At 45.2% G+C, this 57,671-nt stretch carries 53 protein-coding genes (2 of these 53 cut by a window edge); 15 read left to right on the top strand and 38 right to left on the bottom strand.

Features of this window, described 5'->3' with window-relative positions:
* Together V5G21_RS11710 and V5G21_RS11705 are read right to left on the bottom strand one after the other, a co-directional pair.
* Window positions 1-423: the start of an MFS transporter gene (locus V5G21_RS11710; protein WP_338464772.1), read on the bottom strand. 786 nt of this gene lie to the left of the window's left edge; 423 of the gene's 1,209 nt are visible here — the first part of the coding sequence; its start codon is at window positions 421-423; its stop codon lies off the left edge, out of view.
* A complete protein-coding gene (locus V5G21_RS11705) occupies window positions 420-1,112 on the bottom strand; it encodes a FadR/GntR family transcriptional regulator (protein ID WP_095236821.1) in 693 nt (230 codons plus the stop codon). Before V5G21_RS11705 ends, V5G21_RS11710 begins: the two co-directional genes overlap by 4 nt.
* 253 nt (window positions 1,113-1,365) lie before the next feature.
* Between V5G21_RS11705 and V5G21_RS11700 the strand changes: the two genes are divergently transcribed.
* The 7 genes from V5G21_RS11700 to V5G21_RS11670 all read left to right on the top strand — a co-directional run bounded on the left by V5G21_RS11700 (window position 1,366) and on the right by V5G21_RS11670 (window position 9,356).
* Complete coding sequence (locus tag V5G21_RS11700) at window positions 1,366-2,061, top strand: FadR/GntR family transcriptional regulator (protein ID WP_011245331.1); 696 nt, start codon at window positions 1,366-1,368, stop codon at window positions 2,059-2,061.
* 216 nt (window positions 2,062-2,277) lie between these two features.
* Window positions 2,278-3,777 carry an IS1182-like element ISBcl1 family transposase gene (locus tag V5G21_RS11695; protein WP_338464769.1) on the top strand — a complete coding sequence of 500 codons (1,500 nt, stop codon included), beginning with the start codon at window positions 2,278-2,280 and terminating at the stop codon, window positions 3,775-3,777.
* A gap of 54 nt (window positions 3,778-3,831) precedes the next feature.
* Window positions 3,832-4,752 carry a 5-dehydro-4-deoxyglucarate dehydratase gene (gene kdgD / locus V5G21_RS11690; protein WP_338464768.1) on the top strand — a complete coding sequence of 307 codons (921 nt, stop codon included), beginning with the start codon at window positions 3,832-3,834 and terminating at the stop codon, window positions 4,750-4,752.
* A 24-nt stretch (window positions 4,753-4,776) separates the two neighbouring features.
* Window positions 4,777-6,213 (top strand): alpha-ketoglutaric semialdehyde dehydrogenase GucD, encoded by a 1,437-nt coding sequence (gene gucD / locus V5G21_RS11685; RefSeq protein WP_035205355.1) that lies wholly within the window; start codon window positions 4,777-4,779, stop codon window positions 6,211-6,213.
* Between the two features lie 67 nt (window positions 6,214-6,280).
* Entirely contained in the window at window positions 6,281-6,805 is a 525-nt protein-coding gene (locus V5G21_RS11680; protein WP_063608193.1) for a tripartite tricarboxylate transporter TctB family protein, read from the top strand.
* Window positions 6,806-6,825: 20 nt separating this feature from the next.
* Window positions 6,826-8,319 carry a tripartite tricarboxylate transporter permease gene (locus tag V5G21_RS11675; RefSeq protein WP_035205358.1) on the top strand — a complete coding sequence of 498 codons (1,494 nt, stop codon included), beginning with the start codon at window positions 6,826-6,828 and terminating at the stop codon, window positions 8,317-8,319.
* Between the two features lie 17 nt (window positions 8,320-8,336).
* Window positions 8,337-9,356: a tripartite tricarboxylate transporter substrate binding protein gene (locus tag V5G21_RS11670; RefSeq protein WP_338464764.1), complete on the top strand. Its 1,020-nt coding sequence runs from the start codon at window positions 8,337-8,339 to the stop codon at window positions 9,354-9,356.
* Window positions 9,357-9,415: 59 nt separating this feature from the next.
* Here the strand turns inward: V5G21_RS11670 and V5G21_RS11665 are convergent, their stop codons facing one another.
* From V5G21_RS11665 to V5G21_RS11645, 5 genes are all read right to left on the bottom strand, one after another.
* Entirely contained in the window at window positions 9,416-10,435 is a 1,020-nt protein-coding gene (locus tag V5G21_RS11665; protein ID WP_035205362.1) for a mannonate dehydratase, read from the bottom strand.
* Between the two features lie 126 nt (window positions 10,436-10,561).
* Complete coding sequence (locus tag V5G21_RS11660; RefSeq protein ID WP_011245324.1) at window positions 10,562-10,900, bottom strand: hypothetical protein; 339 nt, start codon at window positions 10,898-10,900, stop codon at window positions 10,562-10,564.
* A gap of 18 nt (window positions 10,901-10,918) precedes the next feature.
* Complete coding sequence (locus V5G21_RS11655) at window positions 10,919-12,913, bottom strand: DUF6792 domain-containing protein (protein ID WP_338464762.1); 1,995 nt, start codon at window positions 12,911-12,913, stop codon at window positions 10,919-10,921.
* The gene (locus V5G21_RS11650; protein ID WP_063608189.1) at window positions 12,903-13,616 is read right to left on the bottom strand and encodes a hypothetical protein; all 714 of its coding nucleotides are present in this window, start codon (window positions 13,614-13,616) and stop codon (window positions 12,903-12,905) included. Before V5G21_RS11650 ends, V5G21_RS11655 begins: the two co-directional genes overlap by 11 nt.
* A gap of 181 nt (window positions 13,617-13,797) precedes the next feature.
* Complete coding sequence (locus V5G21_RS11645) at window positions 13,798-14,511, bottom strand: hypothetical protein (protein ID WP_063608188.1); 714 nt, start codon at window positions 14,509-14,511, stop codon at window positions 13,798-13,800.
* A gap of 256 nt (window positions 14,512-14,767) precedes the next feature.
* Between V5G21_RS11645 and V5G21_RS11640 the strand changes: the two genes are divergently transcribed.
* The gene (locus V5G21_RS11640) at window positions 14,768-15,088 is read left to right on the top strand and encodes an NUDIX hydrolase (protein WP_338464759.1); all 321 of its coding nucleotides are present in this window, start codon (window positions 14,768-14,770) and stop codon (window positions 15,086-15,088) included.
* Window positions 15,089-15,196: 108 nt separating this feature from the next.
* On the opposite strand, the gene V5G21_RS11635 is transcribed toward V5G21_RS11640, so the two are convergent.
* The 6 genes from V5G21_RS11635 to V5G21_RS11610 form a co-directional block, all read right to left on the bottom strand.
* A complete protein-coding gene (locus V5G21_RS11635) occupies window positions 15,197-15,922 on the bottom strand; it encodes a tetratricopeptide repeat protein (RefSeq protein WP_235360734.1) in 726 nt (241 codons plus the stop codon).
* Between the two features lie 324 nt (window positions 15,923-16,246).
* The gene (locus tag V5G21_RS11630) at window positions 16,247-17,617 is read right to left on the bottom strand and encodes an MATE family efflux transporter (RefSeq protein ID WP_338464757.1); all 1,371 of its coding nucleotides are present in this window, start codon (window positions 17,615-17,617) and stop codon (window positions 16,247-16,249) included.
* Window positions 17,618-18,244: 627 nt separating this feature from the next.
* Complete coding sequence (locus V5G21_RS11625) at window positions 18,245-19,975, bottom strand: methyl-accepting chemotaxis protein (protein WP_050748928.1); 1,731 nt, start codon at window positions 19,973-19,975, stop codon at window positions 18,245-18,247.
* 179 nt (window positions 19,976-20,154) lie between these two features.
* Window positions 20,155-21,450 (bottom strand): CitMHS family transporter, encoded by a 1,296-nt coding sequence (locus V5G21_RS11620; protein ID WP_095316698.1) that lies wholly within the window; start codon window positions 21,448-21,450, stop codon window positions 20,155-20,157.
* Window positions 21,451-21,520: 70 nt separating this feature from the next.
* On the bottom strand, window positions 21,521-21,832 hold the full coding sequence (locus tag V5G21_RS11615) for an AtuA-related protein (protein ID WP_338464753.1): 312 nt from the start codon (window positions 21,830-21,832) through the stop codon (window positions 21,521-21,523).
* Window positions 21,829-23,166, bottom strand: coding sequence for an acyclic terpene utilization AtuA family protein (locus V5G21_RS11610; RefSeq protein WP_338464752.1), 1,338 nt, complete (start codon window positions 23,164-23,166; stop codon window positions 21,829-21,831). The genes V5G21_RS11615 and V5G21_RS11610 overlap by 4 nt, the downstream gene beginning before the upstream one ends.
* Before the next feature lie 198 nt (window positions 23,167-23,364).
* Between V5G21_RS11610 and V5G21_RS11605 the strand changes: the two genes are divergently transcribed.
* The gene (locus V5G21_RS11605; RefSeq protein WP_011245314.1) at window positions 23,365-24,720 is read left to right on the top strand and encodes a sigma-54 interaction domain-containing protein; all 1,356 of its coding nucleotides are present in this window, start codon (window positions 23,365-23,367) and stop codon (window positions 24,718-24,720) included.
* Window positions 24,721-24,799: 79 nt separating this feature from the next.
* Here the strand turns inward: V5G21_RS11605 and pdxT are convergent, their stop codons facing one another.
* Both pdxT and pdxS read right to left on the bottom strand, forming a co-directional pair.
* Entirely contained in the window at window positions 24,800-25,387 is a 588-nt protein-coding gene (gene pdxT / locus V5G21_RS11600) for a pyridoxal 5'-phosphate synthase glutaminase subunit PdxT (protein WP_011245313.1), read from the bottom strand.
* 4 nt (window positions 25,388-25,391) lie between these two features.
* Window positions 25,392-26,279: a pyridoxal 5'-phosphate synthase lyase subunit PdxS gene (pdxS, locus tag V5G21_RS11595; protein WP_011245312.1), complete on the bottom strand. Its 888-nt coding sequence runs from the start codon at window positions 26,277-26,279 to the stop codon at window positions 25,392-25,394.
* A 121-nt stretch (window positions 26,280-26,400) separates the two neighbouring features.
* Between pdxS and V5G21_RS11590 the strand changes: the two genes are divergently transcribed.
* Window positions 26,401-27,795, top strand: coding sequence for a PLP-dependent aminotransferase family protein (locus V5G21_RS11590; protein WP_035205374.1), 1,395 nt, complete (start codon window positions 26,401-26,403; stop codon window positions 27,793-27,795).
* Between the two features lie 2 nt (window positions 27,796-27,797).
* Here V5G21_RS11590 and V5G21_RS11585 read toward each other — a convergent pair whose 3' ends face one another.
* The 13 genes from V5G21_RS11585 to V5G21_RS11525 all read right to left on the bottom strand — a co-directional run bounded on the left by V5G21_RS11585 (window position 27,798) and on the right by V5G21_RS11525 (window position 41,034).
* Window positions 27,798-28,082: a hypothetical protein gene (locus V5G21_RS11585; protein ID WP_035205377.1), complete on the bottom strand. Its 285-nt coding sequence runs from the start codon at window positions 28,080-28,082 to the stop codon at window positions 27,798-27,800.
* Between the two features lie 276 nt (window positions 28,083-28,358).
* The gene (locus tag V5G21_RS11580) at window positions 28,359-28,871 is read right to left on the bottom strand and encodes a D-lyxose/D-mannose family sugar isomerase (RefSeq protein ID WP_035205619.1); all 513 of its coding nucleotides are present in this window, start codon (window positions 28,869-28,871) and stop codon (window positions 28,359-28,361) included.
* Between the two features lie 9 nt (window positions 28,872-28,880).
* Window positions 28,881-29,966 carry a PTS fructose transporter subunit IIC gene (locus V5G21_RS11575; RefSeq protein WP_011245309.1) on the bottom strand — a complete coding sequence of 362 codons (1,086 nt, stop codon included), beginning with the start codon at window positions 29,964-29,966 and terminating at the stop codon, window positions 28,881-28,883.
* Window positions 29,967-29,980: 14 nt separating this feature from the next.
* Window positions 29,981-30,298 (bottom strand): PTS fructose transporter subunit IIB, encoded by a 318-nt coding sequence (locus tag V5G21_RS11570; protein WP_011245308.1) that lies wholly within the window; start codon window positions 30,296-30,298, stop codon window positions 29,981-29,983.
* On the bottom strand, window positions 30,295-30,759 hold the full coding sequence (locus tag V5G21_RS11565) for a PTS sugar transporter subunit IIA (protein ID WP_011245307.1): 465 nt from the start codon (window positions 30,757-30,759) through the stop codon (window positions 30,295-30,297). Before V5G21_RS11565 ends, V5G21_RS11570 begins: the two co-directional genes overlap by 4 nt.
* A 16-nt stretch (window positions 30,760-30,775) precedes the next feature.
* Entirely contained in the window at window positions 30,776-31,651 is an 876-nt protein-coding gene (locus V5G21_RS11560) for a ketose-bisphosphate aldolase (RefSeq protein WP_011245306.1), read from the bottom strand.
* A 21-nt stretch (window positions 31,652-31,672) separates the two neighbouring features.
* Window positions 31,673-33,499 (bottom strand): BglG family transcription antiterminator, encoded by a 1,827-nt coding sequence (locus V5G21_RS11555; protein WP_035205380.1) that lies wholly within the window; start codon window positions 33,497-33,499, stop codon window positions 31,673-31,675.
* Window positions 33,500-33,848: 349 nt separating this feature from the next.
* Window positions 33,849-35,378, bottom strand: a complete 1,530-nt coding sequence (locus tag V5G21_RS11550; protein WP_035205383.1) for a tagaturonate reductase — start codon at window positions 35,376-35,378, stop codon at window positions 33,849-33,851.
* A 29-nt stretch (window positions 35,379-35,407) separates the two neighbouring features.
* Window positions 35,408-36,901, bottom strand: coding sequence for a UxaA family hydrolase (locus V5G21_RS11545; protein ID WP_035205384.1), 1,494 nt, complete (start codon window positions 36,899-36,901; stop codon window positions 35,408-35,410).
* A 104-nt stretch (window positions 36,902-37,005) separates the two neighbouring features.
* Window positions 37,006-38,289 carry a TRAP transporter large permease gene (locus V5G21_RS11540; protein WP_011245302.1) on the bottom strand — a complete coding sequence of 428 codons (1,284 nt, stop codon included), beginning with the start codon at window positions 38,287-38,289 and terminating at the stop codon, window positions 37,006-37,008.
* A gap of 2 nt (window positions 38,290-38,291) precedes the next feature.
* Window positions 38,292-38,774, bottom strand: a complete 483-nt coding sequence (locus V5G21_RS11535; protein ID WP_035205386.1) for a TRAP transporter small permease — start codon at window positions 38,772-38,774, stop codon at window positions 38,292-38,294.
* 89 nt (window positions 38,775-38,863) lie between these two features.
* Window positions 38,864-39,874, bottom strand: coding sequence for a C4-dicarboxylate TRAP transporter substrate-binding protein (locus V5G21_RS11530; RefSeq protein ID WP_011245300.1), 1,011 nt, complete (start codon window positions 39,872-39,874; stop codon window positions 38,864-38,866).
* Between the two features lie 146 nt (window positions 39,875-40,020).
* Entirely contained in the window at window positions 40,021-41,034 is a 1,014-nt protein-coding gene (locus V5G21_RS11525; RefSeq protein ID WP_035205387.1) for a zinc-binding alcohol dehydrogenase family protein, read from the bottom strand.
* Between the two features lie 157 nt (window positions 41,035-41,191).
* On the opposite strand from V5G21_RS11525, the gene V5G21_RS11520 reads away from it, so the two are divergent.
* From V5G21_RS11520 to V5G21_RS11505, 4 genes are all read left to right on the top strand, one after another.
* A complete protein-coding gene (locus tag V5G21_RS11520; RefSeq protein ID WP_035205390.1) occupies window positions 41,192-42,052 on the top strand; it encodes an AraC family transcriptional regulator in 861 nt (286 codons plus the stop codon).
* Between the two features lie 532 nt (window positions 42,053-42,584).
* Complete coding sequence (locus V5G21_RS11515) at window positions 42,585-43,883, top strand: extracellular solute-binding protein (protein WP_035205392.1); 1,299 nt, start codon at window positions 42,585-42,587, stop codon at window positions 43,881-43,883.
* Window positions 43,884-43,949: 66 nt separating this feature from the next.
* Window positions 43,950-44,876, top strand: coding sequence for a carbohydrate ABC transporter permease (locus tag V5G21_RS11510; RefSeq protein WP_035205393.1), 927 nt, complete (start codon window positions 43,950-43,952; stop codon window positions 44,874-44,876).
* Entirely contained in the window at window positions 44,873-45,703 is an 831-nt protein-coding gene (locus V5G21_RS11505; protein ID WP_082111768.1) for a carbohydrate ABC transporter permease, read from the top strand. Before V5G21_RS11510 ends, V5G21_RS11505 begins: the two co-directional genes overlap by 4 nt.
* A 51-nt stretch (window positions 45,704-45,754) precedes the next feature.
* Here the strand turns inward: V5G21_RS11505 and V5G21_RS11500 are convergent, their stop codons facing one another.
* Window positions 45,755-46,102, bottom strand: a complete 348-nt coding sequence (locus V5G21_RS11500) for a YkgJ family cysteine cluster protein (protein ID WP_095255367.1) — start codon at window positions 46,100-46,102, stop codon at window positions 45,755-45,757.
* Window positions 46,103-46,418: 316 nt separating this feature from the next.
* On the opposite strand from V5G21_RS11500, the gene V5G21_RS11495 reads away from it, so the two are divergent.
* A complete protein-coding gene (locus tag V5G21_RS11495) occupies window positions 46,419-47,708 on the top strand; it encodes a homocysteine synthase (RefSeq protein WP_011245293.1) in 1,290 nt (429 codons plus the stop codon).
* A 197-nt stretch (window positions 47,709-47,905) separates the two neighbouring features.
* Here V5G21_RS11495 and V5G21_RS11490 read toward each other — a convergent pair whose 3' ends face one another.
* From V5G21_RS11490 to iolB, 9 genes are all read right to left on the bottom strand, one after another.
* Entirely contained in the window at window positions 47,906-48,523 is a 618-nt protein-coding gene (locus tag V5G21_RS11490) for a DUF421 domain-containing protein (protein WP_051881262.1), read from the bottom strand.
* Between the two features lie 144 nt (window positions 48,524-48,667).
* Entirely contained in the window at window positions 48,668-50,260 is a 1,593-nt protein-coding gene (locus V5G21_RS11485; protein ID WP_094978882.1) for a solute:sodium symporter family transporter, read from the bottom strand.
* Between the two features lie 155 nt (window positions 50,261-50,415).
* Window positions 50,416-51,438: a Gfo/Idh/MocA family oxidoreductase gene (locus V5G21_RS11480; protein ID WP_035205398.1), complete on the bottom strand. Its 1,023-nt coding sequence runs from the start codon at window positions 51,436-51,438 to the stop codon at window positions 50,416-50,418.
* A 5-nt stretch (window positions 51,439-51,443) separates the two neighbouring features.
* On the bottom strand, window positions 51,444-52,325 hold the full coding sequence (fba, locus tag V5G21_RS11475) for a class II fructose-1,6-bisphosphate aldolase (protein ID WP_035205399.1): 882 nt from the start codon (window positions 52,323-52,325) through the stop codon (window positions 51,444-51,446).
* 171 nt (window positions 52,326-52,496) lie between these two features.
* Window positions 52,497-53,537: a Gfo/Idh/MocA family protein gene (locus V5G21_RS11470; protein WP_011245288.1), complete on the bottom strand. Its 1,041-nt coding sequence runs from the start codon at window positions 53,535-53,537 to the stop codon at window positions 52,497-52,499.
* A gap of 22 nt (window positions 53,538-53,559) precedes the next feature.
* A complete protein-coding gene (gene iolE / locus V5G21_RS11465; RefSeq protein WP_011245287.1) occupies window positions 53,560-54,471 on the bottom strand; it encodes a myo-inosose-2 dehydratase in 912 nt (303 codons plus the stop codon).
* Window positions 54,472-54,484: 13 nt separating this feature from the next.
* A complete protein-coding gene (gene iolD / locus V5G21_RS11460) occupies window positions 54,485-56,398 on the bottom strand; it encodes a 3D-(3,5/4)-trihydroxycyclohexane-1,2-dione acylhydrolase (decyclizing) (protein ID WP_095317415.1) in 1,914 nt (637 codons plus the stop codon).
* A 53-nt stretch (window positions 56,399-56,451) separates the two neighbouring features.
* Window positions 56,452-57,432, bottom strand: a complete 981-nt coding sequence (iolC, locus tag V5G21_RS11455) for a 5-dehydro-2-deoxygluconokinase (RefSeq protein ID WP_011245285.1) — start codon at window positions 57,430-57,432, stop codon at window positions 56,452-56,454.
* A 15-nt stretch (window positions 57,433-57,447) separates the two neighbouring features.
* On the bottom strand, window positions 57,448-57,671 hold the 3' portion of the coding sequence (gene iolB / locus V5G21_RS11450) for a 5-deoxy-glucuronate isomerase (RefSeq protein WP_011245284.1). The gene runs 592 nt beyond the window's last position; 224 of the gene's 816 nt are visible here — the last part of the coding sequence; its start codon lies off the right edge, out of view; it ends in the stop codon at window positions 57,448-57,450.

The raw sequence follows: 57,671 nt of genomic DNA, 5'->3' as shown, positions 1-57,671 counted from the left end.
GACATTATCAGAAAAATCCCGTTTAACTAGACTCGGAATGAGCACGTTGCAGACCGCGATCGAAAGGCCAAGTAAAACAGTGCCTGCAAACAAAGGAATAGTTGCACTCAGCGAGCGGACAGCGATTCCCGCCATGAGGAGAACCAATGCACAAAACAAGACCCGTTCCATCCCGAAACGGCGCGCCAACGTAGGCGTGAACGGGGAAAGAAACGCGAAAGCAAGCAATGGCAATGTCGTCAGCAGGCCTGCGACAGTGTTCGATAACCCGAGAGATTCGCGAATCGATCCTACCAATGGGCCTACTGACGTTAGTGGCGACCGCATCGTTAGTGAAATAAGGATGATGCCTATGATGAGCGGCCAACTCAATGAGAGCGAACGTTTCAACATAGCTGGCTTTGTACCACTTTGTACGCTCATGGCCGCTCCCCCTCTTTGCCGGCAATAATCTCCTTTGATTCTAAGATATAGCGATGAACGGCTGCCACAGCACGATCACCGTCCTGAGCAACAATCGCTTCGACTAGTTGCCGATGCATTTCCACGAAGTCGGCATCGACTTCATAACGAGTTATGCTTGTAATCGAATCATGCAACGCTTCGGCAATGTGGCTGTATAATTCAATCAATATTTCATTGTGAGACGCGTGAATGATCCGTTGATGTAGACGAATATCCGCTGTTACAAAGCGATCAATATTACCCGATTCCGCCGCTTTTTCGCAACGTTCCAACTGAAGCAGAAGTTCCCGCGCCTCATCATCGGTTCTCCGTTGGGCAGCTAGATGAGCTCCCTCACGTTCGAGCGCATACCGGACTTCTAAAGTTTGCAACGTATCGGAGCGCAAAACACGTTTTTTCAACACGACTCCCAATGCACTTGAAGAGCAAACGTAAGTCCCATCCCCTTGTTTCGTTTTCAAGAGTCCCGCATGGATCAACGCCCGAATCGCTTCTCTTAAAGTATTACGGCTCACATTCAACTCGGCCATCAACTCCGGCTCGGCCGGGATGCGCATGCCAACACTCCACTTACCGGATTCAATCATATTTTCCATTTGTAGTGCCACTTGCTCTACCAGCGTTTGCCGGTTTGTTTTCTGAAGCATGTATCGATCCTCCTGTCACGCAGTTATCAAACATAGGATGTTTGGATGATTGTTATTATATCATTTCCATTGAATGAAAATCAACAAGCAGATAAACCTACACCCAGAAAGAGAGGCTTAAACTTGCGTAATCCGATCGATGGCTAAATAGGATAGCTTACCTTTTTTCCGCTCTAATTTTGCAATTCCACCTATTTGTATTACAATTAAAACATAAGATAAAGAATGCTTTTGGCAGAATGGTGGGACAACAATGCCTGAAAATAAACTTGATTTGATTGGAAGCCGTGTCAGCCGGCAAACATTGGCGCAACAGGTGGAGGAAAAAATTGTCAACTTGTTGATTACAAACAAGTTGAAGCCGGGAGACAAATTGCCTCCAGAAATGGAATTGATTTCGATGCTTGGTGTCAGCCGCCCAGTGCTGCGCGAAGCAATGAGTTCCCTTGAATCATTGGGAATTGTGAAGCGGAAAACACGGGACGGAACCTATTTCACAGAAAAAATTAGCAGCAAACCGTTTTCGACCATGCTTTCCCTTGTGAACGACAATATTGAAGCGATTATTGAAGCCCGCACTTCGCTAGAGTTAGGGCTTGTCGTTTTTGCCGCTGAAAAAATATCAGCACACGACTTGGAGCGGTTGCAAACGACGATTCAGGCGATTAAAGAAAGTGTGGACGATGATTATGGCGAGCATGACTTGCTGTTTCACCGCATTATTGCCCAAAGTGTAGACAATCCGATTTTGCAAGGAATGGTCGATTCGCTTTTGCTGACCCACGCAAAAGTAAATGTGCAAATTAAACATAGGGAACGGGATAAGACGGTAGCGCACCATCAAGCTATTTACGATGCTCTTGCCAATCGCGACGGCCAAGCTGCCTTTCGGGCAATGCATGAGCACTTAATGTTTGTTCGCAACAAAGTCCTTGAGCCGAACCAGTAACGCTTATGAACTCCCGCTCTATTCGTATCTTCTCTTGGCTGCCTCCTCTAACAAGTTTTCTATCAGATGAGTGCAGTTATCGACTTTGTCGACAACCTCAAACGTGCCTTATTTGGGCACGTTTCAGCCTGTCGACAAAGTCTCGGTTTTACCGAGACAGTCGACAGGCTTTTTTGTACAATAAAAGAGAGAAAAAAAGGTACAGGGTGAGGAAGAATGTTGTCCAAACAGTTGGAAGATAAGCGAATGCAAATGGAAATGGTCTGGATTGAAAAGCTGGTGCCAGAGGATCATCTCGTCCGGAAGCTTGATGCGGCGATTGACTTTGATTTCATTTATGACCTTGTCGAAGACCTTTACTCAAAAGACAGGGGCCGGCCGAGTGTTGATCCCGTGGTGTTGATCAAAATGGTTTTCATTCAATACATCTTTGGCATTCGTTCGATGCGCCAAACGATTAAAGAAATCGAAACCAACGTGGCCTACCGTTGGTTTTTAGGATTTGGCTTTGAGGATAAGATCCCCCACTTTTCTACGTTTGGGAAGAACTACGTTCGTCGTTTCCGGGACAGTGATGTGTTTGAACAACTCTTTTATCGGATTCTGAAACAAGCTATGGACAAAGGATTTGTGAGTCCAGAGGTGGCTTTTATCGACTCGACTTCCATTAAAGCCAACGCCAATAAACGAAAGCATCGCAAAAAGGTCGTACGCACCGAGACGCGTGCCTATCAAACTCAACTAGAAGAAGAAATCAATGGGGAACGGGTGAAAAACGGAAAAAAGCCCTTACCTCCCTCGCAAAAAGACCCGTCGAGGGAGGTCAAGGAAAGTACCACCGATCCTGAGAGCGGTTATTACGTCAAAAGCGAGCGGGAAAAGATGTTTGCCTACAATTTCCATACGGCTTGCGATGCCAATGGATTTGTTTTAGGAACGATCGTAAAACCGGCGAATGTCCACGATAGTCAGGTTTTCCACGAACTGTTTGATCAATTGAAAACGAAAGTGTGCCAACCAAAGGTTGTCGCGGTGGATGCGGGGTATAAAACGCCTGCCATTGCCAAAAAACTTCAAGAAGAAGGCGTTCATCCCGTCATGCCATATAAACGCCCGATGACCCCTAAAGGCTATATCCGGAAAAACGAGTTTGTCTATGATGAATACTACGATTGTTTTCTTTGTCCCCAAAACCAGGTGCTTTCTTACCGAACAACGAATCGAGAGGGATATCGTGAATATATCTCCGACCCTCGGATTTGTGAGTCGTGCCCACTGCTCACCCAGTGCACAAAGAATCGGAATCACCAAAAGCTCGTCCTTCGCCATATTTGGCAGGATGCCTTGGATGAAGCAGAACATCTGAGGCATACTGAACGGAACCGAGACATCTACGCCAAGCGGAAAGAAACGATTGAGCGTGTCTTTGCCGATCTGAAACAGAAGCATGGTCTGCGTTGGACCAACCTGAAAGGGTTGGAAAAAAATGCAATGCAGGCGATGTTTGTTTTTGGTGCGATGAACTTGAAAAAATTAGCCACCTGGAGTTGGAGGAGGAATCTTCCTCCAACTCCAAAGTCTCCAATATCCACCCATCTCTTTATCATCAAAAAAACGCCTTTGAGAATTATTTTCTCAAAGGCGTTTTGTCTACGATCTGAAACGTGCCTTATTTGGGCACGTTTTTTTGTGGTTTCCAAATTTAAAATTGACTAACTATTTAATTTGTCTTACAATAAAACAAATTACCATAAGGAGTTGATCGGTTCGATGCAAACCAATAAGCTGACTGGCATTCTCGGCTTCCCTGTTTCGCCCTTTGATAAAAATGGGGCGCTTGATGAGCATGCACTCCACCGAAATATTACGTTTTTAATTGAAGAAGGCTTGGAAGCGATCTTTGTCGCCTGCGGGGCGGGGGAATTCCATGCCATTAGCAAAGCCGAGTATGGGGCAATATTGGATGTTGCTGTAGATGCGACCCAAAAACGCGTTCCCCTCTATACTGGAGTTGGCGGAAACATCCAAGACGCCCTTTCCTTCGCACGGCTTTCAGAAGAAAAAGGCGCCGACGGTTATTTAATCCTGCCCCCCTACTTGATTAACGGCGAACAAAACGGTCTACGCGCTTATTTGTCAGCAATTATTGAATCAACTTCCCTTCATGCGATTGTTTACCAGCGTGATAACGCTGTATTAGAAGGGGATACACTTGAATCGCTGCTCGTCTACCCACAGTTAGTCGGATTAAAAGATGGCATCGGCAATATGGAGCAAAACATTGAATTCACTCAGCGATTTGGCGAGCGGTTGCTATGGCTAAACGGCATGCCGATGGCAGAATTAACGATGCCTGCTTATTGGCCCATTGGCTTCCACTCGTATTCATCGGCGATATCTAATTACATTCCACACATTTCCAGATGCTTTTTTGAAGCTTTAAAACGCGGCGATCATGAGGCTGTTCGCACCCTTTACAAGGATGTCCTTCTGCCAATTAATGTGATTCGCCGCCAGAAAAAAGGCTATGCGGTTTCTTTAATTAAAGCCGGAATGGAGATCGTTGGCTTGCCTGTTCAAGAGCATGTCCGTGCCCCGCTTGTGCCTGTCGAAAAAAGCCATTACAAGCAGCTGGCGCAGATTTTAGAAAACGCTCACAAAAAGTACCCACGCAATCATATTTCGCTATAGCCGATAAGGAAAGGAGTCTTATTTATGGATGCACACAATTTTATTTACGGCCAATGGGTGCCTGCTGTGGACGGTCAAACAGCCAAGAGCATTAATCCTGGCAATCTAAACGATACAGTCGGCACGTATCAGGATTCGACCGAAGCCGATGTAGAACAGGCGGTGCAAGCAGCTCAAGAAGCAGCGAAGCCGTGGCGCAAGTTAAGCGGCGCAGAGCGGGGGGCTTTCCTTTATAAAACCGCAGACATTATGGAAGAACGGCTTGATGAAATTGCCAAGACTGCGGCACGGGAAATGGGCAAAACATTGGCCGAAACAAAAGGCGAAACGCTGCGCGGCATTGCAATTCTCCGTTATTATGCAGGAGAAGGGCTGCGCAAAAATGGCGATGTCATTCCTGCAAGCGATGCAAAGGCGCTTATGTATACAACCCGTGTACCCCTTGGCGTCGTAGCGGTCATTACGCCATGGAATTTTCCGATTGCGATTCCTCTTTGGAAAACGGCGCCTGCTATCATTTACGGCAATACAGTCGTCCTCAAGCCTGCTTCAGAAACGGCAGTTACATGCGCAAAAGTGGTTGCATGCTTTGAAGCGGCCGGGTTGCCCCCTGGCGTCTTAAATTTCATTACAGGCTCAGGGGCAAAAGTTGGCCAAAGCCTTGTTGAACATCATAGGGTGAACGCGATCACATTTACTGGTTCGAACACAACTGGCAAGAAAATTGGCCAAACAGCCCTTGCCAGGGGGGCGAAGTACCAGCTTGAAATGGGGGGCAAGAACCCTGTCATTGTGGCCGCCGATGCTAACATTGAGCAAGCAGTAGACGCGACATTAAGCGGAGCGTTTAAATCAACTGGCCAAAAGTGCACAGCGACAAGCAGAGCGTTTGTCGACCGTGCTGTTTACTCCACTTTTAAGAAATTGCTATTAGAAAAGACAAAAGAAATCGTAGTAGGTGACAGCCTTGATGCAAAAACGTGGATGGGACCACTCGCTTCCCAAAATCAGCTAGCCAATTGCCTTGCCTACATAGAAAAAGGCCTGAGTGAAAAGGCGACGCTATTAACTGGCGGGCATGCCATCGATCAAGAAAAAGGTTCCTTTATCGAGCCGACGATTTTTGAATGCCGAGATCACCATTCCTCCATCGCCCAAGAAGAAATTTTCGGCCCTGTCCTGGCTTTATTTGAAGTGGACGGCATCGAAGAAGCGCTTCGTTTGGCCAATGATGTGCCATACGGGTTAAGTGCTTCAATTTTCACAAAAGATATTGCCAATATGCTTGCCTTTATTGAGGATATGGACGCTGGTCTCATTCGGGTCAATGCCGAAAGCGCAGGAGTTGAACTGCAAGCCCCATTTGGCGGGATGAAACAATCCAGCTCCCATTCCCGCGAACAGGGGGAAGCAGCGAAAGAGTTTTTTACAGCGACCAAAACGATTTTTGTAAAAGCATAACAGGCCATGCAGGAGGTCTTTCCTGCAATTCTATATGTAATCGCTTACAACGAAGGAGGGAATTAGATTGCTCAAACGTTACCATTCCGATGTTTACGCCAGCATTGCTCTACAATGTTTAGCGGTGCTTATGTTTGTCGCCTCCTTGCGAATGGAGACTTTGACGATTTTATCGATTGGCGTTGGCTCACGCTTTTTGCCAATGTTGATGGCTGCTGGCATTTTTCTGCTTAGTACGGTTCTTTTGCTCAGCGGGCTTAAAAAACAAACAGAGCCAGTTAGGGAAACAGCATCTGCCGTTGACGCCCCAGACGTAGACAACAACCAGCCGCAGCAAAAAACAAGCAACGAAAAGACAACGGTTCTAGCAACAAGCCTGTTGCTGATTGGCTACGTTGTAGCACTGCCGGTGCTTGGCTTTATTTTGGCATCGACATTGTACATGGCCGGGCAATCGATGATGATGACAAGTCAACATAAAAAGCGCTTTTTTATGTTTGTTTTGCCGATATCGTTCGCAGTCTCTTTACTGCTGTATTACGTCTTTCGGGTAGGCTTTAACTTAATGTTGCCAATTGGCCTATTCGGCTAACTAATGAAGGGGGCGTGTCTATGCTTGAACTGATTGAAACTGGCTTTCTCAGCATCCTTAACATAGAAACGATTGTGATTGTATTTATCGGTGTTGCTCTAGGCCTTGTGTTTGGCGCCATTCCCGGTTTAACGGCTGTAATGGCGATCGCGATTTGTTTGCCGATTACATTTGGGATGACACCCATTAATGGTTTGTCCTTGTTAATGGGCCTATATATTGGCGGCGTCTCCGGGGGCTTCATCCCCTCTGTCCTCCTAAACATCCCCGGGACTCCTGCAAGCATTGCCTCGACATTTGATGGTTATCCGATGGCACAAAAAGGGGAAGCTGGCCGAGCCTTTGCGTTAACGATTGTATTTTCGTTTTTAGCCGGTTTGCTTAGCCTATTGGTGTTGATCTTTATTTCTCCTGTCTTAGCCAGTGTAGCGATTCAGCTTTCGCCTTTTGAGTATTTTGCCATTACTGTTTTTGCGCTGACGATGATTACATCCCTTTCAGACGGTTCCATGTTGAAAGGCCTCATTGCAGGTATGCTCGGCATAAGCCTGGCTACAGTCGGATTTGCTCCGATTGACTCTTATCCACGTTTCACATTTGGCCTACCTGAACTTGAGGCTGGCTTCAACGTCCTACCAGTGCTAATTGGCTTATTTGCGATAACGGAAATTTTAAAAACATCGTCTGATCGAAAGCAAATTGAAACGAAAAGTATCCAAACCGCTTACCGTTTAAAAGACCTTGGTTTAAGCTTCAGTTATTTTTTCAAGCAAAAATGGAATTGGCTTCGCTCTACCGCTATTGGCGTCATCGTCGGCATTTTGCCAGGGCTTGGCGGATCGGCGGCTAACATCATCTCCTACGTAACTGCTAAAAATCAGTCAAAGCATCCTGAAACGTTTGGAAAAGGGAATCCTGCCGGCGTTGTCGCCGCTGAATCTTCCAATAATGCGGCCATTGGCGGGGCACTCGTGCCGCTTTTATCGATCGGTATTCCTGGCGACGGCGTAACGGCACTTTTAGTCGGCGGGTTAATGCTCCACGGCTTAAACCCTGGCCCGCTTTTGTTTGAGCAAAATGGTGAAGTAATGTACGGAATTTTCGCTGCTCTCCTTTTGGCTAATGCCTTCATGGCCCTTTTGCTTATTATCGGAATGCGTTTCTTTATCCGTGTTCTTCATGTGCCGCGGCATGTGCTGTTGCCCATCATTGTCGTCCTTTGCGTCATTGGCGCATTCGGTGTAAACAACCGGCTATTTGATGCGCTCGTTCTTGTGCTTTGTGGTGTCATTGGTTACATCTTCGCCAAATTAAAATTTCCGGTTATGCCGATTGTGCTCGGTTTTATTCTCGGCCCGATTTTAGAAACCAATTTGCGGCGTGGACTGATGCATTCCAATGGCGACTTTCTTCCATTTGTCACGTCACCAATTGCCGCTGCCTTTCTATTGCTTGCCGCTGGTTCGTTTTTAATGGCAATCTACAAAAATCGAAAGCGTTCAGCCACTGTTTAATAAAGGAGGAATGACCCGTGAAAACACATACGCTTTATCCTGTTCTTTTGGCTTCTGCTCTGTTGTTCTCAGGCTGTACAACGGTTGGCTTTCATGCGCCGACATTTGGTTCAGAAAAGAAAGTACCCTCTGCCAGCCAGATTGACGCCTACCCGAACCGCCCGATTGAAATCATTGTCCCGACTGGAGCCGGCGGGGACACCGATTTAGGAGCACGGCTTCTTGGCCGTTATTTAGGTGAAGAAATGGATACATTGTTTGTTGTCACAAATATTGCCGGAGCTGGAGGAAGCATGGGCTCCAGGGAAGTGCTCGAAGCCGATCCAGACGGCTATAAAGTCTTGTTTTTCCACAACAACTTGCTCATCAACAAGCTATATGGCTTATCAACTTTTAACCACAATGATTTTAAGATTGCCGGCATTGCCCTAATGGATCACGGCGACACGTTTATTGTTCATGGGGATGCCCCTTACCAAACAGCAAACGAATTAGCGCAAGCCGCCATCGAACAGCCTGGTGAACTTTCGTTTGCAACGGAGGTCGGTGGCTATACACATTTGCAGATGATGGCGTTTGAGGAAGCGACAGGAGCGGACTTAAAGCCAATTGATGTCGGTGGCGCGTCTGACAAACTCGTAGCCCTTTTAGGCAACCAAGTTGACATTGTCCCGATTGCCTACGGGGTAACAGCCGATTATATTGAAAACGGCGATTTCGCCTCAGTCGGCGTCCTGTCATCAGAACAACATCCCCTATATGACAACACGCCTACTTTTTTAGAGCAAGGCATTGATGTAGAGTTTGAGAAATTTTTCTTCTTTGCTTTTCCGAAAGAAACGCCCGATGCGATTGTCGCCCGCTTTTCTGAAGCGCTAAAAGAAGTCGTAGAAAACAATGAAGCCTACCAGGAACAAGCTGAATCGTATTACACCATCCCGACTTATATGGCCCCTGAAGAAGCGACACGATATATGGATGATGTGAGTCATTCCTACGAGCGCTTGATTGAACGTCTAGAAACACAAACGAACTAAAAAGGGCTATCCCATAAGGTCAAGTAACTGACCTTGTGGGATAGCCCCTTTATTTCCGTTTACCATTTTGTCCCTGTCACTTCATTCAAGGCATTAAGCAATGCTTTTATGTAGCCAATTGAATAGGCAAAACCAATGCTTCCATAACTCCACCCAATATTAGAGTGGGCCCAATTGGCATTTAAATCTGGGCTGTCTCCTTCTAAAACGGGGACATGATCAGGATTGAGGCATCCATCATAGCCGACTTTTTTTAATTCGAGCAGCAGTTTAAACATGTTCATATCGCCATCATCGAGGAGTGCTTCCTCAAAAGCACCCGCTGTTGGCAAAGCCCCGCGCACATTGCGGAAATGAATCAAAAACAAGCGCCCTTTTCGGCCGTAATGATTGATTTCATCGACAACAAGGGAACTGCCTCCCTCTTCTGCACGCGTTCCCATACAATAGATGTAACCAACTTGCTTGCTCGGGAATTCATCCATAATCCGCCTGTAGCCAAGGCCGCCAAAAGGCGTTCCTTGCAGCGGCGAATCAGACGGATGCATTCCCAACTTAATGCCTGCCTCTTCCACCGCCGGGACTAGTTTTCCATACGCATAAAGAAAGCGCTCCCACCATTGCTCATGGGCTTCTAAAGTCGGCGCTTCATAAGGCGTTTGGCTAAAAACAAGGCTTTCACCTCTCGCCAAAGCCCCGCCCCGTTGCCTTGCTTTGTAACTTTGAGTCAAATGATTAAACGTATCTCCAGCAAACCGCTGGCGTACAATCGGTATTCCTGCTTCAGCAAATACGTTGATGGCCGCCACCGAATGATCGACTTCCTTCTCACTTTCTTCAGCTCCTGCCATAAAAGCGGCTGATAAATCAGGAAGCGTAACCCGGTTAATGTCGAGCCCAAAGGAACGAATTCGCCGTTTCAGCCGGAGCAACGCATCCAAATCAGGATAGCCTTGCTCCTTTACTCCAGGGAAGCTTGAACCACTGCCAAAATCAATACAATCCACGCCCAATTGTGTCATTTGCTTTAAGTCGCCATCTGATAAATCACACGTTGTTGTCGTAACCGATACCCTCATTCCTGATCCCCCTAGCAAATTTTTGATAAATTAATTGTAAGACAAATAGACATTTCAGTCAATTACATTTTCACCTATACAAAAAAACACCCTGAGCACAATCAGCGTGTTTTCAATCAATGTCTTTTATTCATGAAGCATACGCCTATAATGAAGGGAGACACGTTGCTTCGAGATATTCTCCAAGTAGTTCTCAGCTAATTCTGTCGCTTGTCTTGCTTCAGAAGAAACAAGTTCAATCCGCATCGCCATATCTCTTGTCAATTCTTTTTCCTTCTCCTCAAGGGCGTCAATAAACGCGCCGCTGCTTGCGCCTAAGCTGGCTCGCAGCGATTGGCCCAAAGCAGCTTGAACCACATAAAGCTGCTTAAGCGACAGTTCAAGCTGAAGTCGCTTCCACACATAGCTTGGCGGTTCTTTAAATTGGTGTGTAATCACAACCGCTCCTGTATCATCAGGAATCATCACTCGTCCTCCTTCCTATTACCCCGAAAGTGTAAAAATCGCGGCAACGTTATGTTCTTCATCAAAAATATCTTCGATCCCTTCACGCATCTTTTCAAGGAAGGTGCGCTGCTTTTCCAATTGCTCCACCAAAGCTGCTTCCCACACTGGCCCTTCAGGCAATGTGATTCCGCCAATTTGGTCATGGACGACAATTCGCTCTATGCGGCTGCCTGCTGGCGCATGGCTTTTATTTAACAAGTGCTGATAGGCCTTAGGGTTGCTTTCCATATCATCAAACGCTTGGACAAGCGCCTTTTTTTGGTTTTCGACATCCTCTACGACCTCATGCTCATACAGGCGCACAAACGCTTGCACTTTTTCCTGTTGCTGCTCAACAATGGATAGGCCGTTGTAATACGCTTCGACAGTGGCACTTAAATTAACACGGATTTCCTCGCCTCCGTGTTGTGTGCTCACTATCATTTGGTTGTTGTAGTACGAGACACCGTTTTCTGCATTCAGCGCGTTCAACAATTCATGGATGCTGTGGCTATGGCCGATTTCATCCATAACTTCTTGCAATTCCTTTTCTAAAGCCTGCCAATGGCCATACAACTTTTCACCATGTTCGATTAACAGCAGCAAAAAAGCCACGTCACTTCCTAACAGTCCACTTCCTCCATCCCGAATTAAATACGGTGATTCTTTATATACGTCTTCAAGATGCTTATAATCATGAAGGACTTCCAGCGATTCCGTCAACCCATTCAATTCCTTAACAATGATGTCTTTCGAAGCCTCATCAATATAGCCTGCCTCAACCAAATACCCGAACACCTCTTCAGCCGAATCATTTAAGCCTTGAACCGTCTCCACGATCGGCCCTACGTTCCGCTGGAATTGCTTAATATGGTAAAACTCTGTCAGTCCCTTGCTTAACAAATCAAAGGCCTGTGGAATTTTCGCCCCTACTTGCCCTAGCGCATGGGAACGGGCCATCTCTCCCCGCATAAAGACAGGATACTCTGACAAATCAATCGTGTCCGCTTCCAGCAATTGTTGAAGATCAGCCTGCAACTCGTTAAAATCATCAAACACCGTCCGCTTGAGACCCGTCATTTCTTCCAACACGTCGAGGGCACCATCTACTCCATTATCCATATACGCATCAGCGGCTGGCATAAAAATCGCTTGCCACTTGGCGATTTCCTCATCTGGCAGATTGGCAAGAAGCGGCGACAGTCCTGCATAATTTTTGTTCGTTACAATCCCCTCTTTCGCTTCTACTGGAACAGTCACAAACCCTCTCGTATTTTCCATCAACGCATAAAGGGGGTCATTGCTCGAACGGAGCTGATGGATAGAACTGGTGTCGATTTTTTCTTCTATGTACTCGACGGCGAACTGTTCGAGTTTATCAGGAGGGAGGGTGTAGATGGCGTTTGGAGTTGATCGAGTAAGACCGAATTTATTATTAACTTTTCCTGCAAATACTGCATCTGCAGTATAAAGTTGATACACATTGATTTGTGCACCATTAACCCCATAAACCTTGTCAAAGCTTTCATTTAACACTTGAGCGGTTAAATTATTGTTATTCGCGAGCGAGTGGCCTAAACCGACTGTCAATACCTCTGCATCGCCCACATTAAACGCCTTTTTCGCTTCATCGACAAAAGTATCAGCATCGATTGCCTGCGACGCGTCTTTTCCTTGGAACAGCCCAATCGCATTGTATAGCCAATCCCCGGGATCATTAGAGCCTTGTGATATTACGTAAAGCTGATTGATGCTTTTCTCTTCGTTTTCAAAATAAATTGCTGTCCCATCATAATCTGATTCCAAATCGTTGCTTTCATTTGAAGTGTAAACTTTCATGTCTGCTGGAAGCGCTTCTCCCATTTCTTCAATGTAAATTCGCCGCACTTCTTTTTCAAATTCCTCTTTAGACATACCCTGTTTCATTTTGTATTCCAACTGAGTAATACGAAGCCATACTTCGTCTTTTATTAATAGTTCGTCATTCGCCATCCGTCTCGCCTCCATCGCCACGAGTTCCTGAAAACTGAATCGACTTTACCCACTGGAGTATATAAGCTTCTTCCTCTGCTAGATCCATTTGACAACTTTCGGCCTCTTCATCAACACAGGAAGAAATATAAAGAAACTCCATTGCTTGAGGCGCTTCTTGGGAAGATACTTTGTAGCCCATGAAAATATAGCTTTGATAACCCTCAAGATCTTCTATCGTATACCCATAGTATGTAAGGCCATGTTCATCTTCCATTTCTCTCCATTCTTCTTCATAATCCCAACGCCCTCTTAAGTTATCTAAAAGCCGTTCTGGTTTTTTGGCATTCCCTCCATAATTATATTGGAAGTCAACCAAAAACCCCCGATTCTCTTCTTCACTTTCATAAGCAAAACGCAATTTTTCATAATGATCTCCGTCAACGCCGGAAGCATTATACATAAACACAGCCTCTTCCGGAAACCAAATTGTAAAGGCACCGATTTTTGAGCGCATTAAATAATACCCGTCAGCTACCGGCTCTGTCGATACCATCATTTCTCGCGAATGTTCGCTTTGAAACGCATCAATTTGCGGCAAGTCTGCTGGGTCCATTTCTGCTGGTGTTTTTTCTGGTTCTTCTTCTGGTGAGCTACCCATTTGGCCACAACCTCCTAACATCATGGCAATGACAACTGCCAGCAATGTCTTGCTTTTGTTCATTCTGCTCGACTCCTTAGGCCTCACTACCGCTTTTTTATCATTTTTAGCATAAATATGAAAATAACGACACTGACATAAGACTTGTGAGGTTAGACCTAGAGTTGTTACTTGAAAGCACTTAGAAAAGGGGAAATGCTTCTAGACTCTGCTCTCTTGTTGGTTGTCTTTTATTAATAGTTCGTCATTCGCCATCCGTCTCGCCTCCATCGCCACGAGTACCTGAAAACTGAATCGACTTTACCCACTGGAGTATATATGCTTCTTCTTTTGAAAAATCTATTTCGCAACTTTCTGCTTCTTTATCTAAACATGAAACGACATATAGAAACTCCATTGCTTGAGGAGCTTCCTGGAATGACACTTTGTACCCCATAAAAACGTAATTTTGATAGCCTTTAAAATCTTCTATTGTAGACCCATAGTATGTAAGACCGTGTTCATCCTCAACTTCTATCCACTCCTCCTCATAATCCCATCGTCCCCTTAAGTTATCCAAAAGCCGTTCTGGTTTTTTTGCGTTTCCTCCATAGTTATACTGAAAACCAACTACATATCCCCGGTTTTCCTCTTCACTTTCATAAGCAAAACTAATTTTTTCATAATGATCTCCATCAATACCAGACGCATTGTCCATAAACACGGCCTCTTCTGGAAACCATATCGTAAAGGCGCCAATTTTTGAGCGCATTAAATAATACCCATCCGCCACTGGCTCTGTCGACACCATCATTTCTCGGGAATACTCATTTTGAAACGCATCAATTTGCGGCAAGTCTGCCGGGTCCATTTCTGCTGGTGTTTTTTCTGGTTCTTCTTCTGGTGAGCTACCCATTTGGCCACATCCTCCTGCCATGATGGCAATGACAACTACCAGCAATGTCTTGCTTTTGTCCATTCTGCTCGACTCCTTAGGACTCACTACCCGTTTTTTCATCATTTTTAACATAAATATGAAAATAATGACACTGATATAAGACTTGTGAGGTTTGAACTAGCTGGATGTTTCAATGGAAATCACCTGTGTTAAACTTTTTTCACCGGAATTTTCCGAATGATGAATAACAGGGGGAATTGTCTATGAGAGATAGAAGTTCGGTGGTCATAATAAAAGATGAGAAAGTCGTTTTAATTCAAGAATTAGAGATGATGCTATGTATTATGTTTTCCCTGGTGGTGGAATAGACCCAGGGGAAACACCAGAAGTCGGTGCCAAAAGAGAAGCATTGGAGGAGTTAGGAGTCGACGTAAAAATTAATGAGTGTATTTCCAAAATTGAATTCAACGGAACTCAATATTTTTTTCTGTCTGAAATTATTTCTGGAACTTTAGGAACTGGACAAGGGGAAGAATACCTGGACAAAAATAGAGATAGCGGAACGTACTTGCCAATGTGGGTAGATATAGAAAGTTTATCATTGATTGATGTTAGACCCAGTGAAGTTGCTTTAAAAGTTCAATCGCTATTCAATTGACGCATCTCCCAAAAAATCAACACTCTATATAATCGATAGGAAACGTAATGAGATGCCTCATTCTCATTGCACGGTATGTCTATTTGTTGTGTTTTTGGCGAGTGTGAGTCACAATTTTCCCTTGCAAATATGAATGGCGTATTCGGTTGATTCTATTAAGTCTTTTTGCCCCTTCTGAATTCTTAAATTTAAGGCTTTGTGAAAATAACTTATAGCAAGATCGTAATTTTCTTGGTCAAACAAATTTTTGGCATAATGTTGATAAACAAAATCTAGTATACCCCGACGTTCATCACATATTTCGGCTTCTTCCATCAGTTTCTTAAACATTTGATTAGACGTATAAAAGTCTTTCTGCCATTGATATGTGTGGGCCAAACGTAGTTTATTAACAAACAAGCTATTGTCATTACTTGTGCTTTCATATGTTTGAATCGCTAACCTTAAATATTTTTTACTTTCTTCCAATTCTTTAACAATCCGCAAATAAACGCCCATTAATCCATAGATTTTTGCTACTTCGTTTTTATCGTTCTGGAATATTGGTATTTGTTTTTTTAGAAATTCGATACCTTTCATCATTTCAGCTTTTGACAGAGGAACTTCTCGCAAATTTTCATCAAAATAAAAACCTAAATTAAATGGGATAGCAGACATGTCCATCCTTTTATTTAGACCACCTTTCAAAGAATCATTCGCTACCGCCTCGTCGCCCTCGCTACGAGTTCCGGAAAATCGAATTGATTTCACCCACTCAAGGGCAAACTGTTTTTCCTCTTCTAAATGAATCTCACATCCTTTAACCTGTTTGTTTACGCAGCTTACATCGTACACAAATTCTATGACCTGAGGGGCTTGTTTTGTAGAAACTTTATATCCTATTACAACAATTCATTTTGCGCCATTTCTTTTGCCCCATAAAAAATCATGCTCTCATCTTCTTCAATCTCATTCCATTCCTCTTCGTAATCCCATCTCCACCTTAGAAGATGCGGTCAGTTTTTTTAAAATTTCCCCCGTATTGGTATTGAAAATTCCTTGTATATCCGCGATTTTCCTCCTCACTCTCATACGCAAAACGCAATTTTTCATAATGGTCGCCATGTTGGTTTTAAAAACAAGCATGATCCGAAAAGTGCCGGACCATGCTTGTTTACTTTAAACTCCTTGCTGTTCTTGTTTGCCTTTTACTAAAATGGTATCGCGGTCTCGGTACAGCAAAAATGTCGCAAGGATAAACGATAGCAAATCGGCAATAGGAAATGCTAAGAACACGCCGGTGATGCCCATATATTGAGGCAGCAACAACACAAGGGGAATGAGGAAAATGATTTGCCGTGACAGTGATAAAATCAAGGCAGGGATTGGTTTGCCAAGAGCTTGGTACAAACCGCCGGCGACCACTTGTACGCCAGCAAGAAAGAAACCAGCGAACATGATTCTCATCGCTGTTGTGCCTGTCTCAATCGCAAGAGGGTCTGTCGTGAAAATTCGCATCGAAAGAGCTGGGAAAGCCATCATAATAAAGACAACGCCAATCGAACAGGCGACCACGACTTTTAATGTCAGCCAAATGGTCTCACGCATTCGCGCAAATTGTTTGGCTCCATAATTGTAACCGACAATCGGCATCATTCCTTGCATAACGCCAATCATCGGCATCACCGTAAACATCATAATCCGCTGGATGATGCCAAATACACCGACGTGCATATCGCTTCCATGTTGAATGAGCATCGCGTTGATGGCGATCATCATCAAACTCCCTGATGCTTGTTGGACAAATGCAGGAAAGCCGACAGACAAAATTTCCTTTACGACAGAAAACCGCAGAGACACGCTTGTCCAACTGAGGCGCAACGAACTTTCACCTTTAACGTAATACCGCAAAATAAAGAAGCTCACCGCTCCTTGGGCAACAACCGTGGCGACGCCTGCCCCTTTAACGCCCATATCGAGAGCAAAAATGAAAATGGGGTCGAGAATGATATTCAGAATGGCCGGAATGACCATCGTCACCATCGCAAACCGAGCGTTTCCTTCCGAACGAATAATATTATTTGTTGCAAATGTAAAAGCAAAGAATACCGTACCTAGCATGATCGGGAACATGTAGTCATAGGAATACGGCAAAATATCCGGAGTGGCGCCGAATAAGACAAGCAAATCATCCAGAAAAAATAGCGCCGTGATTAAACCGGCGACGCTCATGACTACAATGAGCGCAAGCACTGTACCGAACACGCGATTGGCGTCTTCGTGCCTGTTTTCTCCTAGCCTTCTAGAAATGACAGACGCGCCGCCAATTCCCACAGCTGCCGAGACCGCCATCATGATCATCATGACGGGGAAAGCAATCGTTAGACCCGCCACCGCTTCAATGCCAACACCATAGGAAATAAAGAGAACGTCGACGACATTGTAAAACGCCATGACAAACATACCGATCATGGCTGGAACCGATAGATCTCGAAGCAATTTTCCGATCGGTTCGTTTCCTAACTTTGTGCTATTGTTCGTCTGTTTCATGATAAAATCCTTCCATTAAACGGTTAACATCCTCAAGCATTGGAGGAAAACGCTCCTTGCTTTTCATATGAACCGTCCTTTTCCTTTTAACCTAAGAGCTCTTTGCCATCTCCCCTTTTTCCTCAACTTGCTGCTTAGCAAGCTAGCTTTAGTTATTGATGGACAGACAGCCAAAAGTTTGACTCTAATATGTTCTCCATGAGGAGCGTGTTTTTCCTTCTACCTAATTATAGGAAGGGAAACACCGTATACTAATGAAATGTTGGGGCACACAAGTACAGAATCTGTCTAGAAGGCCGACTCCATTAACCCTTACGGCCCTAACCATACAAAAAAACTGCAGAATGCCTGTTCTGCAGCTTAACGTAAACGGCTTTACTATTGGGAAGACGCCCTAAAAAAAGAAAGGCAGACGTATCCGCCTTTCTTCAAGTTCTTTTTACAAGCCCCGTAGAAAAGTTATAAACTTGGACAGACAGACGGATTCCGTTTACTCTGCAGCATGCAGAGCCTTGAACTATGAAATTACGTGTCCAAAACAAATCCAATCTGGCTGCGCATCGTTTAAACCCCTCCTCTTTCAAGTAATCTTACTATACTGGTGAAATAGCTGTCTGTCAATGTATATTATTCTGTTTTATAATAAGCTAAATCGTCATTCATTTGCTGGTTTAGAGCTGTTAATTTTTCTGCGGCGGTGGCGATCGTTTCTAAGGCCGTTCCTTGTTCATCAAAGGAGGCTGTGATTTCTTCAACGGATGCGGCTGTCTCTTCTGCTACACTTAACGCTTGTTCCACCGAGAAAGTCATCGTTTTTGCTTGACCTGTAATATTTTCCATTTCATTTTCGATAATATAAATGGCGCCGCTTGTCTTTTGAATAGAAGCTTCGATCCCTGTGAATACTTCTGCTGTTTGTTTGACTGCTTCTTTTAATTCATCTGAGTAGTTGCCCGTTTGTCCGATTAGCATGATGATTTGCTCCATCTCGTGTTCAATTCCAGAGATGACCTCTTTTATTTCAGCTGTACGCGTATTCGCCTGTTTCGCAAGCTTGCGTACTTCTCCAGCAACGACGGCAAAGCCATTGCCATGTTCTCCTGCCTGGGCTGCTTCAATGCTTGCGTTTAAAGCTAAAAGATTCGTCTGCTCGGCGATGCCATTAATCACTTGCGTTACTCGCGAAATGTCTTGGATTTTTCCATATAATTTAGTAATGCCGATGCTGATATCTTCTGACGCTTGGTGGGAATTGGAATGGGACTGTTCCAAGTGGGAAACCATTTCTCTTCCTTTTGCAGAAGCAATGGAAGACTCAACGGATGTTTCCACCACTTTTTGCTTTTGCTCGTTGATTGATTGAATCGACTGGTTCAATTCCCCGACTTGCTCATTGGCTTTTTCCAGTTGGATGGCTTGATCTTGCGTTCCTGACCCGATTTCATTAACAGCTAAAAGCATCTCTTGGGCCGTTGCTGATGTCTCTTCTGCTACTGCTGACAAGTCCGAGGCCCGATCGAGGACATTGATGCCAGATTGCTGCAAATCAGCAACCAATTTTTTCAATTGGGTCGTCATTGTATTGAATGACCGACCTAACCGGCCAATCTCGTCGTTGGACTCTGGCAAGTTCGAGTAGGAAATGTCGCCGTCAGCAATTGCAGCTGCCGCAGTCGCCACTGTTTCCAGCGTTTGCACTCTTTTGCGGATAAGCCAATAAGCGGCAAGCAATGCTGCAATGGAGACGATAGCTGTTAATGCCGTTATATAATAACCAAGCTCTTGAATGTCGCTATAAAATTCGCTTTCAGTTGCCGTCATGCCAATATGCCAGCCCCAAGGTTCGAAGTATGTCATGTAGCTGATTTTTTTTACTTGTACACCGTCTTCAACACGATTATAAAACGTAAACCGATCTTCTACATTTTCCTTTCTAGCACTTTCGACAAATTGTTCCCGATTTGTCGTGTCTTCCGGAATTTCACCGATCTCATTAGTAGGGTGAAGTTGGGTTGCGTAATCTTCTGTATACGCTACCATATATCCGTCTGATTTATAAGAAAACAGCGATTTGGAATGCTCATATCCGTTTTCTGTTTTAGGTCCAGAAATCAGCAAACGTGCCCGTTCCTGCCCTTCTTCTAGCGATATTGTGCCATTCTCGATATCCTCTTGTATGGCTGTTAATAGAGGCAGCGCTGCATCGACAGTATGTTTCATATCAAGCATGCCCGCGTCAATCAGTTGATTTTTCGCTAACGTATACGTAGTAGTGCCAATTGCTAAACTTGTCATTAGCACACATGCTACAAGCAAAGCAGTTAATTTAACTAAGATTCTATTCCTAAATCTTTTCATGAACATCCCTCCCCCTTTTTGTATCGGTTAAAAAGTGACAGGGATGAATATTGCTTATCTCATATCAGGATGCTTATTTCCCGTCGGCACGAGGAACCGTTTAAACGTAGCCTATTAATCGAAAACCTCGAACCGATCATTCTTCTTTCGTTTAGCGGCAATAACCCGTTTTAGCTTTATCACCAGCCAGACAACACGCCAGTAAGCAAAGCAAATAGCGCCATCCATAGTGTCGTTAAAAAGGCCCACTTGAACATAAACCGTTGATGGTCGCCTAGTTCTACTTGCGCGAGGCCAATCAATAAAAACGTTGATGCCGTCAGCGGACTAAGGGGAAAGCCGACTGTCATTTGCCCAAGTACGGACGCTTGAGCAATTTCAATTCCAGGCACGCCATACATTTCTGCCGATTGGGCAAGAATCGGCATGACCCCGTAATAATAGGCATCAGGATTAAAGACAAGGCTGAGGGGCATGCTCGCAACGGCAACGACGATTGGCAGCGAACGACCAAGTTGTTCAGGTACAAGGTCGACTAGTGCTACCGCCATTGCCTCGATCATCCCTGTGCCTGTCAGGATGCCAGTAAAAATTCCCGCTGCAAAAATAATCGATAACACCGGCACCATTCCTGACGCCTGCAGCTGGATTTGTTGCATTTGTTCTTTTGGATTCGGGTAATTCATTAGCAACGCAAGCACAAAGGCAATAATAAAGACAACAGGCAGTGGCAACCATTGCATCACCAATGTTGTTAACGTCAAGGCGGTCAACAACAAGTTGGGAATAAACAACTTGGGGCGTTTCATGTTCATTTGTTCTTCTGTTTGGCCACTGCTCATTGAATATTCAATCGATTGGACACCAATGCGTTGTCGCTCTTTTTTTCCAATCCAGTACGCGACAAATAAAAGCCAAAGAAATCCTACCGCCATCGAAGGCAATAGTGGGATAAATATTTCACCAGGATCAATGCCAAGCGCGCTGCCGGCGCGGGCAGTCGGACCTCCCCACGGCATAATATTCATGAGGCCAGCTCCAAGGCCAACGATTCCTGCCAAGACGATCCTGCTCATGCCGAGTCGATCATAAAGAGGCAACAAAGCTGGGATCACGATTAAGAACGTTGATGCCCCTGAACCGTCAAGATGAGCAACCATCGCAAACAATAGTGTGCCAACTACTACTTTTAATGGGTCGCCTTTTACTGCTTTTAAAATCCGGGCAAGAATCGGATCAAACATGCCCGCATTGTTCATAACGCCGAAAAACAAGATCGCAAAACCTAACATAACGCCAGTCGGGGCGACAAGTTGAATGCCCTCGAGCATGTGCTCGCCGAGCTCAAGGCCAAACCCGGCAATGATGCCAAAAACAATTGGAATCAACACAAGTGCAACGATAACTGACAGCCGCTTCGAAACGATGGAATAGAGAAACACCGCGATCGTAAGAAAACCAAATAATGCTAGCATGAAATCCCTCCTTATTTAAGCGCTTTCAATTGTATAAAATACTAAACGAGCATAGACGATACCCGCTCGTTTATAACCAAACTTCCATTTCAAGGAGATACCAAGAGAGCGATTTACCATGTGCATCAAAATCAAGGGCGGCCGCTACGCCACCTGGACGAGTGCCATGGATGACAAAATGGAGTGCGGCCAATTGAGGAAGCTCATAACGGTCAACACTGCCAGAGGCTAGTCGGCGAAAATGTTGCTTGACCGCCGCTGCCGTTATTTGTTGACTTACGTTTTCGTAAAATCGTTCATCGTACAGAAACAGGCTGACCGTTGTCTGTTCGCCTTTGTCGCCTGCCCGAGCATGGGCAATTTTATATAAAGGTGTAGTCATGCTATTACCTCCGTTACGAACACTTTTGTCTTCACCATGGTTCGTGGAATCGATGCTGAATAGGCAGAAACGACACGTTTTGCCTGTGATCGAACTCCGCCTGGACCCCCTGGGCCATTTAGCCACAAGGCTTCCACTTCTTCCCCAACACGTTCAGCTTGCCGGCGGTCCTTCGCTCTAGCAGCTACACGGAGAAGGACTTCATATGGGCGGGCGGACGGCTTATTCTGAAAAAGCCCATTCACCCCAAGCAATTCATGTTTAACCTCTTGCTGGTTAAACCCTGCACTTGTCAATCGGGCCAATACGATTTCAGCGGCGAGACGGGCCCGTTCAGCTGCACCGTAGCCTCCATAGGCAATCATGCCTTCACCAATGTAGCCTTGGTTCACGCCAATTGTCGCTTTTAGTTGAGCGGGCCGCTCACGACCGTTTCCCCCGTTCACTGCAATCCGGTTGTCAGCAACTTCCTTAAACCATACAGATGAAAAATCGGCGGTAACATCGGGCGTCATATAGGCAGTTGGGTCCATTACTTCATACAATAATTGCTCTTTGCATGTTTGGAGCGTCACCGTTCCCCCGCTTCCTGGCGTTTTCGAAATGATGCCAGTCCCATCAGCAAAAACATCAGCAAATGGCATTCCGAGCCGGTGCAACTCCGGCACACGCTTATTGCAGCCATCAGCAAAATAACCACCACTTACTTGGGCGCCGCACTCAAGCAAGTGGGCAAGTACTGTTCCTGCACCAAGCAAATGCCAATCTGAAAGCTCCCAGCCAAACTCATAAACCATCGGCGCCAAAAATAATGAAGGATCTGCAACACGGCCAGTTAGGATCACATCGGCTCCTTGCACCAAAGCAGGCAAAATCGCGTCAACTCCTAAATAAGCGTCAGCGGAAATAACATCATCACCGAATGTGGAAAGAGGGGCGCCCGTTTCCCATAAAGGCGGGTCGGCTTGTTTTGCTTGTTCAAGCACATCCGCACCAATGACCGTGGCGACTCTCAGCTTTGAAAGACCGAGAGAAGAAGCAATTTCTGCCGTTTTCTTTGCAGCACTTTCCGGATTAGCTGCCCCTAAATTTGTAATGACCGTTACCCCTTTGTCTTGGCATAACGGCAATAAAGCTGCCATGCGTTCTTCTAAAAACTGGCCATAGCCTTTTTCACGGTCTACCGCTTTTTCTAAGTGAGCAAGCGCCGTTGTCCGCTCAGCAAGCCCTTCCAAAACAAGATAATCTAAATCCCCGTGCTTCACTAAATCCACTGCTGCATCAATTCGGTCGCCGCCATAGCCAGCGCCAGTGCCAATACGTATCGATTTCATACTCTCCCTACTTTCTGCCATCTTTGCTATGCCTATTTGAATGCAATCATTGTGCCAACTGTTAATACGCAAACTTCCTAGGCTACAAGGCGCCATTTCTAAAAACAAAGAAATACATTCTAATAATTAAGAACAAAATTGGCCGTTTATCGCAAAGGCTGATATGATAATGAAAACGCTTAAAAAGGGGGCTTCCAAGTGAATGGACATGCCATTCTTGATGCCATTCAAGACGGCATTCTTGTCATTGACAAGCAAGGGATTGTCAAGAAAATTAATAACGAATATACACGCATCACAGGCGTTTGTGCACAGGACATTATCGGCAAACCCCTTCTAGAAGTCAGGCCAGAAGCACAACTTGTTTCCACGCTAAAAGACAAAAGCGTACGTGTCGGCGTTTATAGAAAAGTCAATGGCCGAGAATACTTAGTCGATATGGCGCCTATTTTTGATGGCGACCAAGTGGTAGGAGCCGTTTCAATCTGTAAAGGCAAACAAGAAGTGCTGGATTTGACAAAGACAATTGAACAGCAAAAACAACAAATTCAATGGTTGCAGCAAAAAGTAGAAGCCAGTTTTCAAGCGGCCCATCATTTTGAATCGATCATTGGATATAATCAAGGGTTAAAAGAGGTAACAGCGATTGCCCGCAAAGCAGCAACCGCTCCTTTTCCAGTCTTGATTACAGGAGAGAGCGGAACAGGGAAAGAGCTTTTTGCGCAGGCCATTCATAGAGGAGGGAAAAATGCCTCACAGCCGTTTGTACCAATAAACTGTGCAGCGATTCCAACAGACTTGCTCGAAAGTGAATTGTTTGGCTATGAAACGGGGGCTTTTACAGGTGCCCAGAAAAATGGCAAACTTGGCTTGTTTGAGTTGGCTGACAACGGTACGTTGTTCCTCGATGAAATCGGCGAACTGCCCCTTTCCTTGCAAAGCAAACTGCTACGCGTCTTACAAGAAGGAACGATACGGAGGCTGGGTGCTTTAAAGGAAAAACGCGTTTGTACCCGTATAATTGCTGCGACTAACCAAAACTTGGCGGACTTAGTGAGCAAAGGTTTGTTTCGCGAAGACCTCTATTATCGTTTATGTGTGTTCCAACTTCACATTCCACCGTTGCGTGAGCGAAAAGAAGATATCCCTTTGCTTGCCAAAACGCTGCTTGCCAGCCAATCTGACGCGAAGGCAGTGGGGCAAGTAAACATTAGCGACGAAGCATTGGAAAGGCTTAAGCACTATCATTGGCCTGGGAATGTGCGTGAACTAAAAAACGCGCTTCAATTTGCCCTTTGCATGATGGATGAACCCGTTTTGCACCCAAGCCACCTGCCGCCGCATTTGGCAACGGACCAATGGCAAAGGTCCACGCCAATGTCGTTTACTCCTCCTACGTCATTAAAAGCAGGCCTGGAGGAAGCAGAACGGCAGCTTATTACAAACGTACTTGCCAATTGTGACAATCATTTAGAAGGCAAAAAGCAGGCAGCAAAACGATTAAACATTTCCTTGGCAACGTTATACAATAAAATGAAGAAACACCGTTTGTAATTGTAGGGAGAATGGAAAAAAACCGGACGGAAATTGTCCGGTTTTTTCTGTATAACTTGCGCAGAAGCCGTTGCCTTTTTTAATGAGCTTCCAACACAGAGCGCTCTGCTACCATCTTTATAAACGCTTGATGCAAGCGGGCGTCATCCGTCAATTCAGGATGGAACGAACATGCAAGGAAAGAGCCTTGCTTGACGGCAACGATTTCTCCGTTGTATTCGCTCAAAATGTCTACATCTGGTCCGACTTCTTTAACAAGCGGCGCGCGAATGAAAACAGCAGTCAGTTTTTCGGCTACCCCTTTCACATCAAGCGTTGCTTCAAAACTATCCCGTTGCCGCCCAAACGCATTGCGCTCAACAACCATGTCGATAAAACCTAAGTGCCCATCTTGCTCACCCGAAAGAGTCTTTGCCATCAATATCAGTCCAGCACATGTTCCTAATATCGGCTTTCCTGATTCGCCAAATTCTCGCAACGGCTTAAAAAGTTGATACTTGTCAATCAACCTACGCATTGCCGTCGACTCACCACCTGGCAAAATAAGCCCATCGACTTCTGCTAGCTGGTCTGCACGCTTTATTTCGATTGCTTCTGCGCCACTGTTCGTTAATAAACGGATATGTTCACTAACCGCGCCTTGTAAGGCTAATACGCCAATTTTCATAGACTTACCACCCACGGTCCTGCATCCGTTCTGCCGGCGCCAATGTCGCCACGTCAATTCCTTTCATAGCGGAACCAAGGTTTTTCGAAAGCTCGGCAATCCGTTCATAATCTGTGTAATGGGTTGTCGCTTCCACAATTGCCCGAGCAAATTTTTCAGGATTGTCTGATTTAAAGATGCCCGATCCAACAAAAACGCCGTCAGCGCCTAGATGCATCATAAGAGCGGCATCTGCTGGCGTGGCGATGCCCCCTGCGGCAAAATTGACGACAGGCAATTGGCCCGTTTCCTTAATGTGCAGCAATAATTCATATGGGGCGCCTAATTGCTTGGCTTCCGTCATCAACTCATCTGTCGACATATGGGCTACTTGTTTGATTTGCGCCTGCATTTTCCGCATATGGCGGACTGCTTCAACAATATTGCCCGTTCCTGGCTCTCCTTTTGTGCGAATCATTGAAGCGCCTTCGCCAATCCGGCGCGCTGCTTCGCCGAGATCGCGGGCTCCGCAGACAAACGGCACTGTAAAATCACGTTTGTTTAAATGATAGACTTCATCAGCCGGTGTTAGCACTTCGCTTTCATCAATATAATCGACACCCATCGCTTCCAGAACTTTCGCTTCAACGATGTGGCCAATGCGTGCTTTTGCCATGACTGGAATCGAAACAGCGTTTAACACTTCTTCTGTCACAGTTGGGTCTGCCATTCTCGCCACACCGCCAGCTGCACGAATATCAGAAGGCACCCGTTCCAATGCCATGACCGCCACAGCACCCGCTTCTTCAGCGATTTTGGCTTGTTCGGCATTAATCACATCCATGATAACGCCGCCTTTTTGCATTTGCGCCATTCCTTGTTTCACCCGGTCTGTTCCTACTACTTTTTCCATTTGTCCCACTCCTTTATCGTTGCTTTTTTTGGATTTGCTGACTAGTATAGAAAACAACTGACCACATTGTAAGTGTCAGTTTTTAAGAAAATGATGAGGTCAGAAAAAGGAGCGGTCTAACATGGAGCTGCTGTGGTGCGAATTAAATCGAGATTTGCCAACGCCCTTATATGAACAATTGTACGCACACATCAAAACGGAAATTACGGAAGGCCGCATTGGCTATGGCACGAAACTTCCCTCTAAACGCAAACTAGCCGACTCTTTAAAATTAAGCCAAAACACGGTTGAGGCAGCTTACGAGCAGTTAGTGGCAGAAGGGTATGTCGAAGTGATTCCAAGAAAGGGATTTTATGTACAAGCCTATGAAGACTTAGAATACATTCGGGCTCCACAAGCACCTGGAGATGCGTTAGCAACAAAACAAGACACGATTCGCTACAATTTCCACCCGACCCATATTGACACAACCAGCTTTCCATTTGAGCAATGGCGCAAGTATTTCAAACAAACGATGTGTAAGGAAAATCACCGTTTATTGCTGAATGGAGATCATCAAGGCGAGGCTTCATTTCGGCGCGAAATTGCCTATTACTTGCATCATTCACGTGGCGTCAATTGCACACCAGAACAGGTGGTAGTCGGCGCTGGGGTGGAAACGTTGTTGCAACAGCTGTTCTTGCTCCTTGGCGAAAGTAAAGTCTACGGGATTGAAGACCCAGGCTACCAACTAATGCGGAAATTGCTATCCCATTATCCAAACGATTACGTCCCTTTTCAAGTAGATGAAGAAGGCATTGATGTTGACAGCATCGTCCGCACAGCGGTAGATGTCGTTTACACAACGCCATCGCGCCACTTTCCTTACGGTTCTGTCTTATCGATCAATCGGCGCAAACAATTGCTTCATTGGGCGGAAGCACACGAAAACCGCTATATTATTGAAGACGATTACGATAGTGAATTCCGCTATACAGGAAAAACCATTCCATCCTTGCAAAGCATGGACGTCCATAACAAAGTCATTTATTTAGGCGCCTTTTCAAAATCATTGATCCCGTCTGTCCGCATCAGTTATATGGTACTGCCGGCACCACTTGCCCACTTATATAAAAACAAGTTTTCTTACTACCACTCAACGGTATCGCGCATTGACCAGCAAGTGCTGACGGCCTTTATGAAACAAGGGGACTTTGAAAAACACTTAAACCGGATGCGGAAAATTTACCGCCGCAAGTTGGAAAAAGTTCTGAGCCTGTTGAAACGATATGAAGACAAGCTATTGATAATCGGTGAACGTTCCGGCCTCCATATCGTTCTCGTCGTAAAAAATGGAATGGATGAACAGACACTGGTTGAGAAAGCATTAGCCGCCAAGGCAAAAGTGTATCCACTGTCTGCTTACTCCCTTGAACGCGCAATCCACCCGCCTCAAATTGTACTTGGCTTTGGAAGTATTCCTGAAGATGAATTGGAAGAAGCGATTGCGACAGTGTTGAATGCATGGGGGTTTTAAATTCACCCATCCCTTTCTAAATGGATCGTATGCCCTGTATCAGGGTCAACATAAGACGAATGAGATTCGGCCTCAACATACTCCAATCCATTTGTATCAGGAATATCTTTAGGATCAAGATGAATGACATGTGGGTTCAGTATCGTTTCCCGTAGCAGCTGAGGCGTGTCTGTTGTTTGTGGGGTGTTTGTTGGTTGTGAGGTGTTTGTTGGTTGTGGCGTGTCTTTTGCCTCAGCGCAGCCCACTAAAACAAGTGCAAGCATGGGTATTGCCAAAAGTCTATACATGGAGAAACCCCTTTCCCATTCTACTCGTTAAGAAAAGGGTACATGAAGCGAGTTGAAAATTCAATATTTTGCCACCATCTTTTTTCTTTTTCAAAGCGGACTGCTACTCCTTGGCACTCAACGCTCGTGTTTTGCAACTCTAGCATGGAGCTTGCTTAAAGCCCTGCCTCAACCAATAGCCTTCCGCCTACCTTAAAATCCCCTTCAGGCAGTATAAACGCTGCTTAAAGGGGGCGTGTGCTTACATAAGCAACTTAGAGCTGTTGGCCGTTCACGTTATCGTGTAATGCGCGGATCGGTAAAGATGTCACTGGCGTCGTCGCTGTGGGATGAAAATTCACTGATAATCGCCCCTTGGGGCCCTGCTTGAAACCAGTGGCGCGTGTTTGGCGGAATCGTATATTGCTCGCCTGGCAAAAGCACGATTTCTTGAGCGGCTGTGTAGTAAGCAGCATCCTCAGCGGGCGGGTCGACACTTGGATCGTCCGTTGCCTCCCCTTCAACAAATAGATGGACACAGCCAAAGCGGCAGCGGAATGTTTCTTCTTTTCCAGGGGTGCCGTCTGGCCGAGGTGGGTGTTTATGTTCTGGGCACGTTTGGTTCGGGAACAGCACCAATTCCTTGGCACAGTAGCGCGGGCTGTTTACATAAGTGAACAGTTGCAAACCGCTTTGCTCAAGGCGCCCTAGCCCAAAGTCAGCAACTTCAATAGTGTCCGCTTCTTGGTCCGTTAAGAGAAACCCTTGTTCTTCAAGGGCTTCTCGTGTTTTTTGCTTTGCCGTTTCCATATCCACTACTTACAACCCCTTCGTCAAGCTGAAGTCGTCAAGGTCGACTTCCTCCTCTTCAGGTTCTTGTTCCATTGCCTCTTCCTCTTGTTTGACTGCCGGTTTCCACAATGACAACATCGTACCGGTAATGAGGCTGCCGATGGCAAGCGCTAACACAAAGTACCAAGGTTCAATCATCAGTGGTACCACAAACAAACCGCCATGTGGCACAGTGCTTCCGACTCCCCATACCATCGAAAGCCCGCCGGCAATTGCTGAGCCAAATGAGCACGAAGCGACAACGCGGATCAAGTCCCGCGCAGCAATTGGGATAACCCCTTCGGTAATCATGCAAATGCCCATTGGCACGGCTGCTTTTAATGTTTCTTTTTCTGCTTTTGTATATTTGTATCTTGTAAATAGGAAAGATAGAGCAATACCGAAGACAGGCACCATGGAGCCAATGAATTTTACTGCTTCTGGTTCATAAATGCCTTCTACAAGCAGCCCATCGGCAAATAACGAGGCCGTTTTGTTGACAGGGCCACCGAAGTCAAAACTGGACATTGCGCCGAGGATCGTCCCCATAAAGAAGCGCGAACCACCTTCCATTGATTGCAACAGACCTAGCAGTGAGTTTTGCATGCTGGCAATGGGCTGGCCAATGATTGTCAACATGAGCAAACCAGAGAAAGCGGTTGCAATTAAAGGAATAATCATGACAGGCATCAGACCAATCATGCTCTTTGGCACTTTCACATACTTTTTGATTGCCAACACGACATAACCTACTAAAAAGCCGCCGAGTATGCCGCCGATAAAACCGGCCTGGATTTCATTGGCAATAAAGCCAATGACGAGGCCAGGGGCGAAAGCGGGGCGATCGGCAATCGACATGGCAATCGCTGCTGTAAAAAGGGGAACGACGAGCGTCATGCCCCAACCGCCAATTTGGTTCAAGTAAAAGGGGATCGTTCCTTCATGGTTGGCGACATCGGCTCCTCCGAAGATTTGCCCTAAAGCAATGCACAAGCCGGCCGCAACAATCAGTGGGATCATATAGGAAATACCAGTCAACAGATGTTTTTTAATCGTCAAGCCGATTGATTTCATGCTGCTTCTCCCCTTTACACGTTTGCGTTCAATTCAGCTTCGATTTTCTTGATGAGCTGCTTTGGCGATTTGATGGCAATATGTGTCGGGATGCGGATGACTTTTTTCTCTTTGAAACGATCGCGCCCCGATATGCTAATGTCTGCTGCAATGATGACGACGTCCGCTTCCTTGATCTCGTTTGCTGTCAACTCATCTTCCGTGCCGATCGTCCCTTGTGTTTCAATCTTAACTTCGTGCCCTGCTTCTTGTGCCGCTTTTACAAGCTTTTCTTTCGCTAAAAATGTATGGGCAATTCCTGCCGTACAAGCCGCAACACCAACAATTTTCATGATTCTCCCTCCTGTTCATCAAATGCCTGTATAATGTCGTCTTTTGAGTTCGATTCAAGCAATGCGGCACACACTTCATCGCGGGCAAGCGCACCAGCTACTTTGGCCAGAAGCTTTAAATGAAGATTGCCCTCATCTTCTTTGCGTACCGCAAACAAGATAATCGCCTGAACCGGTTTTCCGTCTAACGTTTCCCAACCAATTGGCTGTTTCGTCCGGCCGATGGCAATCGCTGTGTGGCGAACAGCATCCGACTTGCCATGGGGAATGGCGACCCCGCCGCCAATCCCCGTCATGCCTTGAGCTTCCCGCTCATATACATCTTTTTCAAAGCCTTCTTTTGATTCGATGGCCCCATTCTCATCAAGCAAATCAATTAATTCTTTAATCGCGTCTTCTTTCGAGGTCGCGCTTAAATCAAGCTTGATCACATCTTTATGCAATAACTCCGCTAGCTTCATTGGCCTATTTCCCCTTTCACTCACTGAGCTTGTACAACGGTGCTTTGCCTGTTGAACCGAAAAGCGCCATTTTTTTGCGCAACACTGCTTTCGCCGCTTCTCGGGCTTCAGGCATTAACACGTCCGGTTCAAAATCGTGTGGTTTCTCTTGAAGCGTTTGGCGCAACTGGTTGAAAAAGGCGCGTTTCATATCGCTAGAGAGGTTGATTTTTGCTACCCCTAATTGTGTCGATTGGCGGATGTCCTCATCTGGGTTATCCGAGCCGCCATGGAGGACTAATGGGATGCCTACTGACTCATTGATTTTCTCCAGCCGGTCCAGTTGGATTTTTGGCTTCATATGCTTTGGATAGAATCCATGAGATGTGCCAATCGCGACGGCAAGTGTGTCGCAGCCAGTACGTTCAACAAATTCCCGTGCTTCATCTGGTTCAGTGTAAAGAATTTGGTCTGCGCCTCCTTCAGAGCTGCCGTCATTGTTGCCGATTGTTCCTAGCTCGGCTTCTACGGAAACACCGACTGAGTGGGCTATTTCAACCGCTTGTTTCGTCAAGGCAATATTTTCTTCAAACGGCAAATGGGATGCATCCATCATCACCGATGTATAGCCATTTTGGATCGCCTGGGCAATATCAGCCAATGTCGCCCCATGGTCGAGGTGGATCACGATTGGCACGCGAGCACGGTGTGCTGCTTCTCTGGCGTAAGCGATAAACTCATTGCCTATAAGCGCCAACTCATTAGGATGGATTTGTAAAATTGCTGGCGATTTTTCTTCCTCTGCCGTCTCAATAATGGCGGATAGCAATTCGCTATTAGAAACATTGTAGGAGCCGACTGCAAATTTTTGTTCATATGCGACTTTAAGCAATTCTTTCATCGTGATAAGCATATAGTTTCCTCCAAGTTAAGGTTATAATGACAAACTATTCCGAAATCCTTGGTACGACTTCATGTCTTGAAGACGTGCCGTTTTACTAAGTTGATAAATTTCGCGAAAGATTGATTCGTACAACACGGTGTCCCGTTCACTCACCAACAGCAAGAACACCATTTGGACTGTCCGCTCCCCCCATTGGACGGCACGGCTGTTCATGCCAACAAAAATTTTTGTTTCCGGGGCATCGATTGAAATAAGCGGATGGGGCACAGCCATGCGGTTGCCAATGTCTGTAGCAGACAATTGCTCCCTCGATTCAATCGATGGCAAGTACACTTCGGCTCCTGCCTTTTTTACAAGCAAGCGCAGCAGCTCTTCTTTTGTCTGCCCATTTAAACGGAAAAAGCAATCTTCGGTAACACGTGCCTGCAAAATCCCGTAAGTTAAGCATTCCTTAATGCGGGCAATATCTTCTTTTGTGATGAAATCGCCTTCAATATACAATGTCTTATGCTGTGTCTTGAGCTCCTTGGACGTTGTCAGTACAAACGCGGCATCGCGGGGCACTGCAGAAGGAGCATAAGGAATATAAATTTCCTGAATCGACACTTGCGGATACGCTTGTTCCACTTTTTGTTTCATTAGTGTGGTCATAGCCAAACTTTTTGTGCTAATTAAAGGAACACGGATTGGCTTTCGTTCCATTCGGTCAATTGCCGCCTGCAAATGAAGGGCTAAGTAGCTTACTTCCGCTTCAGGAACGGAAATAGACAACTTTTCTCCTAGTTCCTCAGCAAAGACAACCGCCATCTGAAACGCATGAATGTATTGGGCTTTAATCATCGATAACGATGGAGCTTCGATTTCATATTGGTCTTGTAATACGGACAACATATTTTGCAAATGCAACGTTAAATGCCTTAGCAGCTTTTGGTCGCCTATTAAATCGACGCCGTACTGCTTCTCGAGTAACGACAACCCTGCTAAGCAGGCCGCCTGTAGCCGTTCAGAAGCGGCTGTGTTGCCGTTTTTTTGGATCGGAAGCAACTTGAAGGCGATGCAATTAGAAGCAAGATAAGCAAGTTCCCCATCGGGGCAACATGGCCAACCAATCGCATTCGCTATTTGTTCAGCCAGTTTCCAGTTTGCTCCTGCTTGCGCGCTCTTGTTTGTGCTTAATTCATGCGTTTTTCCGCGGTGCACAGCGACAAGTACTACAGCCAATAACTTTGCCCAGACACTGGCCGACACATAGATGCTATTTGCACCTAAAACATCGCTTAACTTTTTGCCTATATCGGCAATGCTTTGCGGCGTATGCCATCCTGAAAAGGCCGTTGTCATTTGTGAAATTGCTTCTTGCTTTGCAGCAAATTCATTGTTGAACAAACTTGTCAACAACATCCGTTTATCTTGCTCGTTCCCAAGCAAGCGAATTCCACAAAAAGGCTTTGTGTCAAACATGGCTTTTCGGTCATACTGCTTCAGCCATTCCGACATCCTCATCACATCACTATGGATCGTTTGCGGCGAGACGAAATGGCTTTCCGCAAACTTGTCATAGCTCATCCATCCATTTGCATCAAGCAATTCTTTGACAAGCTGAAAAGCCCGTTTATGGTAATCTAAATCTAAATGAGAGCGCTTGTTAAACTGCGTTAATGTCCCTCTCAATTTATATCCAAGGCGGTTGTTGGAAACAATTTCTGCATTGATTAAATAGTCTTCATTCAAAATGCGAATGTCATTGCGAATCGTCCGGTCGCTTACGCCTAGCTGTTCGCCTAGCTCCCGGCCTGACAAAAAACGCCCCTCCTTTTCTTTTAATAATTGGAGCAGTCTGGCATGCCGTTTCTTCAATGCGACCACCTCCTAATTCTCACTATAGTTGGGCTCGCCTTCTCCTGCTAGGCTATCCTATTTCCTAAATGGTTAGGAAGTAAGCGCTGTCATAAAAGGAGATGATAAGAATAACCTATAAATCGATTTATCTCCATGTTTATTTTATCATGGTTGTTTCAGCTTCCCTTCTAGTAATTTCATCCATTCTTCTAATAAATTTTGCCACTGGTCAATTTAGACGCACTCAAGCAGAAGAGCATGATTTAGTGGATGAAAAAAGGAACCACATAAGACAATCGATACAGCGGGCATAATAAAACCGCCCCTCTCTAACCAAACTGGAGAAAGGGACGGTTTTACTTACTACTTAAACTCTATTTTCCATGAATGATCGTAATGCAGCTTTCATCCCATGTTCTCCTATATTCTGCACATGGAACGTAACGGCTTCCTTCAATTGTGGGACAGCGGTTAAATCGGTCTCCCAAAGCTGCTGATTGCTAAGAAATGCATGAATTGTACGCTGCAAATCCTCTCCATTATCATCGGACAGAATTTGAATGGAACGAAGCGTTTTTTCATTCTCTCTAATCGGATACACAGTATCCCCGCGTTTGCCAAACCATACATGGTCCTTCACATGATCAGGACGATAAAAGACGTATAAAGCGGCTAGTGAAAAGGTTAAAGCTGCTGGAAGCGCATTGTTTTTCCTTACCGCTTCGAGAAAAGAAGGCAGTATCCTAGTTTTCCATTTAAAGATGGAGTTCAATGAAATGTCTAATAGCTTGTGCTGATTAAACGGATTGCTAAACCTTTCGAATGTAGCGTCTGCAAAGCGGATCTTTTCCTCTTCATTGATATGAAGCAAAGGCAAAATTTCTTCGTAAACGCCTGTTCGGATAAATTGCTGGAGTTCCTCATCCTCCATTGCTTCCTTAACGGTATCCAGGCCAGATAGATACGCCGCCGCAAACATCATGGTGTGGGCGCCATTAAGAATTCGCACCTTCAGCTCTCGAAATGGAGCTACAGGCTTCCAATGGACGTTTAATCCAGCCTTCTCGAAAGGCAACTGTGCCGCTATTTCCGGTTTGGCTTCGATCGCGAATAAATGAAACGGTTCACAGGTGGTTAAAAGAGTATCCTCATAGCCTAGCTCTTGATTAAACTGCTTAATCCCTTCCCTAGGAAAGCCTGTGACAATACGGTCTACAAGCGTATTGCAGAACTGGTTATGCTGGTCGACCCAGTCTATAAAGGATTGAGGGAAGTCCCATTCCGTTGCCAGCCTAATAACAATTTCCTTTAGCAGTTGCCCGTTGTTGTCCAATAGCTCACAAGGAAATAGGATCATGCCCGCTTCCTTCGCACCTTGGAACGTTTGAAAGCGGTGATAGAGATAAGCGGCCACTTTTCCTGGAAAAGACAGGGGAGAACGCTCCTTGTCGTACTCCTCTTGCAAATACGTCAATCCAGCTTCAGTGGTGTTGGAGAACATAAAACGAACGTCTATGTTTTCTGCTACCTCAAGAACCTTTTGCCAATCTGTGTAAGGGTTAATCCCCCTGCTGATCGACGTCACAATCTCCCTTTCATCTACCTCTGTTCCATTCAACATTCCCCGCTGCGCCAACGTATACAACCCGTCCTGTGCGTTTAATTTAGGCACCACTTTACCGTGTGGAGTCGGCTGTATCGCTACAATCGAGCCATTAAACAAGCCCTTTTTATTCAACGTATGAATCATCCAATCGACAAAGCCTCGCAAAAAATTCCCCTCGCCAAACTGGATGATACGCTCTGGCAAATGCGCGTTGCAAGCTTCGTTTGCGTCCTGTAGGAGCTGCTTTTGAGCTTGATTGTGAGCTATGAATTTTTTTGATAATTGTTCCATTTAGAGGTCCCCTTTTTATTTGATGAGCGTTAAAGGGTCACGCCATCCTTAAAAATAGCGATCTCTTTAAAACCGTACTGCTCATTTTTTGTCTTCTTTTCTCCCGAAGCGACCTGAAGCAAATAGGTGAAAAAGTCCTCTTTGACATCGTCCATGCTGCTGCCTTGAATGAGCTGTCCGGCGTTATAATCAATCCAGTTCTTCTTCTTTTCAAATAGAGCCGTATTGGTTGAGATTTTAACCGTTGGCACAGGCCCGCCAAACGGGGTTCCCCTTCCTGTTGTGAACAGCACGATATGGGCACCAGCTGCAGCAAGGTTTGTGACAGATACTAAGTCGTTTCCTGGCCCTTGTACGATGTTCAGCCCCTGCTTTGTAACCTTAGAACCATAAGGGAGGACGTCGACGACAGGGGCAAATCCACCTTTTTGGACACAACCAAGTGACTTTTCCTCCAGTGTTGTAATGCCTCCTTTTTTATTGCCTGGAGATGGATTTTCGTAGACCGGCTGGTTGTACTTAAGGAAATACTCTTTGAAACCATTTACCACATCGACTAAATCGTTAAATACCTTTTTATCCGTAACCCGCTCCATCAGAATCGTCTCTGCGCCAAACATTTCAGGCACTTCCGTCAAAATCGTTGTCCCTCCTGCGGAGATAAGCATATCGGAAAACGCTCCGACCATCGGATTCGCTGTAATTCCTGAAAATCCGTCAGATCCTCCGCATTTTAAACCAACTTTTAACTTTGATAGAGGAATAGGCTCTTTTTTAAATGTTTTTGCATAGCTGACCAGACTCCCGAGTAAATCCAGTCCTTCCTCAAGTTCGTCCTCGACATCTTGGACCGCGAGAAACTTTACTCGTTCTTTATCAATTTCCGATAGAACCTGTTTAAAAGATTCTATAAAGTTGTTTTCACACCCTAGACCTAATACGAGAACCGCTGCAGCGTTAGGATGCTCTACGAGTCTTCCTAATATTTTTTGAGTGTTATGCAAATCATCGCCTAGTTGGGAGCAGCCTAGGGGATGAGGAAAATGATAGATGCCATCGATCCCTTCCTCTTGAAATGCCTCATTTCCCATTTTCGCGAGAATCTCTGCTGTTTTATTAATACAGCCCACGGTATTGATAATCCATATTTCATTACGAATGCCCGCTTCCCCGTTTTTGCGCCAGTACCCATCAAAAGTGGTTGCGGATTCCCGAACACGAAACGGCTGTGATTTATGTTGATACTGATATTCGAGCGTTCCTGATAGCTTCGTTACAACATTATCGGTGTGTACCCAATCGCCTTTTTGAATTGGCTTGCTTGCTTTGCCAATAGGGAATCCGTATTTTACGATGTCTTCTCCTACAGCGATGTCTCTGATTGCAATTTTGTGCCCAGAAGGAACGTCTCTGGATAAAGGAATATGCTCTTCTTTAAACTGGATACGTTGATCTTTTTGCAAGTCTTTTAAACTGACGATGACATTGTCTGTCGGGTGAACTTGAAAAAAAGCGTTAGACAAAATCAAAACCTCCTTATTTGTTAAACACGGATTTAATCTACCTCACAGTGTCCAGTTGTCGCTGAATACCGTTAGAGTGGATGGCTTCATCGATCCTTATTTAATTAGGAGAACAGAGAAGGCAGCCATAGGGAAATTGCTGGGAAATAGGCAACAAGCAAAATCGCAATGATTAAAACAATATAAAAAGGCCATGCCTCTTTAATAAAATCTTCAATTTTCACTTTAGTAATTGCCGTTGTCGTAAACATAATCGTCCCGATAGGAGGAGTGATCGTTCCAACACTAAGGCAAAGAATAAAGAAAAGCCCAAAATGCACAGGATCTATACCGAATGTTTGAATCATAGGCATAAAGATAGGTGTTAGTATAATAAGTAAAACGTTGCCTTCAATAAACATGCCTACTACGAGTAAAAAGACCATAATGACTAATAAAAACAGAGCAGGGCTCTCGATAAAATTGGTTACCGTGCCAGTTAGTTGCTGTGGAATCTGCTCCAGCGTTAAAATCCAGCCGAAGGCCGTTCCCGCCGCAATAATGATCATGATCGTGGCCGTTAAATTGACCGATTCTTTTAAAGCGGTAACGAGCTGATTGCCCTTCATCTGGCGATAAATAAAAAACCCTAAAATAAGAGCATAAATAACGGCAATCGCTCCGGCCTCCGTTGGGCTGAACACGCCAAAGCGAATTCCACCAATAATGATAATCGGCAACAAAATCGCAAACGCTGCATCCTTAGAAGCAATGAGCATCTCTTTTGGTTTAGCCGCTGGCTTTTTTTCTGTTTCAAAGCCTCTCTTTTTAGCAATAAAATGAACAAGTATTAAGAAAATCACACTAAGCATTAAACCCGGTACAATGCCAGCTAAAAACAGGTTGCCAATAGACACGTTCCCGATATAACCGTACATAATTAAGGCTATCCCTGGTGGAATGATCGGTGTAATCAGAGACGTTGCCGCTGTTAATACAGTCGAGAAAGCAGGCGGATAATTGCGCTTCGTCATTTGCGGCACAAGTACTTTGGACTGCATGGCCGCATCCGCGATATTAGACCCCGATAAACCTCCCATCAGCACACTGAGCAATACATTGACTTTCGCTAGCCCACCTGTCATATGGCCAGTCATGACTTGGGCAAAGTTAAGCATTCTTTCCGTAATTCCGGTATAGTTCATCAGAATCCCTGCTGTTATAAAGAAAACGATCGCAAGGAGAGGAAAGGATTCTACGCCACTCATCATTCGTTGGATTAAGATTTCATGGGTGAAGCTATCATTCATGATAAAGTAGTAGGCGCAGCCGGCAATAATGGCGTAGGCTACAGGAATATTCAATATGATCAGAGCAAACATGATGATTAAAGCGATCGTTAAATCCATCCTTACTCCAGTCCTCTCTCTTGATGTATATAAGCCCGGTCTCTTTTAATAAACACGTTAAGAAGATGAAACACGGCTAGCAACGAACCGATCGGCACCGCCAAATTAATGAATGTATAACTGATCCCAAGCACTGGGGTTACTTTGGCGACACCGTGAAAGGCAAACGCAGCCCCCCAGTAGACAAACACAAGGATAGTGGCAGCCAAAATCACGACAAGCCTTGCCACCTGAACATAATGGCGTATTTTTTCCGGCATTTTCCGGACGAAATAATCGATCCCTACGTGTGAATTGTGCTTGATTCCAGAGCTAATACCGATAAACGTAAGCCATATAAACAACGCCAAACTGACTTCCTCAGTCCATGTGATCGGACTGTTTAAGACAAAGCGGAAAAATACGTTTGCGCTAATGAGAACAATAATTCCTGATAAAGCAAGAACTCCTAGATAATCATCCAAATGATGAAAAAAACGCTTCATGTTTATCACCTCTACGTTGTTGTGAGTGTAGGCTTTCCTCTAAGCATCGATCCAGCTTCTACCAGAGACAAAGGAGTTGTTCATTCCTTCTAATCACGGTTATCCAGCAGTTCTTGAATCGTTTCCTGTAGATCAGGGCTCCATTCAGGAATACGGTTAAAAATCTCCTGCGCTCTTTCTTTAAACGGCTCAACATCAATCTCATTTATCTTAATTCCTTGTGAAGCAAAATCTTCGAGAACCTTTTCCTCCTCCTCTGCCACAATCGTTTTTTCAAATTCTCCCGCTTCATCCCCCGTTGTCTGTAAAATGTCCCGCAAATCAGCTGGCAGAGAGTCCATAAACTCGTTTCCAGTCACCCATGGGCTAATAATCTTCGTATGTCCCGTTAACGCTAGAAATTTCGCGACTTCATGCGTTTTTGAGCCAGAGAGGACAGGCAGCGGATTCTCAGCCCCATCAATTACGCCCTGTTGCAAGGAAGCATACATATCGGATAGAGGAAGCGGTGTCGGTGAAGCGCCAAGCACACTGAACGTGTGAATATACATCTGGTTGTTTGGAACCCGGATTTTTAGCCCTTTTAAATCCTCTGGTGTCAGAACCTCTTTCGTTGTCATGAGATGGCGCTCACCATAGAGTGTGTTTGTTGTTACAATCTCTAAACCCTCCTGCCTCAAGTCATCCTCGAGCGATTTAAACCAATCGGTTGTCGTCAAGTAGAATAAATCCTCTACGTCGTCTACTAGATATGGAGCCGTCATCACTCCCAGATCAGGGACAAAGTTCATAAGGAAGTCATAGCCTGTAAAGATGATCACATTGCTCCCAAACAGTGCCTGCTCAACTACGTCTGCTTCAGAGCCTAGCTGTGAGCTAGGATATAACCGTATATTCAACCGTCCGTTGCTCCGTTCTTCGGCAAGCTCCTTCCACTTCCGCGCCATTTGGTCTACTGGTTCACCTGGCTGATTTCCGTAAGCGATATTCACGGTGTAAACCTGGTCTGGGCTATTGCCTGCATCAGCCGTACTGCATGCCGTTAACAAAGCTACCATTACAAGAAGTAGGAGGGAGGACATTGTTTTCCCATTCTTCATTCCATTCAGTCCTTACGTATAGTTTTTCTTATTGCTCGCCTTTGTTGATAACGCTTTCATTTTTGCCATAACAATCTGTTACTCTGACCTGTACCAATTTAAATCGTTGATAGACTCAGGCAAGGGACGAGCTAATTTCTCATCCCTTAGAGCTCTACGACCACCTTTATCACTTTTGATTCCGGTAATAGCCAGCTATCAAACTGTTCAACCATCTCCCTAAAGCTGCAGCGATGGGTAATGTACAAATCCAGTTGAATAGAGCCTGTTTCCAACACCTGTATAACGTAGTTAAAATCCTCTTTGGTCGCGTTCCTGCTGGCCATTAATGTCATTTCTCTTTTATGAAATTCTGGATCATCAAATTGAATCATTCCGTTGACAAGCCCTACGTAAACCAATTTCCCCCCATGAGCAACATAGTTAAAAGCTTCTGTCATGGAATCGTTGTTTCCCGTCGCATCAAAAACAATTGTCGGCAACTCGTCATTCAGTCGATCATTTAGTTCGGACAGAGGGTTATCCAATGCATGGACGACTGCATCTACTTTGGCCCATTGCTGGCAAAATTCAAGTCTCTCTTCATTGACATCCATAGCAATGACACGGGCACCCTGTTCCTTGGCAAAAAGCATCACGCCCAACCCGATGGGCCCTGCCCCAATCACTAGAACCTGTTCATTTCTTCTTGGCTTCGCCCGATTTACAGCGTGGGCACCAATAGCAAGAGGCTCAATGAGGGCTGCTTCATCATAGGAAAGACTAGTAGTTTTCATTAATTGTTTGGTAGGAACAGCAACCAGCTCTCTCATACCACCATCGATATGAACACCCAGCACATTCACCTTCGTACAACAGTTCGTTTTGCCGTTTCGGCAAGCATGGCAATTTCCACAGCTTAAATAAGGGATGATCGCTACACGATCTCCTGCTTGCAGCCCTTCAGGATTATGTTCGACCTCTTCAATGACACCAGACAGCTCATGCCCTAGTACTCTAGGATAGGAAAAAAAGGGCTGGTTTCCTTTATAAGCATGAAGATCAGTCCCACATATGCCAATTCGTTTAATACGAACTAACGCTTCACCGGGCCTAATTGAAGGCGCTTTCTCATTTGTCATCTTGAATACATTTGGCCGTTCGCAAACGATGCTTCTCACAGTTTTCCTCCTCATTCTGTCCACCCTTCATTGTTGCCAAGATTCATTTTATCACCATAAATAAGTTATAAATATTGCGTATTCTGCTCAATATGTACCTTTTATTGATATAATATAAAAAGATTAAGATTTTAGGTTTGGAAAAGAGGTGTTGAAATTGGAGCCTGTCCGCAAAACATTTGATTCAGAGAATGATTTCCCCTTTTTCATTGCTTATAAAGATACGAAAACGCCTAATCGCGAGCTTCCTGACCATTTGCACGACTGGTACGAAATTGTCTATGTCTACCAAGGGAAAGGAACCTTTTTTATCGATCAGAATTTATTTCAAGCTGAGCAGGGAGATATTATCACCATCCCTGGAAATACGATCCACCGCGTCATCCCAACAGCAGAAAATTTGATTACCTCAACGGCTATTTTTTTCAGCCCCGTTTTATTGCAGCGCTCTGTATTTTGGGATTCTCACTCCTATCTAAGATTGTTTGAGGAAGGCAAAGGACTCAAAAATTACAGGCACCGGCTAGAGCCAAAAAACCGGGCTCAGCTCGAATTGTATATCGATCAGCTCTGGGAGGAGGAAAAAGAAAAGCGCATTGACCAGAGGCAGATGTTAGCCCTTTTGTTGCAGCAAATTCTTTTGTTTCTAAACCGAAACTGCCTCAAGAGCGAGCATGTCGGGCATCATAACGCTGGGCCAGTGTGGATCAATCAGGTTCTTGACTATATCGAGCTCAATTTAGAAAATGAGCTCGAACTGAATAACCTAGCGAAAATAGCAGCTGTGTCGCCGGCGCACTTTAGCAGGGTATTTAAAAAACTTATCGGCATGAATGTAACAGAATACATCACAACGAAGCGCATCATTATGGCGAAAAATTTGCTACAAGAACAAAAAGAAAACATTGCCCTTATTGCGGAACAATGTGGCTTTAACAGCATGCCACACTTCTATCGGACATTTAAAAGGCTTACGTCCGTAACGCCGGCGGCGTATCGAAGTAGCTTTGCCAAATAGATTTTTAGAAAACTGATTTTTTCTTCTCTTATAAAAAGGACGAGGTACCAATGTTAGAAACACCACTTCGCTCATGTTCACATCCGTGTGAGAGATGTAAACATGAGCTTTTTGTCGACTTTTAAAGGCGCCAATGCCATTTCCGCTAAAACCATTGACTAGGGAGTGAACGATCCTATATAATAACAATGAAAATTTTACAAATAATAAACCTCTTTTTCATAATCTCTTTATTCTTACATGGGACAATCATATTATCGCTATCATTGCCATAACTTAATAGACGCAGCCTGATGAATACAACCCTGATTAAACGACAAGGAGTCGATTGATTCCTGTGATGAGGGCTTTTTTGCATGCTTTTAAAGGATGGCCTGTGCATAGTTTCCTCTTCCAATTTTGCTAAGGAGGTGACTGATGGAACGATTTTAATGCTCCTTTATAAGGGAACCGAGAGAACGTACCGCACACGGGTATCAACTCGCCGTTCCCGCTGGCATTTTTGCGTAAAAATGAAAAGGGGGGTTTTGCAATGAGACAGAAAGCGGCGACGTTTGTTTGTATTTCGATGATGGGATTGTTTGTTCTCAGTGCTTGTGGCAATTCAAATGAAGACGCTGGAACGGAAAGCGAGGGGGAAAACCATCAAGGGGACATTGTATTAGAGCTTTGGCAAAATGACGCGAGCGAAAAAGAAAAAGTATATCAAGATGCGATTGCCCGTTTTGAAGATAAAAACCCAGGTGTAACAGTGAACATGCAGTATATTCCGAATGACGATTATAAACAGCGCATGGTTGTTGCCGTGTCAGGAGGAGATCCTCCAGACGTCTTTTTTTCCTGGGGTGGCAGCTGGCTAAAAGAGTTTGCTGATGCCGGGCAAGTAGTATCATTAAATGACTACGATATCGACTTTGATAAATTTCTTGATGTTGCACTAACGAATACAACATTTGAAGACGAAGTTTACGGGCTTCCGTTAGGGCTTACTCAAACACTGTTCTTTTATAACAAAGAAATTTTTAATGAATACGGGTTAGAGGAGCCGCAAACATATGACGAGTTTCTTGAAATTGTGGACACGTTAAAAGAGAACGATATTATCCCGATTACATTAACCAACCAAACAAAATGGCCGGGCACGTATTATTTGATGTATTTTGCCGACCGCCTAGGCGGCGAAGACCTTTTTCAAGGGGCTTTTAACCGTGACGGTACAGGGTTTGATGACGAGTCCTATGTAAAGGCAGGCGAATACATCCAAGACCTTGTTGACAGAGGTGCTTTTAATCCAGGTTTTAACGGCGTTCCTTACGATGCAGGGCAAGGACGGCAACTGCTTTATTCGGGCCAGTCTGCAATGATGCTAATGACGAATACGTTTATCTCTAGCGTACGTACAGAAGCACCTGAATTTGAAGAGAAACTAGGGATGTTTGAGTTTCCTGAAATAGCTGAAGGAAATGGCGATCCTTCCAATGTAGGCGGCGCAACAAGCCCCGTTTGGTCCGTTTCTTCAGCCACAGAACATCCTGACCTTGCAGTTGAGCTGATCAATGAACTTACAAGCATTGAAACAGCCGAAGATTATGTAAACCGAACGGGCAGCATTGCCGCTATTAAAGACATTGAAACAGATGACCCATTTATTAAGCGAATTGATGAAATCGCGGCTAATGCCAATGACATTCACATGCCTTATGACCAAACATTGCCCCCTGCTCTTGCTGAACTACATCTAGATACAACACAGCAGCTATTCGGTAAAACGCTTACACCTGAAGAAGCAGCTAGTCAGATGGAGGAGAAAGCAAAAGAATTGTTAGATTAACAGATAGAAGAGAGCGCACTTTTTCGTCTAGTGCCTCTCTTTATCTTTATAAAAGGAGGGCTACATATGAAAACCGCTGTTCAACCAGGAACTTCTCCCCCGCTTACACAAAGAAAGGCAAAGAGCGGTCGAACGATTTTCTTCTTTGTATTGCCAGCGCTTCTTGTTTATAGCGTATTTATTATGTATCCGATTTTTTCAACATTCTATTACAGCCTTCATGAGTGGAATGGTGTGCAACCTCAACGCACCTTTATTGGACTGGACAACTATGTGACTTTGCTTAAAGACGCCACTTTTTGGCAAGCGCTGCAAAACAATAGTTTGCTTGTGCTTGTTTCCGTTTTTGTGCAAATCCCACTAGGGCTGATCATGGCACTTGTTCTCTTCAGCCCTGTCATCGGTAAAAGATTGTTAAATGTTATTTACTTTCTTCCCTATTTAATGTCTACGGTAGCGATAGGGCTTCTCTGGATTTTTATGTATGACCCGATAAACGGTCCGATTAACCAATTGTTGCAAATAGTTGGCATTGATGCGATCCCCTGGTTAGCAGACGCCAATGTAGCGATGATTGCCATCTTAGTTGTCGTTATTTGGCAGTTCTCTCCTTTTTACATGATTTTATTTAAAGCAGCCATGGTAGGGATTCCAAATGAATTGTATGAAGCGGCTAGCATTGATGGCGCAAATGGAAGGCAACAGTTTTTTTACATCACGTTGCCTGCCCTCGTTCCGACTATTGTCAGTTCTTCCGTTCTCGCCGTTGTTGGTTCGCTAAAAGCATTTGACATTTTTTACATTATGACTGGCGGCGGCCCTGGAGGGGCAACAGAAATACTAGGAACCTATATGTACAAGCAAGGCTTTATCCAGTTTAGCATGGGCTATGCGAGCACAGTCGCTGCTGCCATGTTTATTATTGCCTTTATTTGTGTAGCCATCATCCAATTTGTTGAATACCAGCGAAAGAAACGGGGGATCCTCTCGTGAATCCACTACAACTCGTTAAACGTATCATGCTGTATGTGTTGGCTGTTTCCTTGTTGCTGTTTACGTTTTATCCATTTATGTACATGGTTGGTACATCGCTAAAAAGCATGGACGAATTTTTCGACAACCCTTACGCGATTGTGCCTGACACCTTTACGTTTGAACATTACTTTGCGGTAGTTGATATGGGGCTTGCTGGCTATTTTTTAAATAGCTTAATCATTACGGTAAGCGCCGTCTCATTGACAGTCGTCATTGCTTCATTAGCCAGTTATCCATTAAGCCGGCTGTCATTCCGCTTTAACCGCCCTCTGTTTTTGCTCTTCGTTGCAGGAATGATGCTCCCCATTCATGCGACCTTAATACCGATTTTTGTTTTAACGCAAGAGATGGGCATTTATGATACATTGTTGGCTTTACTCGGTCCATATGTCGCTTTTAGCTTGCCAATCTCGATTTTCATCTTGACGCAGTTTATGCAGGAAATTCCTAAAGAGCTTGAAGAAGCCGCACAAATTGACGGCGCGAATCACTGGACCATTTTTCGCAAAGTGATTTTCCCTAATGTAACCCCAGCCTTGTCTACAATTGTCATTTACAATTTCGTCTTCTTGTGGACAGAGTTTATCTTTGCACTCATTTTGCTTACGACAAGAAGTAAGATGACATTGCCTCTTGGACTGCAAAATTTTTACGGCGAATTGATGATTAACGTCCCTGGCCTGATGGCTGCTATCACGCTAGCTAGCTTGCCGATTTTGTTATTGTTTATTATCGCCCAAGAACGTGTTGTCAAAGGTTTGACAGGCGGCGCTTTAAAAGGGTAAATCGGGTTGTCCCCCTTCTTGTGCTTGCCTCTGGAGGCCCCAGAGGCAAGGTCAACCAAAATCTTTCCATGTAAAATCAATGCTTAACGTACCAACAGCCTTTTCATCCGGGTAGTACGTTTTAGCTGAAGCAGCTTCTGGCTTGCGAAAACAGACGAGGTTTTGGTGATGCCCAAATGCACGGCAAATCGCTGGACGGACTGAGTGAATGCCACAACAATCATTGGCTTCGTCAAAAAAGATGCACGTCCCTAAAAAACGCTGTTGGTTTTTTAGGGAATCGCGTCTTTTCGCAGGCATTTTCTTAATGTGTTTTTTTATATGTCGCAGCTCCCTTTCGGAAATAGGCACAGGCCCACAGCACAATCCTTTGCATCCTTTGCATGGCAAATCTCCCACTTTCATCTCTCCTCTAAATGGATTCATTTACAAACAACGGCAAAAAGCCTTTAAACACACTTGAAAGGACGCTTTCAAGTTGCTTAAAGGCAACGTTTATTGGGTTCGTTTGTATGGTTATTATACCATGTTCCATCCTCTAGTCATTTTATCGAATTGAGGATACGAGTATTTTTGCCTTTTGGAAGAGAAATATTTATTTTTTTCAGTTATTCTGTTATATTAATTCCTACGTATGAACTATTTAGACAAGTGTTGCGCACGGCTCCAAGCAAAAGATTCGAAATATACAAAACAAGAAAGTGGGGAAAGAGAGATGACAGAAAAACAATCATTTGGTTTTGAAACCATTGCTCTACATGGTGGACAAACGCCTGACTCTGCAACAAACGCGAGAGCGGTACCCATTTACCAAACAAGCTCTTACGTATTTAATGATACCGATCACGCTGCAAATTTGTTTTCTTTACAAGAGCCAGGCAACATTTATTCACGCATTATGAACCCGACACATGATGTGTTTGAACAGCGGATGGCTGAATTGGAAGGCGGCGTAGGCGCATTAGCAACTTCTTCTGGGCAAGCTGCCATTACATATGCGATTTTAAATATCGCGGGAGCAGGAGACAACATTATTGCTTCCAGCAGCTTGTATGGCGGCACTTATGCCCTATTTGCGCACACGTTGCCTAAACTAGGCGTGGCATGCCATTTTGTCGATGTCGATGAACCATCCCAATTTCAAGAAAAGATCACAGACAAGACTAAAGCGATTTTTATCGAAACGATTGGAAATCCGCAAATCAACATAGCAGACATTGAAGCGATTGCAGACATTGCCCATGCAAATGGGATCCCCCTTATCGTTGACAATACGTTTGCTACCCCGTATTTGTGCAGACCGATTGAACATGGCGCAGACATTGTTGTCCATTCCGCTACTAAGTTTATTGGCGGCCATGGGACATCGATCGGCGGCGTCATTGTCGACTCTGGACGATTTGATTTTGCCAATGGCAAGTTTCCTGGTTTATCAGAGCCAGATGCTAGTTACCATGGACTTGTGTATACAGAGGCACTTGGCCCCCTCGCTTACATTACAAAAGCACGAGTCACGCTGCTTAGAGATATTGGCGCCTCTGCTTCCCCATTTAATACATTTCTATTTATTCAAGGGCTGGAAACATTGCCGTTGCGGATGGAGCGCCATGTAGAAAATGCGAAACGCACTGCTGAATACTTACAACAGCATCCTATTGTTTCTTGGGTCCATTACCCAGGCCTAGAGTCGAACCGTTACTATGATCTGGCACAGAAGTACATGCCGAAAGGGGCAGGATCGATCTTTACATTCGGCATTAAAGGCGGCGTGGAAGAAGGCAAACGGTTTATTAACAGCCTACAGTTATTCAGCCATTTAGCTAATGTCGGTGACGCCAAATCATTGGTGATTCATCCAGCAAGCACCACACACCAGCAACTAGATGAAGAAAGCCAAGCAAAAGCAGGCGTCACACCAGACATGGTTCGCCTATCTGTCGGTATCGAAACCATTGACGACATTCTGAGTGATTTAGACCAAGCGCTTCAAAAAAGTCAACAGTAGGCAAATAATGCCCGCTAAACAAACAATCGTCTCCCTGAAAAAGGAGGCAACCTTTTGCATAAGCCTGTTCCTTGCCTTTTAGCGGATAAAGACGATTAGGCCAGTTGAAGGTTCAACTGGCCTTTCATTAAGTTTGCGCTCTCCTACTCCCCTTTAAATAGGAGCACTCTAGTTTGCGAGCGCACTCGTTCGTTCCTCTAATGTAGGGTTCGTCTAGAAACATGGCGATTGTCATTTTCAATTTCAGCAAATAAGTTGCTTTCGCTCATGGCATTGTTGCTTTGCCGGTTTGTTTCATTTGGTGGAGGAGCACCTTTTAAATAATGTGCCAACAAGGCCTCCATTTGTGCATAAGTGATCGGCTTTGCCCAATCAAATAGTTCATAGCCAAGCCCACCGTTTGGCTCAATGGTGGCTGTCTTCACATCACTCATTTTAGATATTCCTTGCTGGCGCAATTGCATTTCCAAGGCATCGACCGTCATTCTAAGCTTCTTTAAGTTTTGTGGTTGCAGTTGGCCTTCACGTATAACGAGTATGGCTGGCCCTTTGATAAATGACTCAGCTGCATTCCACCTAACTTGGATCGATTCAGCTAGAAACAAGACCAATATAAACACCACAGCGGCAATGATCGTCAAGAGAATACTATGATTGGCAATTGGCTGTACAATGACAGTTCCAATAGAAATCATGGTAATCGTCGTCGGCACTGTCATCTGTGATATCGATTTTCGGCCAGAAACCCGTAACAATAGCATACCGACAATGATTAATAGAAACGCTTTCCATACTTCACTCCAAATAGCGCCCATTTCCACCCCTACTCCTTTTTCATTCCAGAATAGTTTTTTCCATTTGCCTAAAGTTCATTCAATAGCCATTCTGAAAAGGGAGCAACAGTGCATGAAAAAGCGAGAAAAGGACAGACTCCATTTGATGGTATTGTATCCCCGATGCTATTTAGCAATTCCCCAAGGGGAGAACAACAAATACGTTCCTAAAACCGTTAAGATCACCAACACACTTACCCAATTGCGGTGTTTCCAAGGTGTCAAGTCGACTTTGTTCGTTTCTTCTGTCAATTCAAACGGAACCTGTAATGGCTTTAATCGGCTTAGCGCCCATAAAAGCAACAAATCGATGAAAAACATCACGCTAAATACGTAGAGATAATGAATTTCTAAGAATATCTGACTTGCAGTATAGGCAACCACATGAAAAGCAAACGTCACTTTTGCAGCAAAGGCAGTCGCGTACTTAGAATAGAAGCCGAGAATAATGATCGCCAGCAACGGCATGCTGTACAGCCCATTAAATTGTTGGACGACATGGAATAACCCTGCCGGAGCAAAAGCAATCAACGGCGCGATAATGATTGATAGTCCACCGACAATGACCGTAACCATTTTGCCAAAGCGAGCGACTTTATTGTCTGTCACGTTTTTCTTGGCCAACGGCTTATAAAAGTCAAGCGCCAACAAAGTAGCTGTTGCATTTAAAGCTCCTACAAATGAGCTTAAAATCGCGCCAAAGATAATTGCCGCAAAAATGCCAAATGCTAAATCCGGTAGAACGGCAACGACTAGCATCGGATAGGCGTTATCGGCGGGATTAATGCCGTCGCCAAACATGTTGAAGGCAATGATGCCAGGGAATACTAAGAACAACGCACCGAAAATTTTGAAGAAACCGACATAAAGGGCTCCCTTCTGCCCTTCTTTTAAGTCTCGTCCCCCCAGTACTTTTTGAACAATTAACTGGTTTGTACACCAATAAAATAAGTTATTAAAAAACATGCCTAAAAAAAGCGTTGGCCACGGCACCATCTCAGAGTCAATTGCTCCAATTGAATTTAATTTTTCAGGCGTGTTTTGGCGAATCGTTTCAAATCCTGCAAGTAAATGGCCATCTCCTAATACAATCAACCCTAGAATCGGAATAGAAAGACCACCGATAAGCAAACCAACGCCATAAATCGTATCGCTAAATGCACTAAGGCGCAGGCCGCCGATAAGCAAATAAAGCAGACCAACGATTCCAATCATGGCTGAAATCAACGAAACAGCCACAAGGGGATGGACATTTAACAGTTCATCTACTGAGAAAATTTGGTTAAATACTAATGAACCAGAATATAAGACAACAGGAAGAAACGAAACCACATAGGTAAATATAAATAAAAACGAAGCAATCCTCTTCGTCGTTGCATCATAGCGCCGTTCAATAAAATCGGTGACTGTGTCCACACCATATTTTAAATATTTAGGCAAAAATACGAGTGCAAGTGCGACAATCGCAATCGCAGCCGTTACTTCCCAAGCCATGACTTCCATGCCAGCCACGTAGCTTTGTCCATTTTGACCAACAATTTGCTCTGTAGATAAATTGGTCATAATGACTGAGCCGGCAATCGTCACACCGGTCAAACTCCGTCCACCTAAAAAGTACCCTTCTGAGCTCGAAAGATCGACATTGCGGCTTCGTTTGTAAGCGAATAGCCAAATGGCTCCGATAATCATGATAAATGACATAATTGAAACTATACCCAATTTGTCTCTCCCCTTTATCATCGCTTCTTTCCTTAAAAACCGATTCATCCATCGATAGGGAACAGCGCTGCACTACAGCAGTGGTTAGTAGACTCCTTTTTCTGTTTATACAAGCCAAATAAGGCGCACACACAAAAATAGGCAAATGTCTCTTTCTAAAGGGAGGCCTGCGGCTGCAATACCACTTTCTTGCCGCTTCTCATTGATTCAGTTGCAGCAAGGGCTATTTTTAAGTTGATTGTGGCATCTTCAGCCGTTACAATTGGCGTGTTCCTTGAGCGGACACAGTCAATAAAGTGCTGCAATTCTAAACGGTACGCGTCACGAAAGCGGGTCTGGAAATCAGGAATGATTTCGTACCTTGAACCAGTGGCATTTAATATCGTCAATGATTTGTCCCGCAGTTCGCCAATAAACAAACTGCCTTCTGACCCAATAATTTCGGCGCGGATGTCATAACCATAAGGCGAATTACGGCTAGCTTCAGCATCGCCTGCCGCCCCATTGTCAAATTCAAAGTAGGAAAGAGCGTGGTCCACATCGCCGTAGGCTTCCATGAATGGATACTTCAGCACCCGTCCATGACCGGAAATCGCTGTGATCTCCGCCCCGACCAAATAGCGGGCAATGTCATAATCATGAATGGAACAATCGACAAACAGCCCGCCGCTATCTTTTATAAATTCAGGCGGCGGTGCGCCTGCATCGCGTGTAAAACCTTTATAATAAAGAGGTTTGCCGATCTCTCCAGCAGCAATTCGCCGCTTGGCATCTGCGTAAGCCGGGTCGAACCGCCGCATGAACCCCACTTGGCAAATAATACCTGCCTCCTCAACCGCTTTCGTTACGTCTATCGATTCTTCTAATTGCAAAGTCAGCGGCTTTTCAACAAAAACATCTTTGCCATAGCTAGCTGCCAGTTTGATCATCTCGGCGTGCGTCCGCGTCGGCGTGACGATAACGACGGCATCGACGGCAGGGTTTGAGAATGCATCGAGTACGTCGTCCGAGTAACTAGCCACTCCAAATGTTTGGGCGACATCCTTGGCCCGGCCAGGAAGGGGGTCAATCACTTGGACAATTGCCGCCCCCCTCACTTCCGTCAGCAAATTTTTCGCATGGTAATAGCCGAGGCGCCCAAGTCCGAGAACGGCACATTGAATGCGTGCTGCTGTCATAGGTTTCATCTCCTTTGTAGACTTGCAGAACCAGCTGCTTTATTGGCTGCTCCAAATTGTTTGATTTTCTTTTCGACCGTAGCCTGGACCATCGCCAGGCCCTCTTGCAAGAGCAGTCGCGGCTCAAACGCCGTTTCCTGCTCGGCAAATGTTGTCCGGCAAGCATCAGACCATGCGATCATGCATTCGGTGTTTATATTGATTTTGGCGTGCCCAAGCTTTATGGCCCGTTGTAGCTGTTCATCAGGTATGCCCGAGGCACCGTGAAGGACGAGCGGCACATTCGTGCTAGCCGATATGGCGGCCATTTCGTTAAATCCGAGCTTTGGCTCACCCTTGTATTTGCCATGGACGGAGCCGAGCGCTGCCGCGAGCGCATCGACATTGGTTTCACAGACAAACCGCTGGCATTCTTCGACATCGGCATATTTGATTTCGGCCATAAGCCCATCTTCTATGCCACCGACTGTACCGACCTCCCCCTCTACCGAGACATTGTGTGCGTGGGCATAGGCCACTACCTCTTTGGTCATGTCGATATTCTCGTTAATTGGATAATGAGAACCATCAAACATGACAGAACTGAAGCCAGCATCAACTGCTTTCTTGCAACGCTCAATACTTAAACCGTGGTCAAGATGGAGCACGACAGGGACCGTTATACCGAGTTCATCGGTTAATGCTCCCATCATTGCCACAACCGTCTGAAAGCCTCCTAAGTAGTCAATCAAACGATCAGAAGCGGCTGCAATTACTGGTGATTGTTGCGATTCTGCCCCTGCCAAAATCGCTTTTGCCCATTGCAGCCCATTAATATTAAATTGGCCAATTGCGTAACTGTCTTTCTTCGCGTCGGCCAACAATGGAGCCATCGGCACAAACCCCATGCCTTCCCTCCTTTCAAATTTAAGGTCCTTTTAGGACTCTTGCTTTTCGGACAGCTGATCTTCAGGACGAATTTACAATAAAGTCATAGCCATGCTAGTCGTAGTAGGCCAGGCCTTTCTTTAATGCGGCATTGTTCCCCCGTTAACACAACGTTTCATCGCTGTCTTCTCCTATACTTGCTCAGGCGTGGCTGCTGAGTGTTGATAAAACGCAGGTTTCTTCGGAAGCTCAATCGATTCTTCCCGGCCCGACTCTTGCGCTTTTACACAGGCATCTGCAGTTACAGCAGCCACATATCCGTCCCACGCGCTCGGCCCTGAAGCCGGTTCGTCCTTTAAGCCATCGTCAATAAAGGCTTGCAGTTCGACGTCATAAGCGGCTTCAAACCGTTTTTTCCAGTCTTGCAGCACTTCCGTCCCTTTGCGGCCGTTGCTGCATAAACGGACTGCTGGGACATCAGGCAGACTGATAACGCCCTCTTCGCCAGCTATTTCGCATTGGATGTCGTAGCCATATTTACAGTTAACAAAAATTTCCGCTTGAATGATGACGCCTTTTTTCGTTTCAAGCAACACGAGTTGCGGATCTTGCAAATGGGGAAGCGCATGCTTTGTTTTTTTCGGATAAAGGACACGGACATGTTGATACTCGTCATTTAGGAGCCAATGAAGTACGTCAATTTCATGAATCAATGTGTCCGTAATCGCCATGTCGGTTGTATAGCTTTCTGCTGACTCGACATTGCGGTGGATGCAACGGACCATTAATGGTTCTCCGACCAATTCCTGCTCAAGTGCTTGCTTTAATTGAAGATAGCCGCTGTCAAAACGCCGCATAAACCCGACTTGGACAAGCCGCTTGCCATGAGCCATTTCCGCTTCGACAATGCGCATGCACCCGTCTGCCGTGGTCGCAAGTGGCTTTTCGCAAAAAACACGCTTGCCTGCCTCAAGCGCTGCCAGCACACTCGCTTCGTGTGCTGGCCCCCAGCTGGCCACTAAGACGGCATCCACATCGCGGGCGGCAATCAATTCTCTGTCATTGGCATAAACAGTCGCCTGTTTGGCGTATGTGTTGGCCACTTTCCTGGCAAGATCTTGGTTAACGTCTGTAACCGCTGTCACTTTTGCTCCTGAAAGTTTGCATTCTAATCGCCTAATATGGTCTTGGCCAATGGCCCCCGTGCCAATCACGCCCACTCGAACTGTCATGTTCCTTCCTCCTTCATCTTGTTTAAATGGTTGCCTGCTTCTCGCCGCCTGCCAGCAAATAGGAATCAATATAGCGTCTTGCTTTTAATGCGTACTCCAGCGGGTGGGCAATGTTTGGATCTTGCTCCGCCTCTACGACAATCCAGCCATCGTAGCCCCCTCGAATAAGACGTCGGTATACTTTTGTAAAGTCAATGCAGCCATCGCCTGGTACTGTGAACATCCCTTTTAAAAACGCTTGTTGGAACGAAAGCCCGTCACGCCTGCAAGCATCCGTCACCTCACTCCGCACATCTTTAAAATGGACGTGCTTAATCCGATCCATATAGTCATCGAGGAGCGGCAAAAATGCTCCATCTGACACGTAGGCGTGCCCCGTATCATACAGAAGGCTCACTAAGCTCGGATCCGTATGGGCCATCAGTTGATCAACTTCTGCTTTTGTTTGCACGCCCGTGCCGAGATGGGGATGGAACGCAAGTGTAAGGCCATATGAATGAGCAATTGCCCCAAGCTCCTCAAGCCCTTCGTATAAACACTTCCATTCTTCTTTCGAAAAAGTCGGCTTGTCGCGGAAAATATTTGCTTCAAGCCCTTGGATGCTATACGTTTGTTCCGAAACGATCGCCATCTCTGCGCCGATAGCTTGCAAAAACTGGCAATGGGTATCGAAGGCTTGGGCGGCTGAAGCGATGCCATCGCGAATGATATAGCTGGAAAACCACTTGCCAGCCACTTTTAAATTTCTTAGCTGCAGCTCTTTGTTTAAAATTTGTGGCTCAGGAAAAAAGCCGCCTGCTTCCGTTCCTTCAAATCGAGCAACAACAATATCGCCAAGCAAATGGGAAAGTGTGTTTTCCGCGCCAATTTCCGGAATGTCGTCATTGCGCCAGCCAATGGGGGCAATGCCCCAGCGGATCTTGCGATTTGCCATTGGATCGACTCCTCTAATAATGTTTTGCTTCCTTGAGCTTTGCTTGCCTTGCTTGATAGGCATCTTGAATAGACTGGGAAGCAGCCACTTCGGCGACGCCGACATTCCACCAGCTTTCATAGCCGTCTGTCATCGTCTTTGGCAGCACTTTCATTTCAATCAACGTGGAAGTCTCTTGCTTCTTGGCATCTTTAAGCGCTGCCTTTAATTGTTCAACTGTGTTAGCCCGGTATGTTTTGGCTCCATATCCTTCAGCGACTTTGGCATAATCGATGTTCATCACTTGATTGTCTGCCGTAAGAAATTCGCAATAATAACTGCCGCCGCCATGGTCCATCTGCAAGTTGCTGATACAGCCAAAACCGGCATTGTCAAACAGCAATATATTGATTTTCTTGTTATATTGGATGGCGGTAATCAATTCGGAATGGAGCATAAGAAAGCTCCCATCTCCGACGATCGAATAAACTTCTCGCTCAGGCTCGGCTAGTTTGATGCCAAGGGCGCCAGAAATTTCATAACCCATGCAGGAATATCCGTATTCAAGATGGTACGTATTCGGCTCGTTTGCGTGCCAAAGTCGCTGCAAATCCCCTGGAAGGGAGCCCGATGAACAAATAATTGTGCTGTCCTCATCAATGGTTTCATTAATAGCCAGCAAGGCAGTCGTTTGCGGCAGTTCTGTACCCAGAGCATCGGCATACTCATTTAACTTCTCTTGGCTAAAATGCTCTTTGACTTCAGGCACAAATGTTTTTCTATTAAAGACGACTGATTTTAGGCGGTTCCGTTCAGCGAGCCACTCTTCTTTCAACGCAGCAATTCGATCGCCAAACGCTGACCGATACGTTTTTAACCTAGAAATAAGTAGACTGAGCGTTTCTTTCGCATCTGCAACAACCTGATAAGCATCAAGCTTATACGTTTGCATGCGGCTGACATTGATATTTAAAAACGTGGTATGCTCAAAATCAAACGCCGTTTTTGACGAAGTCGCAAAGTCGGTGTAACGAGTGCCTACGCCAATCACCAAGTCAGCTTCACGGGCTGCCTTATTCGCTGCAAGCGTGCCGGTAACGCCAAGGCCACCTAGGTTGTTAGCAAAGTCAGCGGCAACAGTTGCTTTTCCTGCTTGTGTTTCGACGAGAGGAATGCCACACTGTTCAGACAGCGCTACTAGTTCTTTCTTTGCTTCTGAATATTTAGCGCCTCCGCCAACAACAAGAAGCGGCCGCTTGCTCCTACGAATCCGTTCAAGTGCCCCTTCGATTTCCCGCTCCGTTGGCTTTCTACGTTCTAAATAATGAATGCGCTTTCGGAAAAACTCCTCTGGATACTCATATGCTTCTCCTTCGACATCTTGGGCGATGCAAATCGTCGCGGGCCCCGCTTTTCCTGGGTCTGTCATGACTTCAAAGGCACGAATAAGGCTCGACATTAACTGCTCTGGGCGAGTAATCCGGTCCCAGTATCTCGACACCGGCTTTAATGCATCATTTGTCGTCACTGCTTGGCTGTATTCTTGTTCAAATTGCTGCAAAACTGGGTCAGGCTGGCGAGTCGCGAATGTATCGGCAGGAAGAAGCAAAACAGGTATATTGTTAGCTAGCGCTGTGCCAGCAGCTGCAACAAGGTTCGCGGCTCCTGGGCCTACAGAAGTTGTCACTGCATATATTTTTTTGCGGAGCATCTGCTTGCTAAAAGCCATTGCCGCATGGGCCATCCCTTGTTCATTTTTGCCTTGCCATACGTTTAATCGCCCGGCATCTTGCTCTAGTGCTTGGCCAATCCCTAACACATTTCCATGCCCGAAGATCGTAAAAATCCCTTCAACGAAAGGCTCCTCTTTCCCGTCAGCATGCAAATATTGGGCATTTAAGAACTTCACTAGCGCTTGTGCAGTCGTCAATCGTATTGTTTTCGCCATTGTTTACACCTCGCATCATCACTACGCGTTTTTATTTAAAGAAAATCCGACATTCAAACATGCTGTTCTTCGACAAGCGCCTTGATTTCAGATAAAGTTGGCATTGCTTCCGATGAACTGTGCTTACTGACAACAATCGATGCGGAAGCGCTCCCAAAACGCAATGCTTGATCAATGTCATAACCACGCAAAAGTCCATATAGAAACGCAGATGCATACGAATCTCCAGCACCAAACGTTTTTAACACGTTTGTTTTGTACACGCCTGCTCGAAAGGTTTCTCCTGATGGCAAATAAGCGTAAGACCCATCAACACCATGTTTAATAACAACCAATTCCGGCTCTTTGGCAAATAGCATTTTGGCTGTTTGCTCATTGCCGCTGGCACTTGCCCCTTCCATAATGTCATACTCTTCCCGCGTGCCGATCACGATATGAGCCATGCCTGCCAGAAGTGTGTAGTAAACGGACGTTTCTTCCCTCGATGACCACGTGTACGGACGATAATCGAGTTCAAACACAACTTTTGTACCTGCCGCCTTTGCAAGTGACACTGCTTTTAAGGCTGCCTCCCGTGAAGGCGATTGAGCCAATGCCGTTCCAGAAATGAGCAGTACTTTTGCAGATCTCACATAACCGGCGTCGATTTCATCAGGGCTTAAATATAGGTCAGCTGCTTTTTCACGGTACATCAAAATGCTGCATTCTTCAGGGCTCAAAATTTCCGTAAACGTCAAACCTGCTTTATGCCCTTCTCGGTCAATCACGAGCTGGCTTGTATCCACGCCTGCCTCTCTCATATAAGAAGAAATAAACCGGCCATGTTGGTCATCAGGAATTTTACCGACAAAACCGACTTTCAAGCCAAGCTTCGCGCTGCCAATGGCAATATTGGCTGGCGAACCGCCGACATATTTTGTGAATGACCGCGTTTCTTCCATCGGCCGGTTGTATTCGGCCGCATTTAAATCAATGCAGGCCCTGCCAAGCGCAATCACATCAAATTGCTTTCCCTCTTGAAATTGGATGCCCATAGGCTACCGCTCCTTTTATCGTGATAAAATCCACTCATGGTCTTTTTCATTACGGAATTTCCAAATACGTACAGGGCCTGCCATTACGTTTAAATAGTAGGACGCATAGCCGTCAGGAACGCCAACTGGATGGTAGCCAGCAGGTACAATGACAACATCGCCGTTTTCGACAGCCATCGTTTCGTCTATATTACGTGACTCAGTATACACACGTTGGAACACAAACCCTTGCGGTGGAT

The sequence above is a fragment of the Shouchella rhizosphaerae genome (assembly GCF_036700015.1).
Taxonomy (GTDB): Bacteria; Bacillota; Bacilli; order Bacillales; family Bacillaceae_D; genus Shouchella; species Shouchella rhizosphaerae.
Note: the sequence above shows the minus strand (reverse complement) of the source record. Positions and strands in the feature narration are given on the sequence as shown.

Coding starts and splice junctions, on each gene's coding strand:
- V5G21_RS11705 (WP_095236821.1), bottom strand. CDS start 1,112: ATGCTTCAGAAAACAAACCGGCAAACGCTGGTAGAGCAAGTGGCACTA.
- V5G21_RS11700 (WP_011245331.1), top strand. CDS start 1,366: ATGCCTGAAAATAAACTTGATTTGATTGGAAGCCGTGTCAGCCGGCAA.
- V5G21_RS11695 (WP_338464769.1), top strand. CDS start 2,278: ATGTTGTCCAAACAGTTGGAAGATAAGCGAATGCAAATGGAAATGGTC.
- kdgD (WP_338464768.1), top strand. CDS start 3,832: ATGCAAACCAATAAGCTGACTGGCATTCTCGGCTTCCCTGTTTCGCCC.
- gucD (WP_035205355.1), top strand. CDS start 4,777: ATGGATGCACACAATTTTATTTACGGCCAATGGGTGCCTGCTGTGGAC.
- V5G21_RS11675 (WP_035205358.1), top strand. CDS start 6,826: ATGCTTGAACTGATTGAAACTGGCTTTCTCAGCATCCTTAACATAGAA.
- V5G21_RS11665 (WP_035205362.1), bottom strand. CDS start 10,435: ATGAGGGTATCGGTTACGACAACAACGTGTGATTTATCAGATGGCGAC.
- V5G21_RS11660 (WP_011245324.1), bottom strand. CDS start 10,900: ATGATTCCTGATGATACAGGAGCGGTTGTGATTACACACCAATTTAAA.
- V5G21_RS11655 (WP_338464762.1), bottom strand. CDS start 12,913: ATGGCGAATGACGAACTATTAATAAAAGACGAAGTATGGCTTCGTATT.
- V5G21_RS11650 (WP_063608189.1), bottom strand. CDS start 13,616: ATGAACAAAAGCAAGACATTGCTGGCAGTTGTCATTGCCATGATGTTA.
- V5G21_RS11645 (WP_063608188.1), bottom strand. CDS start 14,511: ATGGACAAAAGCAAGACATTGCTGGTAGTTGTCATTGCCATCATGGCA.
- V5G21_RS11640 (WP_338464759.1), top strand. CDS start 14,768: ATGTATTATGTTTTCCCTGGTGGTGGAATAGACCCAGGGGAAACACCA.
- V5G21_RS11630 (WP_338464757.1), bottom strand. CDS start 17,617: ATGAAACAGACGAACAATAGCACAAAGTTAGGAAACGAACCGATCGGA.
- V5G21_RS11625 (WP_050748928.1), bottom strand. CDS start 19,975: ATGAAAAGATTTAGGAATAGAATCTTAGTTAAATTAACTGCTTTGCTT.
- V5G21_RS11620 (WP_095316698.1), bottom strand. CDS start 21,450: ATGCTAGCATTATTTGGTTTTCTTACGATCGCGGTGTTTCTCTATTCC.
- V5G21_RS11615 (WP_338464753.1), bottom strand. CDS start 21,832: ATGACTACACCTTTATATAAAATTGCCCATGCTCGGGCAGGCGACAAA.
- V5G21_RS11610 (WP_338464752.1), bottom strand. CDS start 23,166: ATGAAATCGATACGTATTGGCACTGGCGCTGGCTATGGCGGCGACCGA.
- pdxT (WP_011245313.1), bottom strand. CDS start 25,387: ATGAAAATTGGCGTATTAGCCTTACAAGGCGCGGTTAGTGAACATATC.
- pdxS (WP_011245312.1), bottom strand. CDS start 26,279: ATGGAAAAAGTAGTAGGAACAGACCGGGTGAAACAAGGAATGGCGCAA.
- V5G21_RS11590 (WP_035205374.1), top strand. CDS start 26,401: ATGGAGCTGCTGTGGTGCGAATTAAATCGAGATTTGCCAACGCCCTTA.
- V5G21_RS11585 (WP_035205377.1), bottom strand. CDS start 28,082: ATGTATAGACTTTTGGCAATACCCATGCTTGCACTTGTTTTAGTGGGC.
- V5G21_RS11580 (WP_035205619.1), bottom strand. CDS start 28,871: ATGGAAACGGCAAAGCAAAAAACACGAGAAGCCCTTGAAGAACAAGGG.
- V5G21_RS11575 (WP_011245309.1), bottom strand. CDS start 29,966: ATGAAATCAATCGGCTTGACGATTAAAAAACATCTGTTGACTGGTATT.
- V5G21_RS11570 (WP_011245308.1), bottom strand. CDS start 30,298: ATGAAAATTGTTGGTGTTGCGGCTTGTACGGCAGGAATTGCCCATACA.
- V5G21_RS11565 (WP_011245307.1), bottom strand. CDS start 30,759: ATGAAGCTAGCGGAGTTATTGCATAAAGATGTGATCAAGCTTGATTTA.
- V5G21_RS11560 (WP_011245306.1), bottom strand. CDS start 31,651: ATGCTTATCACGATGAAAGAATTGCTTAAAGTCGCATATGAACAAAAA.
- V5G21_RS11550 (WP_035205383.1), bottom strand. CDS start 35,378: ATGGAACAATTATCAAAAAAATTCATAGCTCACAATCAAGCTCAAAAG.
- V5G21_RS11540 (WP_011245302.1), bottom strand. CDS start 38,289: ATGGATTTAACGATCGCTTTAATCATCATGTTTGCTCTGATCATATTG.
- V5G21_RS11535 (WP_035205386.1), bottom strand. CDS start 38,774: ATGAAGCGTTTTTTTCATCATTTGGATGATTATCTAGGAGTTCTTGCT.
- V5G21_RS11530 (WP_011245300.1), bottom strand. CDS start 39,874: ATGAAGAATGGGAAAACAATGTCCTCCCTCCTACTTCTTGTAATGGTA.
- V5G21_RS11515 (WP_035205392.1), top strand. CDS start 42,585: ATGAGACAGAAAGCGGCGACGTTTGTTTGTATTTCGATGATGGGATTG.
- V5G21_RS11510 (WP_035205393.1), top strand. CDS start 43,950: ATGAAAACCGCTGTTCAACCAGGAACTTCTCCCCCGCTTACACAAAGA.
- V5G21_RS11495 (WP_011245293.1), top strand. CDS start 46,419: ATGACAGAAAAACAATCATTTGGTTTTGAAACCATTGCTCTACATGGT.
- V5G21_RS11490 (WP_051881262.1), bottom strand. CDS start 48,523: ATGGGCGCTATTTGGAGTGAAGTATGGAAAGCGTTTCTATTAATCATT.
- V5G21_RS11480 (WP_035205398.1), bottom strand. CDS start 51,438: ATGACAGCAGCACGCATTCAATGTGCCGTTCTCGGACTTGGGCGCCTC.
- fba (WP_035205399.1), bottom strand. CDS start 52,325: ATGGGGTTTGTGCCGATGGCTCCATTGTTGGCCGACGCGAAGAAAGAC.
- V5G21_RS11470 (WP_011245288.1), bottom strand. CDS start 53,537: ATGACAGTTCGAGTGGGCGTGATTGGCACGGGGGCCATTGGCCAAGAC.
- iolE (WP_011245287.1), bottom strand. CDS start 54,471: ATGGCAAATCGCAAGATCCGCTGGGGCATTGCCCCCATTGGCTGGCGC.
- iolD (WP_095317415.1), bottom strand. CDS start 56,398: ATGGCGAAAACAATACGATTGACGACTGCACAAGCGCTAGTGAAGTTC.
- iolC (WP_011245285.1), bottom strand. CDS start 57,432: ATGGGCATCCAATTTCAAGAGGGAAAGCAATTTGATGTGATTGCGCTT.